This is a genomic window from Achromobacter deleyi, from assembly GCF_902859705.1.
GTDB classification, from domain to species: Bacteria; Pseudomonadota; Gammaproteobacteria; order Burkholderiales; family Burkholderiaceae_B; genus Achromobacter; species Achromobacter deleyi.
Genome location: NZ_CADIJO010000009.1, coordinates 172,324 through 229,096 on the forward strand (window position 1 = coordinate 172,324; position 56,773 = coordinate 229,096).

General features: G+C 67.7%; 51 protein-coding genes and 1 pseudogene (2 of these 52 running past the window's edge). 35 read left to right on the forward strand and 17 right to left on the reverse strand.

Features of this window, described 5'->3' with window-relative positions; translation table 11 throughout:
- The 9 genes in view from HV798_RS15215 to HV798_RS15255 are tightly spaced (at most 56 nt apart) and all read left to right on the forward strand, a layout consistent with a single transcriptional unit that may run on beyond the window.
- On the forward strand, positions 1-433 hold the 3' portion of the coding sequence (locus HV798_RS15215; RefSeq protein WP_175192942.1) for an ABC transporter substrate-binding protein. The gene continues 1,157 nt to the left of window position 1, outside the view; the window shows 433 of its 1,590 coding nt (coding positions 1,158-1,590); its start codon lies beyond the left edge, outside the window; it ends in the stop codon at positions 431-433.
- 17 nt (positions 434-450) lie between these two features.
- Positions 451-1,392: an ABC transporter permease gene (locus HV798_RS15220; RefSeq protein ID WP_175192941.1), complete on the forward strand. Its 942-nt coding sequence runs from the start codon at positions 451-453 to the stop codon at positions 1,390-1,392.
- Positions 1,393-1,399: 7 nt separating this feature from the next.
- Positions 1,400-2,263, forward strand: coding sequence for an ABC transporter permease (locus HV798_RS15225; RefSeq protein ID WP_175192940.1), 864 nt, complete (start codon positions 1,400-1,402; stop codon positions 2,261-2,263).
- A gap of 6 nt (positions 2,264-2,269) precedes the next feature.
- Entirely contained in the window at positions 2,270-3,922 is a 1,653-nt protein-coding gene (locus tag HV798_RS15230; RefSeq protein ID WP_175192939.1) for an ABC transporter ATP-binding protein, read from the forward strand.
- Positions 3,919-4,845: a 2-hydroxyacid dehydrogenase gene (locus tag HV798_RS15235; RefSeq protein WP_175192938.1), complete on the forward strand. Its 927-nt coding sequence runs from the start codon at positions 3,919-3,921 to the stop codon at positions 4,843-4,845. The genes HV798_RS15230 and HV798_RS15235 overlap by 4 nt, the downstream gene beginning before the upstream one ends.
- 25 nt (positions 4,846-4,870) lie before the next feature.
- Entirely contained in the window at positions 4,871-5,905 is a 1,035-nt protein-coding gene (locus HV798_RS15240; protein WP_217481177.1) for an alpha/beta hydrolase fold domain-containing protein, read from the forward strand.
- Positions 5,906-5,918: 13 nt separating this feature from the next.
- Positions 5,919-6,659 (forward strand): class II aldolase/adducin family protein, encoded by a 741-nt coding sequence (locus HV798_RS15245; protein ID WP_175192937.1) that lies wholly within the window; start codon positions 5,919-5,921, stop codon positions 6,657-6,659.
- Positions 6,656-7,861: a pyridoxal-phosphate-dependent aminotransferase family protein gene (locus HV798_RS15250; protein ID WP_175192936.1), complete on the forward strand. Its 1,206-nt coding sequence runs from the start codon at positions 6,656-6,658 to the stop codon at positions 7,859-7,861. Before HV798_RS15245 ends, HV798_RS15250 begins: the two co-directional genes overlap by 4 nt.
- Before the next feature lie 56 nt (positions 7,862-7,917).
- Positions 7,918-9,468, forward strand: a complete 1,551-nt coding sequence (locus HV798_RS15255; protein WP_175192935.1) for an ABC transporter substrate-binding protein — start codon at positions 7,918-7,920, stop codon at positions 9,466-9,468.
- A 78-nt stretch (positions 9,469-9,546) separates the two neighbouring features.
- On the opposite strand, the gene HV798_RS15260 is transcribed toward HV798_RS15255, so the two are convergent.
- Positions 9,547-10,338: an IclR family transcriptional regulator gene (locus HV798_RS15260; RefSeq protein ID WP_025138678.1), complete on the reverse strand. Its 792-nt coding sequence runs from the start codon at positions 10,336-10,338 to the stop codon at positions 9,547-9,549.
- A 174-nt stretch (positions 10,339-10,512) separates the two neighbouring features.
- On the opposite strand from HV798_RS15260, the gene HV798_RS15265 reads away from it, so the two are divergent.
- From HV798_RS15265 to HV798_RS15275, 3 genes are all read left to right on the forward strand, one after another.
- Positions 10,513-12,057 carry a carboxylesterase/lipase family protein gene (locus HV798_RS15265; RefSeq protein WP_175192934.1) on the forward strand — a complete coding sequence of 515 codons (1,545 nt, stop codon included), beginning with the start codon at positions 10,513-10,515 and terminating at the stop codon, positions 12,055-12,057.
- A gap of 501 nt (positions 12,058-12,558) precedes the next feature.
- Positions 12,559-14,613, forward strand: coding sequence for a TonB-dependent receptor domain-containing protein (locus tag HV798_RS15270; protein WP_175192933.1), 2,055 nt, complete (start codon positions 12,559-12,561; stop codon positions 14,611-14,613).
- A gap of 7 nt (positions 14,614-14,620) precedes the next feature.
- Positions 14,621-16,219 carry a PepSY-associated TM helix domain-containing protein gene (locus tag HV798_RS15275; RefSeq protein WP_175192932.1) on the forward strand — a complete coding sequence of 533 codons (1,599 nt, stop codon included), beginning with the start codon at positions 14,621-14,623 and terminating at the stop codon, positions 16,217-16,219.
- Here the strand turns inward: HV798_RS15275 and HV798_RS15280 are convergent.
- Together HV798_RS15280 and HV798_RS15285 are read right to left on the reverse strand one after the other, a co-directional pair.
- A complete protein-coding gene (locus HV798_RS15280; protein WP_175192931.1) occupies positions 16,212-16,844 on the reverse strand; it encodes a TetR/AcrR family transcriptional regulator in 633 nt (210 codons plus the stop codon). The genes HV798_RS15275 and HV798_RS15280 overlap by 8 nt on opposite strands.
- Positions 16,845-16,849: 5 nt before the next feature.
- On the reverse strand, positions 16,850-18,295 hold the full coding sequence (locus HV798_RS15285) for an MFS transporter (protein WP_175192930.1): 1,446 nt from the start codon (positions 18,293-18,295) through the stop codon (positions 16,850-16,852).
- A gap of 408 nt (positions 18,296-18,703) precedes the next feature.
- On the opposite strand from HV798_RS15285, the pseudogene HV798_RS15290 reads away from it, so the two are divergent.
- The 5 genes and pseudogenes from HV798_RS15290 to HV798_RS15310 form a co-directional block, all read left to right on the forward strand.
- Positions 18,704-19,126: pseudogene (locus HV798_RS15290) on the forward strand (MurR/RpiR family transcriptional regulator); the annotation flags it as partial.
- A gap of 78 nt (positions 19,127-19,204) precedes the next feature.
- On the forward strand, positions 19,205-19,648 hold the full coding sequence (locus HV798_RS15295; RefSeq protein WP_175192928.1) for a DUF2946 family protein: 444 nt from the start codon (positions 19,205-19,207) through the stop codon (positions 19,646-19,648).
- Positions 19,649-19,748: 100 nt separating this feature from the next.
- Entirely contained in the window at positions 19,749-20,012 is a 264-nt protein-coding gene (locus HV798_RS15300; RefSeq protein WP_175192927.1) for a FeoA family protein, read from the forward strand.
- Positions 20,005-21,828: a ferrous iron transporter B gene (gene feoB / locus HV798_RS15305; protein WP_175192926.1), complete on the forward strand. Its 1,824-nt coding sequence runs from the start codon at positions 20,005-20,007 to the stop codon at positions 21,826-21,828. Before HV798_RS15300 ends, feoB begins: the two co-directional genes overlap by 8 nt.
- Positions 21,825-22,100: a hypothetical protein gene (locus tag HV798_RS15310; protein ID WP_175192925.1), complete on the forward strand. Its 276-nt coding sequence runs from the start codon at positions 21,825-21,827 to the stop codon at positions 22,098-22,100. The genes feoB and HV798_RS15310 overlap by 4 nt, the downstream gene beginning before the upstream one ends.
- Positions 22,101-22,125: 25 nt before the next feature.
- Here the strand turns inward: HV798_RS15310 and HV798_RS15315 are convergent, their stop codons facing one another.
- From HV798_RS15315 to HV798_RS15325, 3 genes are all read right to left on the reverse strand, one after another.
- Complete coding sequence (locus HV798_RS15315; RefSeq protein WP_175192924.1) at positions 22,126-23,328, reverse strand: pyridoxal phosphate-dependent aminotransferase; 1,203 nt, start codon at positions 23,326-23,328, stop codon at positions 22,126-22,128.
- Between the two features lie 67 nt (positions 23,329-23,395).
- Positions 23,396-24,367: a D-2-hydroxyacid dehydrogenase gene (locus HV798_RS15320; protein ID WP_175192923.1), complete on the reverse strand. Its 972-nt coding sequence runs from the start codon at positions 24,365-24,367 to the stop codon at positions 23,396-23,398.
- Between the two features lie 4 nt (positions 24,368-24,371).
- Positions 24,372-25,160, reverse strand: coding sequence for a class II aldolase/adducin family protein (locus tag HV798_RS15325; protein WP_175192922.1), 789 nt, complete (start codon positions 25,158-25,160; stop codon positions 24,372-24,374).
- A 191-nt stretch (positions 25,161-25,351) separates the two neighbouring features.
- On the opposite strand from HV798_RS15325, the gene HV798_RS15330 reads away from it, so the two are divergent.
- On the forward strand, positions 25,352-26,314 hold the full coding sequence (locus HV798_RS15330; protein ID WP_175192921.1) for a LysR family transcriptional regulator: 963 nt from the start codon (positions 25,352-25,354) through the stop codon (positions 26,312-26,314).
- Between the two features lie 2 nt (positions 26,315-26,316).
- Here the strand turns inward: HV798_RS15330 and HV798_RS15335 are convergent, their stop codons facing one another.
- The 4 genes from HV798_RS15335 to HV798_RS15350 all read right to left on the reverse strand — a co-directional run bounded on the left by HV798_RS15335 (position 26,317) and on the right by HV798_RS15350 (position 32,524).
- A complete protein-coding gene (locus HV798_RS15335; RefSeq protein ID WP_175192920.1) occupies positions 26,317-27,300 on the reverse strand; it encodes a Bug family tripartite tricarboxylate transporter substrate binding protein in 984 nt (327 codons plus the stop codon).
- Positions 27,301-27,351: 51 nt separating this feature from the next.
- Entirely contained in the window at positions 27,352-28,983 is a 1,632-nt protein-coding gene (locus HV798_RS15340; protein ID WP_175192919.1) for a hydantoinase B/oxoprolinase family protein, read from the reverse strand.
- Positions 28,984-31,086 carry a hydantoinase/oxoprolinase family protein gene (locus HV798_RS15345; protein WP_175192918.1) on the reverse strand — a complete coding sequence of 701 codons (2,103 nt, stop codon included), beginning with the start codon at positions 31,084-31,086 and terminating at the stop codon, positions 28,984-28,986.
- Positions 31,087-31,189: 103 nt separating this feature from the next.
- Entirely contained in the window at positions 31,190-32,524 is a 1,335-nt protein-coding gene (locus HV798_RS15350; RefSeq protein WP_175192917.1) for a citrate/2-methylcitrate synthase, read from the reverse strand.
- Positions 32,525-32,690: 166 nt separating this feature from the next.
- On the opposite strand from HV798_RS15350, the gene HV798_RS15355 reads away from it, so the two are divergent.
- The 4 genes from HV798_RS15355 to HV798_RS15370 are packed head-to-tail and all read left to right on the forward strand — an operon-like array spanning position 32,691 to position 36,455.
- Positions 32,691-33,689, forward strand: a complete 999-nt coding sequence (locus HV798_RS15355) for a Bug family tripartite tricarboxylate transporter substrate binding protein (protein WP_175192916.1) — start codon at positions 32,691-32,693, stop codon at positions 33,687-33,689.
- Positions 33,690-33,695: 6 nt separating this feature from the next.
- Complete coding sequence (locus HV798_RS15360) at positions 33,696-34,277, forward strand: carboxymuconolactone decarboxylase family protein (RefSeq protein WP_175192915.1); 582 nt, start codon at positions 33,696-33,698, stop codon at positions 34,275-34,277.
- A 10-nt stretch (positions 34,278-34,287) separates the two neighbouring features.
- Positions 34,288-35,322, forward strand: coding sequence for an ornithine cyclodeaminase family protein (locus tag HV798_RS15365; RefSeq protein WP_175192914.1), 1,035 nt, complete (start codon positions 34,288-34,290; stop codon positions 35,320-35,322).
- On the forward strand, positions 35,319-36,455 hold the full coding sequence (locus HV798_RS15370; RefSeq protein ID WP_175192913.1) for a cupin domain-containing protein: 1,137 nt from the start codon (positions 35,319-35,321) through the stop codon (positions 36,453-36,455). Before HV798_RS15365 ends, HV798_RS15370 begins: the two co-directional genes overlap by 4 nt.
- Here HV798_RS15370 and HV798_RS15375 read toward each other — a convergent pair.
- Positions 36,430-37,353, reverse strand: coding sequence for a LysR substrate-binding domain-containing protein (locus HV798_RS15375; RefSeq protein WP_175192912.1), 924 nt, complete (start codon positions 37,351-37,353; stop codon positions 36,430-36,432). The two genes, HV798_RS15370 and HV798_RS15375, sit on opposite strands and share 26 nt — an antisense overlap.
- A 176-nt stretch (positions 37,354-37,529) precedes the next feature.
- Here HV798_RS15375 and HV798_RS15380 point away from each other — a divergent pair, with 176 nt between their 5' ends.
- The 7 genes from HV798_RS15380 to HV798_RS15410 are packed head-to-tail and all read left to right on the forward strand — an operon-like array spanning position 37,530 to position 44,304.
- The gene (locus HV798_RS15380; RefSeq protein ID WP_246288828.1) at positions 37,530-38,810 is read left to right on the forward strand and encodes an amidase; all 1,281 of its coding nucleotides are present in this window, start codon (positions 37,530-37,532) and stop codon (positions 38,808-38,810) included.
- A gap of 36 nt (positions 38,811-38,846) precedes the next feature.
- Positions 38,847-40,013: an ABC transporter substrate-binding protein gene (locus HV798_RS15385; protein ID WP_175192910.1), complete on the forward strand. Its 1,167-nt coding sequence runs from the start codon at positions 38,847-38,849 to the stop codon at positions 40,011-40,013.
- A gap of 27 nt (positions 40,014-40,040) precedes the next feature.
- Positions 40,041-40,910, forward strand: a complete 870-nt coding sequence (locus tag HV798_RS15390) for a branched-chain amino acid ABC transporter permease (RefSeq protein WP_175192909.1) — start codon at positions 40,041-40,043, stop codon at positions 40,908-40,910.
- Positions 40,911-40,924: 14 nt separating this feature from the next.
- On the forward strand, positions 40,925-41,911 hold the full coding sequence (locus tag HV798_RS15395) for a branched-chain amino acid ABC transporter permease (RefSeq protein WP_175192908.1): 987 nt from the start codon (positions 40,925-40,927) through the stop codon (positions 41,909-41,911).
- Positions 41,908-42,690 carry an ABC transporter ATP-binding protein gene (locus HV798_RS15400; protein ID WP_025138693.1) on the forward strand — a complete coding sequence of 261 codons (783 nt, stop codon included), beginning with the start codon at positions 41,908-41,910 and terminating at the stop codon, positions 42,688-42,690. Before HV798_RS15395 ends, HV798_RS15400 begins: the two co-directional genes overlap by 4 nt.
- Positions 42,674-43,378 (forward strand): ABC transporter ATP-binding protein, encoded by a 705-nt coding sequence (locus HV798_RS15405; protein WP_369797695.1) that lies wholly within the window; start codon positions 42,674-42,676, stop codon positions 43,376-43,378. Before HV798_RS15400 ends, HV798_RS15405 begins: the two co-directional genes overlap by 17 nt.
- A gap of 26 nt (positions 43,379-43,404) precedes the next feature.
- Complete coding sequence (locus tag HV798_RS15410; protein ID WP_175192907.1) at positions 43,405-44,304, forward strand: polysaccharide deacetylase family protein; 900 nt, start codon at positions 43,405-43,407, stop codon at positions 44,302-44,304.
- 13 nt (positions 44,305-44,317) lie between these two features.
- On the opposite strand, the gene HV798_RS15415 is transcribed toward HV798_RS15410, so the two are convergent.
- The 5 genes from HV798_RS15415 to HV798_RS15435 are packed head-to-tail and all read right to left on the reverse strand — an operon-like array spanning position 44,318 to position 49,732.
- Entirely contained in the window at positions 44,318-45,265 is a 948-nt protein-coding gene (locus HV798_RS15415) for a LysR family transcriptional regulator (protein ID WP_175192906.1), read from the reverse strand.
- 23 nt (positions 45,266-45,288) lie between these two features.
- The gene (locus tag HV798_RS15420) at positions 45,289-46,197 is read right to left on the reverse strand and encodes a polysaccharide deacetylase family protein (protein WP_175192905.1); all 909 of its coding nucleotides are present in this window, start codon (positions 46,195-46,197) and stop codon (positions 45,289-45,291) included.
- Position 46,198: 1 nt separating this feature from the next.
- Positions 46,199-47,821, reverse strand: a complete 1,623-nt coding sequence (locus HV798_RS15425) for an FAD-dependent monooxygenase (protein ID WP_175192904.1) — start codon at positions 47,819-47,821, stop codon at positions 46,199-46,201.
- Between the two features lie 37 nt (positions 47,822-47,858).
- Positions 47,859-48,863, reverse strand: a complete 1,005-nt coding sequence (locus HV798_RS15430; RefSeq protein ID WP_175192903.1) for a Bug family tripartite tricarboxylate transporter substrate binding protein — start codon at positions 48,861-48,863, stop codon at positions 47,859-47,861.
- Between the two features lie 56 nt (positions 48,864-48,919).
- Positions 48,920-49,732 carry a maleate cis-trans isomerase family protein gene (locus tag HV798_RS15435; RefSeq protein WP_175192902.1) on the reverse strand — a complete coding sequence of 271 codons (813 nt, stop codon included), beginning with the start codon at positions 49,730-49,732 and terminating at the stop codon, positions 48,920-48,922.
- Between the two features lie 244 nt (positions 49,733-49,976).
- Between HV798_RS15435 and HV798_RS15440 the strand changes: the two genes are divergently transcribed.
- From HV798_RS15440 to HV798_RS15450, 3 genes are read left to right on the forward strand one after another with little or no spacing between them, the layout of a single operon-like run.
- Entirely contained in the window at positions 49,977-50,978 is a 1,002-nt protein-coding gene (locus tag HV798_RS15440) for a Bug family tripartite tricarboxylate transporter substrate binding protein (RefSeq protein ID WP_175192901.1), read from the forward strand.
- A gap of 9 nt (positions 50,979-50,987) precedes the next feature.
- Positions 50,988-51,725, forward strand: a complete 738-nt coding sequence (locus tag HV798_RS15445) for a hypothetical protein (protein ID WP_175192900.1) — start codon at positions 50,988-50,990, stop codon at positions 51,723-51,725.
- A gap of 45 nt (positions 51,726-51,770) precedes the next feature.
- Positions 51,771-52,718, forward strand: a complete 948-nt coding sequence (locus tag HV798_RS15450) for a LysR substrate-binding domain-containing protein (protein WP_175192899.1) — start codon at positions 51,771-51,773, stop codon at positions 52,716-52,718.
- On the opposite strand, the gene HV798_RS15455 is transcribed toward HV798_RS15450, so the two are convergent.
- The gene (locus tag HV798_RS15455) at positions 52,707-53,621 is read right to left on the reverse strand and encodes a LysR substrate-binding domain-containing protein (protein ID WP_175192898.1); all 915 of its coding nucleotides are present in this window, start codon (positions 53,619-53,621) and stop codon (positions 52,707-52,709) included. The two genes, HV798_RS15450 and HV798_RS15455, sit on opposite strands and share 12 nt — an antisense overlap.
- A gap of 136 nt (positions 53,622-53,757) precedes the next feature.
- On the opposite strand from HV798_RS15455, the gene HV798_RS15460 reads away from it, so the two are divergent.
- The 3 genes in view from HV798_RS15460 to HV798_RS15470 are tightly spaced (at most 11 nt apart) and all read left to right on the forward strand, a layout consistent with a single transcriptional unit that may run on beyond the window.
- Positions 53,758-55,389, forward strand: coding sequence for an FAD-dependent monooxygenase (locus HV798_RS15460; RefSeq protein ID WP_246288831.1), 1,632 nt, complete (start codon positions 53,758-53,760; stop codon positions 55,387-55,389).
- Positions 55,386-56,321 (forward strand): VOC family protein, encoded by a 936-nt coding sequence (locus HV798_RS15465; RefSeq protein WP_175192897.1) that lies wholly within the window; start codon positions 55,386-55,388, stop codon positions 56,319-56,321. Before HV798_RS15460 ends, HV798_RS15465 begins: the two co-directional genes overlap by 4 nt.
- An 11-nt stretch (positions 56,322-56,332) precedes the next feature.
- Positions 56,333-56,773 carry the 5' portion of a fumarylacetoacetate hydrolase family protein gene (locus HV798_RS15470; RefSeq protein WP_175192896.1) on the forward strand. The gene runs 420 nt beyond the window's last position, so only the first 441 of its 861 coding nucleotides appear in the window; its start codon is at positions 56,333-56,335; its stop codon lies beyond the right edge, outside the window.

The window sequence follows — 56,773 nt, forward strand, 5'->3', positions numbered from 1 at the left end:
CGCGCCGGTCACCGCGCAGGCCCTGCGCAGCATCGGCATGAACGTCGAGGTGCAGTCCATGGACTGGGCCACGCTGCTCAGCCGCCGTACCAAGAAAGAGCCAGTGGAGCAGGGCGGCTGGAGCATCTTCCATTCCAATCTGTCAAGCCTGGACCTGACCTCGCCGGTGGGCAATCCCAACCTGGATGCGCGGCCTGGCGCCAGCTACCCCGGCTGGAGCGTCGATGCCGACATGGAAAAACTGCGCGACCAGTATGCCGGCGCGCAGACCGAGGACGACAAGCGCGCGATTGCCGCCGCCATCCAGCGCCGCAGCTATGACCAGGTGACCTTCGTGCCCCTGGGCGGCTATTCCAAGTTCAAGGGCTATGACGCCAAGTTCGCCGACTTGGTGGACGCGCCGATTCCCCTGTTCTGGACCTCGCCCAAGTAAGGGCAGGAGAGCGCATCATGCTGAATCTCGTTTTCAAGCGCCTCGTGGCCGCCATTCCGGTGATGCTGGTGGTGGCGACCGTGGTCTTCCTGCTGTTGCGCCTGGCGCCCGGTGACCCGGCGCGCATCATTGCCGGCGACATGGCCAGCGAAGACACCGTGGCGCAGATCCGCGCCGACATGGGGCTGGACAAGCCGCTGGCTACGCAATATGTGCTGGCCATGGGCGCGCTGCTGCAAGGCGACCTGGGCGTGTCCATCATTTCGAAAGACCCGGTGTCGTCCCTGATCGGGCAGCGGCTGGGGCCGACCCTGGCCCTGGCGCTGTGCGCCATCCTGGTGACGGTGCTGGCGGCCATTCCGCTGGGGGTGTTCTCGGCCTGGTGGCACAAGCGGCTGCTGGACCGCATCACGCTGGCGGTGACCGTGCTGGCCTTTTCGGTGCCGGCCTTCGTGGTGGGCTACCTGCTGATCCTGGTGTTCTCGGTCAAGCTCAACTGGCTGCCGGTGCAGGGGTATGCGGGGCTGGCGGCCGGCTTTGGCACCTTTCTGTATCACATGGTGCTGCCCACCGTCACGCTGGCGACGGTGTTCGTGGCGCTGATCACCCGCATCACACGCGGCAGCATGCTGGAAGTGCTGGGCGAAGACTTCGTGCGTACCGCCCGGGCCAAGGGCGTGCCCGAACGCTACGTGCTGTACCGCCACGCGCTGCGCAACGCCGCCGTGCCCATCGTCACCGTGATCGGCCTGGCGCTCACCACGCTCATCAGCGGCGTGGTCGTCACCGAGACCATCTTCAACATTCCCGGGGTGGGCCGCCTGATCGTCGATGCCGTGCTGGCGCGCGACTATCCCGTGGTGCAGGGGACGATCCTGTTCTTCTCGTTCGTCTATGTATTCATCAACCTGGTGATCGACATGCTGTATGTGGTGCTCGATCCGCGCATCCGCTACTGAGGACGCCATGACCACTCTCGTCCTGCCCCGCGCGCGCGGCCTCTGGCCCACCCTGGCGCGCGACCCCATGATGCTGTGCGGCCTGGCGCTGCTGCTGGCCCTGGTGGCCCTGGCCATGCTGGCGCCGTGGATCACCTGGCACGACCCGGCCGCCCTGGCGCCGCGCCTGCGCCTCAAGCCCATCAGCGAGGGCTATTGGCTGGGCACCGATTCCCTGGGCCGCGACCTGTTTTCGCGCGTGCTCTACGGCGGGCGCCTGTCCATCACGCTGGCCGCCCTGGTGGCCGTGATTTCCGTCTGTGCGGGCCTGGCGCTGGGCATCCTGGCGGGCTATTTCCGCCGCCTGGACGGCTTCATCATGCGCATCATCGACGGCATCATGGCCATTCCCGGCCTGCTGCTGGCCATTGCCATGGTGGCCTTGGGCGGGGCGTCGATCCCGACCATGGTGATCGCCATCTCCATTCCCGAGATCCCGCGCGTGGCCCGGCTGGTGCGCAGCGTGGTGCTGTCGGTGCGCGAAGAACCGTATGTCGAGGCCTCGCTGGGCATGGGCACGCGCACCGTGCGCGTGCTGTGGCGCCATGTGCTGCCCAGCACCATCAACCCGCTGGTGGTGCAGGCCACGTTCATCTGCGCCTCGGCCATCCTGATCGAAGCCGTGCTGGGCTTTCTGGGGCTGGGCTTTCCGCCCGAGATTCCCAGCCTGGGCAGCATCATTTCCGAAGGCCGCGCCTTTTTCCAGCGCGCGCCCTGGATCGTGCTGTTTCCCGGCGCTTATCTGGCGCTGTTGATCCTGTCCATCAATCTTTTCGGCGACGCGCTGCGCGACCGTCTGGATCCGCGCATGGCGCGCAAACGCAACGGTTGAACCTCCATGTCTCATCCTGTACTTGAAGTCCGCGATCTCAGCGTGCGCCTGCCGGGCGCCGGCGACCGCCGCCATGCCGCCCACGGCATCAGCCTGACCGTGCATCCGCGCGAGATCGTCTGCATCGTGGGCGAATCCGGCTCGGGCAAATCGGTGACTGCCAGCGCGGTCATGGGCCTGCTGCCGCGCAACGTGCTGACGCGCGAAAGCGGCCAGATCCTGTTGTCCGGCCAGGACATCACCCAGGCCTCGCCCGCCGAGCTGCGGGCGCTGCGCGGCAACCGCATGGCCATGATCTTCCAGGAACCCATGACCGCGCTCAATCCGCTGATGCGGGTGGGCCGGCAGATCGCCGAGATCTTCCAATTCCATGCGCCGCAGCTGGGCGCGCGCGAGGTGCAGGCGCGGGTGCTGCGCCTGCTGGCCGACATGCGGCTGCCGTCGCCCGACACCCTGCAGCACGCCTATCCGCACCAGTTGTCGGGCGGCCAGCGCCAGCGGGTGATGATCGCCATGGCGCTGGCGCTGGAGCCCGCGCTGATCATTGCCGACGAACCCACCACGGCCCTGGACGTGACCTCGCAGGCCCAGGTGCTGCGCCTGTTGCACGGGCTGCGCGAGCGGCATGACACCGGCATTCTCTTCATCACCCATGATTTCGACGTGGTGGCCGAGATAGCCGACCGCGTCATCGTCATGCAGCAGGGGCAGATCGTCGAGACCGGCACGGCGCAAGAGGTGCTGGAGCAGCCGCGCCACGCCTACACCCGCAAGCTGATCGACGCCGTGCCCAAGGGCGAATTCGGCGCCCGCCGGATACCGCCGGCCAATGACCCGGTGATTTCGGTCGAAAACCTGCAGATGCGCTTTGTGACCGGCGGCCTGTTCCGTTCGCACCACCGGGAGGTGCATGCCCTGAACGACGTGAGCCTGTCGCTGGCGCGCGGCGAGACGCTGGGCGTGGTGGGCGAATCCGGCTCGGGCAAGACCACGCTGGGCCGCTGCCTGGCGCATTTCGCCGCGCCCACGGGCGGGCGCATCGTGATGAACGGCCAGGACGTCTCGCGCCTGTCGCGCACCCAGTGGCGCCAGTGGTGCAAGCGCATCCAGATGGTGTTCCAGGACCCGTACCGCTCGTTCAACCCCCGCCGCACCATTGCCCAGACCCTGGCCGAGGGGCCGATGAATTATGGCGAATCGCCGGCCCGCGTGGCCGAGCGCATGCGCGAGATGCTGGACCTGGTCAGCATGGATGCCAGCGCCTTGCAGCGCTATCCGCACGAGTTCTCGGGCGGCCAGCGCCAGCGCATATCGATTGCCCGGGCGCTGATGATGGAGCCCGAGGTGCTGATTGCCGACGAGGCTGTATCGGCCCTGGACGTATCGGTGCAGGCGCAGATCCTGGACCTGCTCGAGGCCATCCGCGAACGCCTGAACCTGAGCATGATCTTCATCACCCACGACCTGCGCGTGGCCGCGCGGCTATGCCATCGCATCGCCGTCATGCAGCGCGGCAAGGTCATGGAGATCGGCCCGGCCGAACAGATTTTCCGCCACCCGTCCAGCGACTACACCCGCGAGCTGCTGGCCGCCATTCCCGGCAAGGACGGCCTGGGCAGCCGCCAGGCCAGCATTGTTCTGAAAGAGGCTTGCGCATGACCCGCGTTGCATTGTTGTCCCGTTCGGCCAACCTGGCCTATTTCCAGCCGCTGCTGCAGGCGCGCGATGACGGCCTTGACGTGGCCGTCTGGCCCGACCCGGCCTGCCTGCAGGCCGAGGTGGCCGTGTGCTGGAATCCGCCGGCCGGCGTCTACGCCGACATGCCCAGGCTGCGCCTGATCCACAGCATTGCGGCCGGGGTGGACAACCTGCTGGCCGGGCAGGATACCCGGGGCCTGCCGGTCTGCCGCGTGGTGGACCCGCAGTTGGCCCAGGGCATGCTGCAGTACGTGCTGTGGTCGGTGCTGCACTTTCACCGCAAGCTGGACCAGGCGCTGGCCAACCAGGCCCGGGCGCACTGGCAGCGCGGCGTGCAGGTGGCGGCGGGCGATTTCCGCGTGGGCGTCATGGGCCTGGGCGAGCTGGGCGGCGCCATCGCCGCCTTCCTGCCCAGCCTGGGCTATGACGTGCACGGCTGGTCGCGCAGCCCGCGCGAGATCGCCGGTATCACCGTGCATGCCGGCCAGGCGGCGTTCGATGGCTTCCTGGCCCACTGCGACGTGCTGATCTGCCTGTTGCCGCTGACCGATGCCACGCGCGGCATTCTCAATGCCCGCACGTTTGCCGCGCTGCCCCAGGGCGCCGCCGTGGTCAATTGCGGCCGGGGAGAGCACCTGGTGCCCGCGGACCTGATCGCTGCCCTGCAATCCGGCCACCTGCGCGGCGCAGTGCTGGACGTGTTCGCGCACGAGCCGCTGCCGCCCGACGACCCGCTCTGGCGCACGCCCGGAGTGGTGGTCACCCCGCACATGGCCACCATGCCCACCGCGGCCACCGTGGCCGAGCAGGTCGTGGCCAATATCCACCGGCTGCGCCACGGGGCGACGCTGGCCAATACCGTAGACACCTCGCGCGGCTACTGACAGCGCGCTTTTCAACGAGACCCTGATGATGAGCCTGCAACACGATTCCCTGCCTTACCTGGATGACCCCGCTTTCACGCTGCCGACCGGCGCGCCCGCGCCGGTCGATCCGCAGATCGCCGAGTTCATGCGCCTGATGGCCAAGGACGCGGCCCAGTATCCGCGCCGCGACACCCTGCCTATCGAAGAAGGGCGGGCCAATGCCGAGAAAGTGCGCCTGCCGTGGGCCCAGGGCGGCCCGCAAATGGCCCGCACGGTCAATACCGAAGTGGCCACGCGCCACGGCAAGGTGCGGGTGCGCATCCACTATCCGGCCGAACGCCGGCTGCCGGGCGCCTTCATGTACATCCATGGCGGCGGCTTCGTGCTGTTTTCGATCGACACGCACGACCGCGTGATGCGCGAATACGCCGAGCGCGCCGGCATCGTGGTGATCGGCATCGACTACACCCGCGCGCCCGAGGCCAAGTTCCCGCAGCCGCTGGAAGAATGCGTGGACGTGCTGCGCTGGATCGCCGCGCAGGCCCGGGAATTGTCCATCGATGCGGACCAGCTCTTCGTCGGCGGCGATTCGGCGGGCGCCAACCTGTCGATGGGCACGGCGCTGACGCTGCGCGACGAAGGGCAGGGCGGTCTGATCAAGGGCATCGTGCTCAATTACGGCGGCTTCAGCAGCAACCTGTTCCGCAATTCGGTGGTGCGCTATGGCGCGGGCGACTACGGCCTGTCGCTGCACATGATGATCTGGTTCCGCGGCCTGCACATCCGCCACGGCAAGGATTTCTTCGATCCGCGCGTGGACATCATGCGCGCCGACCTGCGCCAGCTGCCGCCGGTGTGGATGGTGGTCACCGAATGCGATCCGCTGCACGACGACAGCATCGAGCTCGAACGCCTGCTCAAGGCGGCCGGCGTGGACGTCAGCGCCAAGGTCTATCGCGGCACGGTGCACAGCTTTCTGGAAGCGGTGTCGATCTCGGACGCGGCCGTACAGGCGTTCGAGGACACGGCGTCCTGGCTGCATGGCGAACGCGTTGCACACGGCGCCCATTCGGCCTGAACCGGAGACTGGCATGGCCTATACCGAATCGACCGAACAGCAGATGCGCGAGGAACTGGCCGCGCTGTACCGCCTGGTCGCCCATTTCCGCATGACCGACCTGATCGACACACACATCAGCGCGCGGGTGCCGGGCACGGACAACCATTTCCTGATCAACCGCTACGGCGTGCTGTTTCACGAGATGCGGCCTGAAGACCTGGTGAAGATCGACCTGGACGGCAACCCCGTCGACCCGGGCGACGAAGAGCAGCAGCGCGTGAACAGCGCCGGCTTCACCATTCATTCGGCCGTGCACGCCGCGCGCCATGACCTGGCCTGCGTGGTGCACACCCATACCGCCGACGGCATTGCCGTAGCTTGCCAGGAAGACGGCCTGCTGCCGATCACCCAGCATGCGCTGCGCTTCTATCAGCGCCTGGGCTATCACGACTACCAGGGCATTGCGCTGGACCTGGACGAGCGCGCCAGCCTGGTGGACGACCTGGGGCCGCACAAGGCCATGATCCTGCGCAACCACGGCCTGCTGGCCGCCGGGGGCACCGTGGCCGAGGCCTTCGTCAATATCTATTTCCTGGAACGCGCCTGCCAGGCGCAGATCAAGGCCCAGTCGGCCGGCGCGCGCCTGACCTTTCCGTCGCCCGCCGTGTGCGAACGCACGGCCGGCCAGTTCGAACGGCCCACCGCGCCCCAGTATTGCCAGCGCGTCTGGACGGCCGCCAAGCGCCTGCTCGACGAGGAGGCCGCGCGATGAAAGACGCCCATCTTGCGCCCATGGACCTGGCCAGCCCGCAACTGCTGCACACGCCCGGGCCGACCTACGTGCCCGACGCCGTGCGCGACGCCATGGGCCGGCCCAGCCTGGACTTGTCCGACCCGCGGCTGGACAGCCTGGTGCGTGACTGCGAGACGGGCCTGGCAGCCTTGCTGGGCACGCGCGAGGCCGACGTGCTGATGTATGCCGCCAACGGCCACGGCGCCTGGGAAGCCGCCATCGCCAACCTGGTCGCGCCCGGCGCCGAGGTGCTGGTGGCCGGCAGCGGCTTTTTCGCCGAGGCCTGGGCCCTGCACGTCGAGGCGCTGGGCGGCGTGGCGCGCCGCACGCCCATCCGGCCCGGCCGCGCGCTGGACCCGCTGGCGATCGAGACCGCGCTGCGCGCCGACACCGCCCGTCGCATCGTCGCCGTCTTCGCCGTGCAGACCGACACGGCCAGCGGCGCCACCAGCGACCTGGCCGCGGTGCGGCGGGCGCTGGACCGCAGCGGCCATCCGGCCTTGCTGGTGGCCGACGTCATCGCCTCGCTGGGCGCCACGCCGTGCCGCATGGACGAATGGGGCGTCAATGTGGCCATCGGCGGTTCGCAGAAGGCGCTGATGCTGCCGCCGGGCCTGTCATTCACCGCGGTCGACGGCCGCGCCATGGCCGTGGCCCGCGAGAACCCGACGCCGCGCGCCTATTGGGACTGGGAAAAGCGCAAGAGCCCCTTGCTGTACCGCAAGTTCTGCGGCACGCCGCCCCAGGGCTTGCTGATGGGCCTGCGGGCGTCGCTGGCGCTCTTGCGCAACGAAGGCCATGACGCGGTGCATGCGCGTCATCGCCGTGTCGCCGCCATGGTGCATTCGGCCGTGGCGCGCTGGGGCGAAGCCGGCGCGCTGGCCCTGCATGTCACCGAGCCGGCCGAGCGCTCGACGTCGGTCACGACGATCTCGGTGGCCGACGGCGTCGACGTCGAAGCCCTGCGCCTGACGGCGCGTGACCGCTATCAGGTGGCGGTTGCGGGCGGGCTGGGTCCCCATGCAGGCCGGATGTTCCGCATCGGCCACCTGGGCGCCGTCCACCCCGGCATGATCCTCGGCGCCCTGGGCGGCGTCGAGGCGGCGTTGCGAGATTGCGGCATCGCCATCGGGGAGGGTGCGCTGCACTGCGCGGTAGAGGCCGCGCGCGAGAGTGATTGACCGATTCCGGTCACGGCATGTTGTTGCTTGACCCCTGACAAATAAAGGAACAAGGGATGAGACTGCATGGACTTATCGCGGCCGCGCTGGCCGCCATGGCATGGACGGCGGCCGCCCAGGCCGAGCCGGCAACGGCGAAAGTGGTGCTGCACGCGCCGCTGCGCATCCTGGACCCGGTGCTGACCAACGCCTACATCACGCGCAATCACGGCTACCTGATCTACGACACGCTCTTCGCGATCGATACCCAGGGCCGTCCGCAGCCGCAGATGGTGGACCGCTGGACGGTATCGGACGACAAGCTCAGCTACACCTTCACGCTGCGCCCCGGCCTGAAATTCCATGACGGCACGCCGGTCACCGGCGAAGACGTCGTGGCCTCGCTGGCGCGCTGGGAACAGCGCGACCCCATGGGCAAGCGGCTGGCGGCGGCCACCCAGACGATGGACAGCCCGTCGGCCGACCGTTTCCGCATCGTGCTCAAGCAGCCGTTCGGGCTGGTGCTGGAAACCCTGGGCAAGCCTGGTTCGCCCGTGCCCTTCATCATGCCCAGGCGCATCGCCCAGACGCCGGCCACCGAAGCCATCAAGGAATCCATCGGGTCCGGCCCGTACCGCTTTGACGCCAAGGCGTTCGAGGCGGGCGTCAAGGCCGTCTATATCAAGAACCCCGATTACGTGCCGCGCCAGGAACCGGCCGCCTATTTCTCGGGCGGCAAGGTGCCCATGTTCGACCGCATCGAGGTCATCAACGTGCCCGACGCCCAGACCGCCGTCAATGCGCTGCGCCAGGGCGAGATCGACTTCGTCGAGAACGTCGCGCCCGACCTGCTGCCGCAACTGGAGCAGGCGAAGGGTGTGACGGTGGAACGCTACGGCGAGAACACCGACACCTATATGCTGCGCATGAACTGGAAGCAGCCCCCGCTGGACAATCCCAAGATCCGCCAGGCGGTGCTGGCCGCCTTGAACCAGACCGACTACCTGGATGCGTCGCTGGGCGACCCCAAGTTCTATCGCCTGTGCGGCGCCATGCTCAGCTGTATCTCGGCCTATCGCAGCGACGTCGGCGCCACCCAGACCCGACCGGCCGACCTGGCGCGTGCCCGCGCGCTCTTGAAAGAGGGCGGCTACAAGGGCGAAAAGATCGTCGTGCTGCATCCGACCGACGTGCGCAGCCTGTCGGCGCTGGCCCCGGTCACGGCCCAGGCCCTGCGCAGCATCGGCATGACGGTCGACGTGCAATCCATGGACTGGGCCACGCTCTTGAGCCGGCGCAGCAAGGACGCGCCGGTGGAGCAGGGGGGCTGGAGCATTTTCCATTCCAGCCTGACCAGCATGGACCTGATCAATCCCATCGTGAATCCGCTCATGGACCCCGGCTATCCCGGCTGGGCCAAGGACGACGAGGTCGAAAAGCTGCGCGCCGAGTTCGAAACCGCCTCGGGCCTGGATGAACAGAAGCGCATTGCCCAGGCCCTGCAGAAGCGTGCCTACGAGGTCGTGACGTTCGTGCCGCTGGGCGGCTATTCAGAGTTCAAGGCGTACGACGGCAAGTTCAAGGGCATGGTGCATGCGCCCATGCCCTTGTTCTGGCGCGGGCAGTGATTGATGGCAGGTTGCCCGTGGTCCGCGCGTGACCGGCGGGCGGCGGGCCTGGCAGAATGGCCTGAAGAAAAGGGCCCGTCAGGCCAGCCCGACCTTGCCGCTTAGCGCGCGCGCTGCCGTCTGCAACAACGGCGCGTAGCGGCGCGCGAAGTCTTCGGGCGTATCCCATTCTGAAGTCAGGCCGGCAATCTGGATGGTCGCCACCGGCCGGTGGCGGTTGTCCAGAATGGCGGTGGCCACGTTCAGCTCGCCCAGCAGGCTTTCTTCCACGGCGGTGGCGTAGCCGTCTTCGCGGGCGCGGTGCACCAGCGCCCGGATGCGGTCCGGATCGTTATTGGTCTTGGGCGTGGATGGAATGTTGTCCATCGGCATCAGGGCCGAACGCGCCAGGATGTCTTCGACTTCGTCGTCGGGCAGATTGGCCATGATCGAGCGCCCGCCGGCCGTCTGCACCAGCGGCAATTCGCGGCCGGCCAGCGTGCTGCTGAAGGTTTGCCGCTTGGTCTGGCGGCGCAGCGCAAAGATGATGTACAGGTCGGAAATCAGGCTGAGCTCGACCCGTTCATTGGTTTCGCGCTGCATTTCGGCAATGAGCGGCGTGGCGCGTTCCAGCAGCGGCACGCTGCGCATGTAGTCGAAACTGCGCTGCAGGATCTTCTTGCCGGGCGTGTAGCCTTTGCCGCCGGGGCCGCGTTCCAGGTAGCCCAGCTGCACCAGGGTGTGCGTCATGCGCTGGGTGGTGCTGCGGTCAAAGCCCGTGATTTCCATGAGCTCGTTCATGCTCAGGGTCGACGGGTGATGCGCAAAGGCTTCGAGCAATTCGAAGCCCTTGGCCAGGGACTGGACGAAGAGGGGATCAGGGCGGGTCATGGGATCGATATCAGCTGTGTCGAAGTATTGTATGGCGATGCTTCAATAGCTGAAAGCGATACTTTTTTCGATGTCCGTCAACCCCCTGGCCACGGCGGCGCTCAGCTATCATGAGCGGCGCCGCGGGCGTGGCCGCGCGCCCGCACTGAACGATGGCGAGACCGGGAGGATGGCATGGTTGACGGCTTTGCAGGCAGGGCAATGAGACGGCTGTGGGCCGCAGTCTGTGTCCTGGGTTTCAGCATTTCCGCCGCGTTGGCGGGCCCCATCGTTTCAATCCAGCAGGGCAAGCTGGAAGGAACCGGGCAGGGGGCTGTCGAACAGTTCCTGGGCATTCCCTTTGCCGCGCCGCCGGTGGGACCGTTGCGTTGGGCCGCACCCGCGCCGGTCACGCCATGGACAGGCATCCGGCCCGCGACGCAGTACGCCAGCAAGTGCGTACAGAACGGCTGGGTCGCGCCCATTCGCCAATACCGAAACGAAGACTGCCTCTATCTGAATGTCTATCGCCCGGCCGCGCAGGCCGCACAGCCGCGTCCGGTGCTGGTCTGGTTCCATGGCGGTGCCGCCGTCGCGGGCTCTTCGCAGGATGTTGACGGCTCGGCCTTCGCCGCGAAGACAGGCCAGGTGGTGATCAGCGTCAACTACCGCCTGGGCGCGTTCGGCATGGCGTCGTTTGCAGAATCGGGCAGCAATTTCTGGCTGCGCGATCAGCAGGCGGCGCTGCGTTGGGTCCAAGCGAACGCCAAGGCGTTTGGCGGCGATCCCGGCCAAGTGACGATCATGGGCCAGTCCGCCGGCGCCTATTCGGTCACTGCGCACCTGGTGTCGCCGGCCAGCGCTGGGCTGTTCGTGCGCGCCATCGCGATGAGTCTGCCCGTCGGCCCCATCCATGATTCCGTCACGGCCGAACAAGAACGCAGCAGCGGACCCACGGCAACGATGGTCTACAAAGCGGGCTGCGCCCAGGCGCCGGACGTGCTGGCCTGCATGCGTGCCAAATCCACCGAGGCGGTTTTCGAAGCCGGCGGCGGCGCGGCGACGCGCGCAGCGGGCTGGCGTATGGTCATTGACGGCGAAATCATTCCGGACAACCAGATGGCGCGGTTTGCGCGCGGCGAATTCCACAGGGTGCCCATCCTGGTGGGCTTCACGAGCCAGGAGAACGGATTTTTCCTGCAAGCACGCCGTGCCGCGGGCCAGCCGCCGCTGAATGCGGCCGCCTTGGCCAAGCAGGTCGCCGCGTTGCCGGACAGCGCGCGGGTCCAGGCGCGCTACACCGTCCAGGCCTACGGCTCGCCGACCCAGGCGGCCATCATGATGGCCAGCGACCGCTGGGGCTGCCAGGTGCAGCAGTGGGCCAGGGTGGTGGCCAAGTCGACGCCGGTCTTCATGTACGAGTTCGCCGATCCGAACGCGCCGGCGACGATCTTCCATGTCGACGAGCCCAAGGACGGGCCGTTCCATAATTCGGACATCCCATACGTTTTCCAGAGCGGCTATCCGCACGAGCAGCAGGCGGCGCCGCCCGCATGGACGGCGCCCCAGAAGGCCTTGTCCGATCGCATGCTCGGGTATTACGCGCGGTTCTCGGCGTCTGGCGTGCCGGCAACCGATTGGCCGGCCTCGGGCATCCGAATCCTGGATCCCAATGGCGACAGGAACGAAGCCGATGGCGCATTCGACGAGCGGCATGCCTGTGGGCTTTGGGCTCGTTGAACCGGGCGCAAGGGAGAAAGCGGGGATGGCGTAGTTGGGCTAAAGGAGGCAATGACTCGGTTTGAGTGATTGCCGCCTATCTAGTATTTTACATAATATACATTATGCGAATTACGGGTAACCAGCGGTGGGCCTTGCCCCGGCGTGTCCGCCATTCAGCGATCCGACCGCCGTTCTTGACCCAATACACAACTAAATCAGCCCCTCGATCCAGCCGCTCGTGGTGAAAAAACCCTGCAAGGCCTGATATCCCTGCGTCTGCGCGATACGCCTGGCGCAGCCAGAACGCGACGTCCAACGCGAATTGTCGCCCCATTCGAACTTCCGTAAATTTTGCCCCCACGGACCGAGGCTGTTCTCGGATGCGCGAATCTTCCTGACCTTGCTGAATCATGCTGATTGACGAAATCCCCTGTGCGGTGGGTAGTCCCACAGCCGCGAACAGGCTTGCACGCCCCGGTGCGCAAGCCGATTTTGCCGCTATCGGCCAGGAGATTTCAGATGGCGTTTCGCCAGGTTTCAACGCAGTTTCTCGCCATGCTTGTGTGCGCGACGCCGGCGCTCGCCGGTCAGGCCCAGGCCTCGGATACGCCCGCCGTGCTGTGGCCCGTCGTCGTCACGGCAAGCGGGATCGAGCAAGACATCGCCGACGCGCCTGCGTCGATCAGCGTCGTCACCCGCGAGGAGTTGGAAAAGCGTGCGTTCCGCGACCTGACTGACGCGCTCGGCAGCATCGAGGGCGTGGTCGTCACCGGGATCAGCAACGAGAAAGACATCTACATCCGGGGCATGCCTGGCGCCTACACGCTGCTGCTCGTGGACGGCAAGCGCCAAAGTACCCGGGATGCGCGGGTCAACGGCAATTCGGGCTTCGAACAGGGATTCATTCCGCCGCTGGAGGCGATCGAGCGGATCGAGGTCGTCCGTGGGCCGATGTCGTCGCTCTATGGGTCGGATGCCATGGGTGGCGTGATCAACATCATCACCCGACGTGTCCCCTCCTCCCGCTGGCTCGGTTCGATCGGCGTGGACTACACGGCCCAGCAGCATGGGGATTCCGGGAACTCGCATCAGGAACAGTTCTACCTGGCCGGGCCCATCAAAAGCGACCTGCTGGGGCTGCAGATCTGGGGCCGCCTCTACGACCGGGACGAAGACAGGATCCTCAACGGATTTTCGAGCGCGCGCGACCGCGACGTGACGGCTCGGCTCACGCTGACGCCCAACGCCTTCAATGACATCCTGCTTGAGGCCGGTACGACGAAGCTCCGGCGCAAAAGCACGCCGGGCGACACGTTGGGGCCCAAAAGCACCGCGGCCTACAACGACAACAGCCGCGACCATGCCTCGGTTTCCTATACGGGCCGTTGGGGCTGGGGGACGTCCGAACTGTCGCTTGCGCGCGAATCCGCCCGCCAAACCAAGTATGGACAGAATGGCGCGACCGGCGACTGGGAAAGGAATCCGCGGGCGCCGAAGATCGACAACACGGTGCTGGACGCCAAGCTGAACCTGCCGCTGGGCAACCACCAGCTGGTCGCCGGAGGCCAATGGAACCAGAGCGAGCTGACGGACCGCAACCCCGGGCTGCGCGACAACGTCGACCATCGCTTCCGTATTTCCCAGAAAGGCGTGTTCGTCGAAGACGAATGGCGGTTGACCAATGCGTGGGCGCTGACCGGCGGCTTGCGCCTTGATGACCACGAAATCTATGGCAATCACTGGAGCCCCAGGTTGTACTCGGTGTGGCATGCCGCGGAGCAGTGGACGATCAAGGGCGGCGTTTCCCGCGGTTTTCGCGCGCCGGACATCCGCACGATCGCCCCGGGCTATGCGTACACCACCGGCGGGCCGTCGTGCACGTACGGCCCCAACGGGACTTGCGGCGTGAAGATCGGCGATCCTGGCCTGCGGCCGGAAACCAGCACCAGCTACGAGTTCGCCGCCCTGTGGGACAACGACCAGGATCTGTCCGCCAGCGCCACCTTTTTCTACACCCAGTTCAACGACAAGATTTCCGATGCGCTTGTCCTTGACGCCGATGGCAAGCCGGCACGCTGGGCGCAAGACCGCAACTACCGGCTCTTCTATAGCTACAACATCGACAATGCGACGATCCGCGGCATTGAGTTGGCCACGCGCTGGAAACCTTCACAGACGCTCAGCCTGAAGGCCGGATACACCTACACGGACTCCCGGCAAAAAGGCGGCGACTACGACGGCTACGCCCTCTCGCGTACACCCAAGAACATGTTCAACATGCGGGCGGACTGGGATGCGACGCCGGCGCTCACGCTGTGGTCCGCCTATGTCTATCACGGCAGCGAGATCGACGCCGGCCTGCGCGTCGGGACCAATGGCGCGAAAGTGGCCGATGGCGTGCGCAAATACGGGGGCTATGGCACGGTCGACCTGGGCGCATCCTACGTACTGAACAAGCACACCACGTTCAATCTTGCGCTCTATAACGTCGGCGACAGGCGCCTGGACTCGCTGGACTACAACACCGTGGGCGATGGCCGCCGCCTGTGGGCCGGCGTGAACCTCTCGTTCTGATCCGCCGATGAGACCCGATGGCAAGACCGAGGGCCTGCGCCAATCGATGGCCTGGCTGCACACCTGGAGCGGCCTCGTGCTGGGATGGCTGCTGTACGCCATCTTCTTTACCGGCACGCTGAGCTTCTTTCGTGACGAGATCAACGACTGGATGCAGCCCGAACTGCATCGCTCCGTCCCGTCGCCGGATGCCTGGCAACGCGTGCTGGAAAGCATGTCGCAGATCGCGCCCGACGCGGCCCAGTGGACGCTGGACCTGGCGGACAGCCGCCATCTTGCCGTGCGGGCCAGTTGGAACCTGCTGGGCGCGGGCGCCGACCGCAAGGCGGTCCAGCGGGCCGACCTCGATGCCGGCACGGGTGCGATCCTGCATCCCCGTGCCACGTCCGGCGGCGATTTCTTCTACAACTTCCATTTCCGGCTCTATGGCATTCCGCGCAGCCTGGGCCGTTGGATCGTCGGCGTGGCGGCGATGGTCATGCTGGTTGCACTGGTGAGCGGCGTGATCACCCACAGGCGGATATTCGCCGACTTCTTCACCTTCCGCCCGCGCAAAGGCCCGCGGTCCTGGCTGGACGCCCACAACGCCCTGGCGGTGCTGGCGCTGCCCTTTCATATCGTCATCACCTTCAGCGGCCTGTTGCTGCTGATGTTCACGCTGATTCCCTGGGCCCCCCAGGCGGCCTATCAGGGGGATGAACGGCGCTTTCGCGCAGCGTTGAACCGCAGCAATGTCATCGAACAGGACATCGCCAGCACGCGGGGCGACGCCGCCGTGGGACAAACGTCGGCGTATGCCGCGCTCGCGCCCTTGCTGTCGCAGGCAAACCAGGCCTGGCCTCGCGGCGTCGGCAGCATCCGCATCGACCACCCCGGCACTGCCGATGCCCGGATCGTGCTGCGGGAACGCTGGGCCAGCCGCCTGACGGCGCCCGAGACAGCCAGCCGTGGCCTGGTCTTCGACGCCAGGACGGGTGAACCCATTGGCCGGCTCGATGTGGCGCCGCGCGGGCCTGCCGAGACGGTGTATCAAGTTCTGCTAGCGATTCACCTGGGCCGCTTTGCCGACCCGGTCTTGCGTTGGCTGCTGTTCTTTTGCGGCGTGTCGGGAACCCTGATGGCCGGGACCGGCCTGGCGCTGTTCGTGGTCAAGCGCCACCCTGCCCGGCTGAAGCTGGGCTACACGCCCGGCGGCCACCGCCTGGTGGAAGTGCTGAACGTGGCGGCGATCGCGGGCCTGTCTGTCGCGACGGCGGCCTATTTCTGGGCCAATCGACTCATCGGCGCCAACGCCCCTGAGCGCGCCGAATCTGAAATCGCCGCCTTCTTCGCCGTGTGGGCCTTTTGCTTGCTGCATGCAGTCTTGCGCCAGCATTGGCGGGCCTGGCTGGAGCAACTGGCGGTGGCGGCCGCTGCCCTCCTCCTGCTTCCCTTGTTGAATGGGGTCACAGGAGGCGCGCCGCTACCGCAAGCGCTGGCGCGAGGCCAATGGAGCCTCGTGGGCTTTGACCTGGCTGCCATGATGATGGGCGCCCTGCACGCCTATGCCGCCTGGGCGGTGTATCGCCACCATCATTCGGCGCCAGGCGCCCGCGCCCTCACCTGACATTCATGGCGTGCAGATAGGCGCTGAACATCTCGGACAGGGAATCGGCATGCTCTCGAATCTGGGCTGGCGTACGCGGACGCATCGAGAACTGCTTGCCGGCCGCATTCAGGGTTGATCGCAGCAGGTCGCCGATACGCCTGCGCGTATCGGCAGCCGCATGCGGCAACGCGCCAGCCATGAACGTTTCCAGGGCGTGGCCGATGGACTCGCGCGATTGCCCGGAACCGGGCGTCTCCCGATAGCGGGGCGCCGCTTCGCTCAGTGCGGCCCGAACCGCCGCTTCCTCGCATTCCGATGCGATGAAGGCATGGACCCACGCCCGCAGGCGCGCGTCGGACGATTGCGCCGAATCGGTCAGGATGGCGCACAGCGTTTCCGCCGTCCGCGTCCATTCATCGCTTTGCAGCCGGAACAGGATCGCGGCCTTGTTCGGGAAGTACTGATACACGGACCCGACGCTGACGCCGGCCCGCTCGGCCACGCGCGCGGTCGTGAACCGTTGCGCCCCGGCGCTGGCCAGCACCTGGCTGGCGGCCTGCAGGATGACCGCCACCAGATCCGCCGAGCGGACCTGTTGTGGCTGCCGGCGACTGGTCAGTTGGGGCAGGCGTCGGGTTGCCATGGCGTCTACCTGCCGCTGACCGAGCTGCCGGCGTCACGCTTCAAGCCGAGCAGATCCAGCATGCCGACCAGGGAAACCAGCGCCACCACCAGGAATGCCAGGCGATAGGCCGCGCCAGGCGCCTGATCCACCCCCAGTACGGGCGCCGTCCACTCGCCAATGCGAATGGCGATCGCGCCCAGCGCAATGCCCATCCCCAAGGCCAGCTGCGACATCGTGGAAAACAGCGAACTGGCCGCACTGAGTTCCTCTTGCGGCATGTCGGCGAATGCCAAGGTGTTCAAGGCGGTGAACTGCATGGACCGCGACAACCCGCCGATGAACAGGATCGCCGCGGTCGTCGGGAAGCTCATGGCCGGGCCGATCAGCGCGCACGCTGCCAGGGCCAGCGTGTTGATCACGCCGTTGCACAAGAGGATGCGCTGAAAGCCGAACCGCTTCATCACGGGCGTCGTGAACATCTTCATCGCAAGGTTGCCGGCGAAGACGACCAGCACCAGCTGGCCGGCATGAAAGGCATCCATGCCGTAGCCGACCTGGAACATCAGCGGCAGCAGGAACGGCACGGCGCCCACCGACATGCGAAACAGCGACCCGCCCCGGATGTTCACCGCATAGGTCGGGTGCTTGATCGGTGTCAGCAAGAGCATGGGGTGAGGATGGCGGTTCAGGTGGCGGATGCCGATGGCGAGCATGGCCGCGCCCACGCCCAGGAAAAGCGTCATCTCCTGCCAGGGCAGCACGGCACGTCCGCACAGTTCCACCCCCCACAGCACGCTGGCCAGTCCGCCGCCGATCCAGAAAAAGCCCTGCCAATCGAACGGACGCCGGGTGTCGTCGATCTCGTTGGGAATCAACAGCCAGGCCGCGGCCAGCGCGGCGAAACCGACCGGGATGTTGAGATAGAAGATCCAGCGCCAAGACGTGTACTCGGTAATGAAACCGCCCAACGGTGGCCCCAGGACCGGTGCGAACAGCCCCGGCCAGATCAGGATGGACATGACCCGCATCAGGTCGTGCTTGGGCGTGCTGCGCAGCAGGACCAGTCGTCCGACGGGCACCATCATGGCGCCGCCGATGCCTTGCAACACGCGCAACGCGATGAACGCCCAGAGGTTGTCGGCCAGCCCGCAAGCCAGGGACGCCAAGGTGAAGAGGATCAGGGCCGAGCAGAACACCCGCCGGCTGCCGAAGCGTTCGGCCATCCAGCCGCTGATGGGAATGAACACCCCCAACGTCAAGAGATAGGCGCTGACGCCCAGGCCGAGGTCGGTGGGGATGACGCCGAAGTCGCGGGCCATCGCAGGGACGGCCGTCGTGATCACGGTGCCGTCCAGGTTCTCCATGAAGAACGCGGTGGCCACCAGCAAGGCGGTCAGGGTATTGCGGCGTCTGCCCGCATAGCCGCTGGCTGCGGGCGGAGAAATGGTTTGGGTGGAATCTTGAGCCATGAATAGCGTTTCCGATGAGAAACGCCTGCGCCGATCCGACCTGGCCCCTGCGTACACGCGGCCACGCCCGACCGCGGCGAAGGCGGTTTCAGGCGCGTTGGATGACGTGAACGCTTACGGCGCAAAGGGCTGAATGCCCGAGCGCTGGGCGTTACGTTAGCACGCGGCAGCGGCGTTTTCTACCGTTTCAACGCCCTCTCGTACGGCGGCAAGACAGCCGCTTTTTGACGGAAAACCTGAATAGTTCAAGGCATCGGGCAAGCCCCGTCCGGCGACCCGCCGGCGGCAGGCCGGGTAGCCAGGGGTCGGCGTGATTCGCCGTGCTGCCCGGAAACGCGAATGGCGACGCGAATTGCCCCCCGATTCGAAGTTCCGTAGATTGGATCGTCCCCCGTTTTGCTTCTTGCCATGACCCAAGCCGCCATGACCATCGTCGATCGGATCGCCCGGGCCCAGCCCGCGCTGAGCCGCAAGCAGCACAAGATGGCTGAGTATGTGCTGGCGCACCCATTCCGCGTCGTCACCATGACCATCGAGGAATTCGCGGCGGCCGCCCAGGTGTCCGTGGCGACTGCCAGCCGGTTTGCGCGCGCGCTGGACCTGTCGGGCTATCCGCAGTTTCGAGCCGAACTGGCGCGCGGCTTCCAGGCGACGCTGGAACCGGCGGACGCGCGACCGGCCGGGCCGCCGCATCCTGCCGGCGCGGCGCAGGTCGTCACCGCCACGCTCGAAGAAGACATCCGCAACGCCCAGCACAGCTTGCAGCGCCTGGACGCCCGCGCCTGCGAGCAGGCGGCCGAGACGATCCTGGCCGCCGACCGTGTCTTCATCACTGCCGCGCTGGGCCTGATCGAAGCGCTGTCGGCCGCGGTGGCTTGTCGCACCAGAAATCCGGCTTAGAATCCGGCCATGGCCGTTTCCGCCCGTCCGGGCCCATCCCTCGCGCTCACGTCCTGGCATGCCTCTGGCGTGCTGTGGGCGCTGCTGTTGGCGCTGGTGCTGCGCGGCTTCGTGCCGCCGGGATACATGCCGGACCCCCGCAGCCGGGATGACGGGCGCATCGCCCTGACGCTTTGCACGTCGGTGGGCACCGTGTCCACGGTATTGCTGTCCCTGACAGACAAGCGCGACGATACGTCTGGCCATGGCGGCCCGTCGGCTTCCAGCCTGGATTGCCCATACGGGCTGCTTGCCCACGACGGTTCCGCGCCGCCGCCGTCCGATCTGGCGCCGTCCCCGCTACGCGTGGCGGTTGCGGTCGTGCCGGTGGTTGCCACGTCGCAAGCGCTGCCTCCCCTGCCGGGTCAGGGGCCGCCGCTGGGCTCTCGCGCCCCGCCCTCCTCTCTCGGCTGATCCGCACTCATGCGGCGCGCCAGGCATGGCGCGTCCGTCCTGCCTTGCCCGCGACCGCCTGGCCCCTTCCGGCCGCGCGATCGCCATTCCGATTCCTATCATGATTGATTCTGTCCTACGTCTTTGCGACCTGGCGTTGCAAGAGCGCGCCGTGGTCGACCATATCGCCCACGAGCGCCCCTCGGATCCCATTGCCGCGCGGCTGCGTGACCTGGGGTTCGTCCACGGGGAGCCGATACGGCTGACCGCCCGCGGTCCGTTCGGCGCGTCCCCCTTGCTGGTGGCCATCGGGGCCACCCGTTTCGCGCTGCGTCGCCAGGAAGCGGCCCGCGTGATGGTCAAGCGCGAGGTGCCCCATGGCTGACCATGCATTGCGGCTGGCGCTGGTGGGCAACCCCAACTGCGGCAAGACTGCCCTCTTCAATCAACTGACCGGCGGCCGCCAGAAAGTCGCCAACTACGCTGGCGTCACGGTCGACCGCAAGGAAGGATTCTTCGCCACGCCCGCCGGGCGGCGCGCGCGGATTCTTGACCTGCCCGGCACCTACAGCCTGACGGCGGCCAGCGCCGACGAGAAGATCACCCAGGACGTCCTGCAAGGCCGCTATCCCCGTGAAGTGCGGCCGGACCTGGTGGTGATGGTCGTTGATGCCACCAACCTGCGCCTGCACCTGCGATTGCTGCTGGAAATGCGACGCCTGGACCTGCCGATGGTGGTGGCGCTGAACCTGTCGGACCAGGCGCGGCGGCGCGGTATCGACATCGACGTGCCCCGGCTGGCCCGCCACCTGGGCGTGCCCGTGGTCGAGACCGTCGCGGTGCGGCGGCAAGGCGCCCGGGCGCTGCGCGAGCTGTTGGACCAACCGTTGGCGCCGCAATCTCCCTTGCCCCGCGCGGCCGATCCCCAGGCCGAATTGAGGCAGATCCTGGCCGACACGGTGCGCACGCCGGCATCCGCCACCGCCGTGGATGACCGCATTGACCGCTGGACGCTGCATCCGGTGTTCGGTCCGCTGATCCTGGCGCTGATCATGTTCCTGACGTTCCAGGCGGTCTATGCGATCGGCAAGCCGCTGACCGACGCCATCGTCGACGGAATCGGCAGCCTGGGCGCCTGGAGCACGGCTGCCCTGGGCGACGGTCCGTTCAAGGCGATGCTGCGCGAAGGCCTGTTCGGCGGGCTGGGGACGGTATTGGGTTTTCTACCGCAGATCCTGGTGCTGTTCCTGTTCATCCTGGTGCTGGAGGAATCCGGCTATCTGCCGCGCGCCGCCTTCCTGCTCGATCAGGCCATGGTGGCCGTGGGGCTGACGGGCCGCGCCTTCATTCCCTTGCTGTCGAGCTTTGCGTGCGCCATTCCCAGCATCGTCGGCACGCGCAGCATTCCCGACCGGCGCGACCGTCTCGTGACCATCCTGGTGGCGCCTTTGATGACCTGCTCAGCCCGCCTGCCGGTCTATGCCCTGCTGATCGGCGCCTTCGTGCCCGATGTGCCGGTGCTGGGCATCTTCAATCTGCAGGGCGCGGTGCTGTTCGCGTTGTACGCGGGCGGCATCCTGGCGGCGCTGGGCGTCGCCTACATCGGCAAACGCCTGCGGCCGGCCGGCCAGACCGCGGCATTGCTGATGGAGCTGCCCGCGTACCGCCTGCCCAGATGGCGCGACCTCGGCATCGGCCTGTGGGAGCGCGGGTGGCTGTTTCTGAAGAAGTTGACCGGTGTCATGCTGGCGCTGACCGTGCTGATGTGGTTTATCGCCACGTTTCCGGGCGCGCCTGCGGGCGCTGCGGGGCCGGCCATCGAGTACAGCTTCGCCAATATGCTGGGCCAGTGGATGCAGCCGCTGTTCGCGCCGCTTGGCTTCAACTGGCAGATCACGTTGGCCCTGATTCCCGCCTTTGCCGCGCGCGAATCCGCGGTGGCGACCCTGGCCACGATCTACAGCGTGGCCGAGGGCCAGGAGGATGCCCTGGGCAAGGTGCTGGCCGGCAATTTTCCGCTGGCCAGCGCCCTGTCGCTGATGGTGTGGTTTGCTTTTGCGCCGCAGTGCATGTCGACACTGGCGATCATCAAGCGCGAAACGGGTGACTGGCGCAACGTGGCGCTGTCTTTCGGCTACATGTTCGCGCTGGCCTATGCCGCGTCTTTCGTGACCTACCGGCTTGCGGGGTGGCTGCTATGACGCCGGCCACCGATACGCAAGTCTGGCAATACGCCGTGGTGGCGATGGCGGTGGCAGCCAGCGCCATCGCATTCGCTTGCCATCTGTCGCCTGCCCTGCGCGCCTGGCTGCGCAAGAAAGTGACGGGTGGCCGCCTGCCGGCTGCATCGGCGGATGCGGCTTGCGATCAGGGCTGCGGCCCGTGCGGCGGCTGCGGTGCGCGCCCATCGCCGCGCGGGTCGGAATCCTCGGTTGCGCTGCCCCGCAGCCGGCGGCCTGCGCAACGGCCTTGACGCGCAGCGATGCCAGAAATGCGAACTACGCCAGCTTCTCGCAAGCGCGCTTCAACCGGCGGCAGCCTTCGTCGATCACGTCCATCGATGTCGCATACGACAGCCGGAAAAATGGCGATACGCCATAGGCCGCGCCTTGCAGTACCGCCAGGTTTTCCTCGTCCAGCAGGTACATCACGAAGTCCTCGTCCGTCTGCAGGATCTTGCCCGCCGGCGTCTTGCGGCCCAGCACGCCTGCGCAGGACGGGAATGCGTAGAACGCGCCCTCCGGCACATGGCACGACAAGCCGGGCATCTGGTTGATCTGCGCCACGATGGCATCGCGCCGCGTCTGGAAGATGGCCGTCCGCTCGGCGATGAAACCCTGCGGGCCGGACAGGGCTTCCTGCGCGGCCGCCTGGCTGATGGACGACGGATTGGAGGTGCTTTGCGATTGCAGCTTGGTCATGGCGCGCACCAGCTCTGCCGGCGCCCCGCCGTAGCCGATGCGCCAGCCGGTCATGGCATAGGCCTTGGAGACGCCGTTGATGGTCAGCGTGCGCGCCTGCAAGGCGGGTTCGACCTGCGCCAGGGTGTGAAACGAGCGGCCGTCGTAAAGGATGTGTTCGTAGATGTCGTCCGTCATGACCCAGACCTGCGGATGGCGCAGCAGCACGTCGGCCAGCGCCTGCAATTCCTCCCGGCTGTAGGCGGCGCCGCTGGGGTTGTTGGGCCCGTTCAGGATCAGCCAGCGGGTGCGCGGCGTAATGGCGCGTTCCAGGTCTTCGGGTTGCAGCTTGAAGCCTTTTTCGGGTGGGCCGGGCACGAATACGGGCGTGCCGCCGGCCAGCAGCACGATATCCGGGTACGACACCCAGTACGGGGTGGGAATGAGCACTTCATCGCCCTCTTCCACCGTGCTCAGCAAAGCGTTGAAAATGATCTGCTTGCCGCCATTGCCGACGATGATTTCGTTGGCGCTGTAGGCCAGGTCATTGTCACGCTTGAATTTTTCGGCAATGGCGGCCTTCAGTTCGGGCGTGCCGCCGATGTCGGTGTATTTGGTCTTGGACTGCGACATGGCGCGGATGACGGCCTGGGCCACGTTGTCCGGCGTGTCGAAGTCCGGTTCGCCCGCGGTCAGGCCGACGATGTCGCGGCCGGCGGCGCGCAATTCACGGGCGCGCTGGCCCGCCATCGAGCTGGGCGACGGTTTGATGCGGTCCATTCTTGAAGCGATGAAAGCCATGAGGGTTCCTGTGCAAGGGATGCGGGGATGGGTGTAGGAGCGTTATCGATGAATCGTCGTGCCGGCGTCAAGGCCAGCGGCGCAGGTGATCAAGGAATATCTGGTCGACCCGCCCTTCGTTGCCGTCGGAATGGCCAGCGGAATGGGGCGTGACGATGACGTTGTCCAGGTCCCAGAGCGGCGAATCGCGTTGCAGCGGCTCGAATTCGAAGACATCCAGGTAGGCGCCGGCCAGCCGGCCGTCGCGCAACGCGTCGACCAGGTCGGATTGCACGACGATCTCGCCTCGAGCCACGTTGACAAGGCGCGCGCCCGGCTTGAGCGCCGAGAATGTCCGCGCGTCGACCAAGTGGCGGGTGCGATCGCTCAAGGGGCAAGCCAGGATCAGCCAGTCGGCCCGGGCCGCGGCCTGGTTCAGGTCTTCGAATGCCAGGGTTTCCAGCCCGGGCCCGGCGCTGGCGGCGGTACTGCGCGCGACGATCACATTGACCCGTAGCGCCCGCAGCAAGGCGGTGAGCGTCTGCCCGATGGGGCCCCAGCCGGCCACGATGGCGGTTTGCCCCGCGAGGTCAGCCGGTAGCGCTTGGGCGATCAACGATGCCCAGGTGCGTTCGCGCTGGGCCCGCCACAGGCGCGGAAAATGGCGCGCCAGCGCCAGGACGCCCGCCAGGGCCGTCTGGGCGACCACTTCCGCATTGGCGCCCGACGAGGTCGTGACGGTGACACCGCGGGTCTTGAGCTCGGCAAAGATCGGCCGGTCGGCGCCGGCCGAGTGCGTGTGTACCCAGTGCAGCGACGGCGATTGGCGCAGCGATTCGTAGAAGGCTTCCAGGGTTTCCTGGATGACGTGCTTGGTGGAAAGGCCAGTCACGTCGCGGGAAATGAAGGCCAGGTCGACATTGCCGGGCGCCTGGCCGCGTACCGGGCTGGCGACGACGGCTTCGAACGGGCGCGGGCCCAGCGTGGCGGCGATGGCCGGGCCCAGGCGGTCCCAGGCCTGGGCCGACAGCAGAATGCGTAAAGGGTCAGCGGCGGGCATGGGATCAATTCCGGAACGAAGGGTCCATGCGGTCCAGCTTGCGCAGCAGCGCCGGCCACTCCATCTTGCCGTATGGCCGGCGAGTGCCGGGCTGGTAATTGCTCCAGGTTTCCTGCAATACGGCCTGCGGCACGGCCTGCAGCGGGCTGTGGGTGGCCATGGCGGCCAGTTGCGAACGGCAGGCCAGTTCCAGTCTATGCATCCAGTTGAACGCCTCGCCCACCGTATTGCCCACGGTCAGGGCGCCATGGTTGCGCAGAATCAGTGCTTCGCCGCGGCCCAGGTCCTGCAGCAGCGAGGCCTGCTCGGCGGTGTCCAGCACCACGCCCTGGTAGTCGTGGTAGCCGATGTGCAGAAAGCGCATCGCGGTCTGGGTGATGGGCAGCAGGCCGCACGCCAGCGACGAGACGGCCATCGAGGCCCAGCTGTGGGTGTGGATGACACAGGCGACTTCGGGGCGGGCCTCGTGCACGGCGCTGTGGATCACGTAGCCCGCCTTGTTGATGCCGTAATTCAGGTCGCCGAAATCCGGCCGGGCCAGGATCTTGCCTGCCAGGTCCACCTTGATGAGGCTGGACGCGGTGATTTCCTCGTACATCATGCCGTAGGCATTGATGAGAAAGGCGCCCTCCTCGCCCGGCACCCGCGCCGAAATGTGGTTGGCCATCATGTCGGACATGCCGTACAGGTGCACCAGCCGGTAGCAGGCCGCCAGGTCGACGCGCGCCTCCCATTCCTCGGGCGTGCACCTGGCCTGCATGGATTCGATCTGCAGGGTTCCTTTGGCGTTCATCAAGCGACTCTCCTGAAAAGGCGCGGCCGGGCCGCGGTGGGCGATGGCGGACAGCGCCGCCTGCTGGAAATTCTAGGCAAGTGTTTTCATCGCTACAAATAATTGGTTTTTGTTGATTATTCGTTTTTGCAAATATATGATCCGGCCAGACATCCCGGGCGGCGTTGGGCTGCCCGCTACTGGTGACCCGCATGCTGAGAAACGTCTCCCTGCGCCATCTGCGCTGCTTCGTGGCGGTGGCCAACGCCGGCTCGTTCACGGTGGCGGCTTCGCGCCTGTTCCTGACGCAGTCTTCCCTGACCGCGACCATCCAGCAGTTCGAGGAATCGGTGGGGGTGAAGCTGTTCGACCGCAATACCCGCCGGGTCGCCATGACGCAGGAAGCGGTGCGTTTCAAGGTCGAAGCCGAAAAGATCCTCAGCCAGTTCGATGGCGCCCTGAGCGACCTGCAGGCGTTCTCCAAAGGGCACCAGGGCCACGTGCGCATCGCAGCGGCGGCGTCGGTTATCAACCATTTCCTGGCCGACGCCATCCACGGTTTTCGCCAGACCTACCCCAACATCACGATTTCGTTGCGCGACGCAGGCGCTGAACTGGTCGAGCGCATGGTCTCGGCCGGCGAGATCGACTTTGCGGTGACCAGCCGGCACAAGGGCTATGACGACCTGATCTACACGCCCTTGTTCGAAGACCGCTACGGCGTGGTCTGCACGAAGGATCATGCCTTGGCGGCGGGCCGCGGCCCGCTGCGCTGGGATGCGCTGGACCCGGCCGATTACGTGGGTTTCACGGCAGACACCGGCATTGGCGCCTACCTGCGCGCCAATACGCCCAATTCGGCCCTGTTCGACGGCACCCGCGACGAAATCTCCAGCACGACGTCGCTGTACGCGGTATTGCGCTGCGGCGGCCGCTATTCGATCTTGCCGGCGCTGCCGGCCAGCGTGGGGGAATTTGCCCAGTTCCGGTTCCGCGAACTGACCGGTCCCAAGCTGGCGCGCGAGGTCTGCCTCATCACCCGGCGGTTGCGGTCCTTGTCGCCCAGTTCCGAACAGTTGCTGCGCTTCATCCGCGAGGAAATGCGCAAAAAGCCGGTGCCTCCCGGCGTGCGCATCCTGGAAGCGCGCAAGCGCGGTGGCACCGGCCAGGGCTAGGCTCAGTCCAGCTTGATGCCGGCCTCGTCGATCACGGTTTTCCATTTGCGGCTTTCGCTGCGCATCATGTCGGCCAGCCTGTCGGGTGGCCCGCCGGCGATTTCAAAGCCCATCTCGGACAGCTTCTTCCTGGTGGCCTCGTCCTGCAAGGCCTGGTTGAACGCCCGGTTGAGCGTTTGCACGATGGCCGCGGGCGTGCCGGCGGGCGCCAGAAAACCGTACCAGCCGATCAGTTCGTACCCCGGCACGCCGGATTCCGCCACGGTGGGCAGGTCTGGATAGGCCGCCAGGCGTTGCGCCGTGGTGACCGCCAGCGCGCGCAGCTGGCCGCCTTTCACCAGCGGCATGGCTTCCGGCAGGATCGCGAACATATAGGTGGTCTGGCCGCCGATCAGGTCCTGCAGCGCGGGCGCCCCGCCCTTGTACGGAATGTGCGTGGCGCGGGCGCCCGTCATGCGCTTGTAGAGCTCGCCGCCAAGATGCGACGGCGTGCCGGCCCCGGCAGACGCATAGTTGACGGTCCCCCCTGCCCCGCCCGGCTTGAGCAGGGCCGTGAGTTCCTGCAGGGTCTTGGGCGCGGCGGCCTTGTTCACCACTACCAGGCTGGGCAACAGGGTCGCCAGCACGATCGGGCTGAAGTCCTTCTGGGCGTTGTACGGCAGGTTGGCGTACAGGCTCTGGTTGACCGACAACGCCGTCGAGGTGCCCAGGAACAAGGTGTAGCCGTCCGGTTCCGACTTGGCGACGTAGGCGGCGCCGATATTGCCGCTGGCGCCAGCCCGGTTTTCCACGATGACAGGCTGGCCCAGGGCGTCGCCCACTTTCTGGCCCAGGGCGCGGGCCAGCACGTCGGTCGAGCCGCCGGCCGGGTATGGCACGATCAGCCGGATGGGCTTGTCGGGATAGCCCGCCGCCAGCGCCGTCGCCGACGCCATCGTGGCCGCCAGCATGGCCCCCCGGGCAAACTGCAATGCAATGCGCTTCATTTTTTGTTTTCCCCTTGCTACGTTGAAAGAAGCTGCCGCCCTCAAGAGCGGTCAGCGTGCTGCAACATATCCCTGCAGGCGGTCCTGGCGCAGGCCGGCGGCATCGCGTTGGGCCGCCGGGCCATAGCCGCCGCCGCCCGGCGTGCACAGGGTGACCTCGTCGCCCGGCTGCAAGACGTGCGTACGCCGGCTGTCGATGGCCTGGCCATTGATCAGCACGCGGCCCAGCGCGCCGGGTTCGCCGCCGCCCAGCCCGGGCGCAGCCACCTTCAGCCGTTCGGTCAGGAAGACGATCGACAGCGGCGTGTCGTGGGTGCTGACGAAACTGATCTCTTCACCCAGGCCGCCGCGGTGGGCGCCCTCGCCGCCCGAGTCCTGGCGCAGCGTCTTGCACCGGAACATCAGCGGCGCTTCGCGCTCGGCCACCTCGATGGGCGTGGCCGAGATATTGCTGGGCCAGGACATGACGGACGCCCCGTTCTTGCCCGCCGTGGCCCCCATGCCGCCGTTGTAGAACAGCACGGTGGCAAAGGGCTTGCCATTGGCGCGGGTGCCGCTGAGATTGGCGATCCACAGGGGCGAGCCGACCCCGGCCATGACCCGCTGCGGCAGCACCGGGTACAGCGCCCCGAAGATGACGGTGGGCACGTAGTGTCCGGTGCAGGCGCGCCCGCCGACGGGCGCCGGCATGCGCGGGTTCAGGATGGTGCCTTCGGGCGCCACGGCGCGGATCGGGCGGAACAGGCCGTCGTTGTTCGGCAGGTTCGGCAGCAGCAGGCACTTGATGGCGTAGACGGTCATGGCACGGGTGTAGGCCAGCACGCAATTGATGCCGCGCGGCTGCTGCGCCGAGGTCCCGGCGAAATCGCATTCGATCTCGCCATCGCCGATGCGTACGTTCACCGCGTAGCGAAAACGCTCGTCAAAGCCGTCGGTCTGCATCTCATAACGGTATTGCCCGGCGGGCAAGGCACGGATCGCGTGGCGCATCGCGGCCTCGCTGCGCTCGAACAGCGCGCCGGCCAGGTCGTCGATGCCCGGCAGGCTGTATTCGCGCAGAATGTCCTGCAGCCGCGTGCCGATCAGTTCCACCGCGCCCACTTGCGACCAGATGTCGCCCACTGTCTGCTCGGGGGTGCGCACATTGGTGCGGATCAGTTGCAGCAGCGTCTCGTCCGGCTCGCCGGCCGTCAGGAAACGCATCAGGGGAATGTGCAAGCCTTCTTCATACAGCTCGCGTGCATCCACCGAGCGGATCTTGCCGCCGATGTCTGGCACGTGGGCCGCCGTGGCCGAAAAGGCCACCAGCGTCTCCTGGTGGAAGATCGGCTTGACCAGGCTGACATCGTTCAGATGCCCGGTGCCGATCCAGGGATTGTTGGTGATGAACACATCGCCCGGCTGCATGGCGCGCGGGTCGAAACGTTCGATCACGGCCTGCACCGTGCGCGGCAAGGTGCCGATGAACGAGGGAATGCTGCCGTTGTTCTCGGCCAGCGCGCGTCCGGCCGAATCCGTCAGGACCACGGCGAAGTCGTTGGCTTCGGTCGACAGCGTCGAAAAGGACGTGCGCACGATCAGCTTGGCGGCTTCGTTGACAACCGAGCGTACGCGGGTCCAGAACACTTCCAGGAAGATGGGGTCGGCGGCCGCCGCCAGGGGGGTGGGTTGCAGGTCAGGCATTTACGGTTCCTCAATCGTGATCACGAGATTGCCGGTGGGCAGTTGTTCCACCTGGCCCTTGGGGCCGACGACCAGCGTCGAGCCGGCGTCTTCGATTAACATCGGGCCGCGGGCCTGGAAGCCGCTGCGCAGCGCGTCGCGGTCGTAGACGGGGGTATCCACATAGGCATCTGCCTCGTGGAAGTACACCGGGCGGCGGCTCTTGGGCTCGGGCGCCCCGCCCTGCGCCAGCGCTTGCCATTGCAAGGCCTGGCGCGGCGGCGCTTCGGCCGTGACGCGCAGGTTCATCAGTTCCACCGGCACATCGGGCGGAATGCGGCCGAACTTCTCGCGATAGCCGGATTCGAACGCCGCCACCAGCGCGGCGCGCAAGGCCTGCGGCGTGCGGGCGCCGGGGCCTGCATAGGGGCCGTCCGGCATGCGCACCGTCAGGTTGAAGCCCTGGCCGGCATAGCGGCCGTCGGCCTGGCGGGTAAGCGCGACGGGGCCAAACGTGGCATCCAGCGGCGCCAGCGCCTCGCGGGCCTGCGCTTGCAGGTCGGCGTAGGCGGCTTCCAGCTCGTCCAGGCTATCTTCGCCCGGACGCATGCTGACCGTGCGCGATCGGTCGGCGCGCGCGGGCGCCACCAGCAGGCCGTAGGCCGACGCCACGCCGGCAGCCGGTGGGCAGAGAATGGTCTTGACGCCGATCTTCTGCGCCACGTAGTAGGCATGCAGCGGTCCGCCGCCGCCCGTGCACAGCAGCACGAAATCGCGCGGATCGCGGCCGCGCTCGGCCACGTGCACGCGCGCGGCGCCCGCCATGTTCTCGGCCACGATGTCGTGCATGCCCCAGGCGACTTCCAGCGCCTTGCGCTGCAGGCTGGCGCCGATGGCGCCCACGGCTTCGCGGGCCAGCGCCGGGTCGATCGCGACGGTACCGCCGGCAAAGTAGGCGGGGTTCAGGTAACCCAGCAGCAGGTTGGCGTCAGTGACGGTGGCTGCCTGGCCGCCGCGCCCATAGCAAGCCGGCCCCGGTTCGGATCCGGCGCTCTGCGGTCCCACTTTGAGCAGACCCAGCGCATCCTGGTGGGCGATGCTGCCCCCGCCCGCGCCGATCTCGATCAGGTCGACCGTGGTGATGCGCACGGGCAGGCCGCTGCCTTCGGCAAAGCGCTTTTGCCGCGCGGCCTCGAAGCCGAACGAGATCGACGGACGGCCGTGTTCCACCAGGCACAGCTTGGCGGTCGTGCCGCCCATGTCGAAGGCCAGCAGGTTTTCCTGGCCGTCGCGCAAGCTGTAGTGCGCAGCAGAGATCGCACCGGCCGCCGGCCCCGATTCCAGCAGTTCGATGGGTGTGCGCTTGGCCTCGTCGATATGCGACAGCCCGCCGTTGGACAGCATCATCAGCACCCCGGCGCGCAAGCCCAGGTCGGCCAGCCGGGCCTGCAGCGTGTCCAGGTAGCGGTTGGCCAGGGGCTTGATATAGGCGTTGGCCGTGGCCGTCGACATGCGCTCGAATTCCCGCACCACCGGTGCCACATCACACGACAGGGTGACGGCCAGGCCCGGAAACGCATGCCGGACGATCTCCAGCACCTGGCGTTCGTGCGCATCCGAGGCATAGGAATGCAGCAGGCATACCGCCAGGGATTCCACCCCCTGCCCCACCAGGCCGGCGACCGCGTCCCGGACTTCGGCGGCATCGACCGGGGCGATCTCCGTGCCGGCGGCATTCATGCGCGCCGAGATCTCGCCGCGCAGGCGGCGTTCGACCAGCGGCGGCGCGGCTTCGAGGGTCAGGTCGTACAGATCGTATTTGCGTTCATGGCCGATCTCGATCACGTCCTTGAAGCCGCGCGTGACCAGCAGGCCCGTGGGGCTGCCCCGGCGTTCGATCAGCGCGTTGGTGAAGAGCGTGGTGGCGTGCACCACGCGGGCGACGTGCGCCGGGTCGATGCCGTTGTCGCGGATCAGGCGGGCCACGCCGTCCGCCACCCCTTGTGCCGGGTCGCCGTGCGTGGTCAGCACTTTCAGGCTGTGCAGCCGCCCCGCCCCGTAGTCCACCGCGACCACGTCCGTGAACGTGCCGCCGATATCGATTCCCACCGCCCATGAATTCACTGCTGTTCTCCCGAAACGTCTGAGTGACGGGAGTCATGATAGGAATCGGCCTACTTCAAATCCAATGAAAAATTGAGAACGATTATTCGTTCAAAACGATAAATCAAGGCCCCACATACCGCGCCCGCGGCCGCACCAGAAAGCCTGCCAGGCGCTGTTCCAGCGCGTGTGCGATCCAGCCTGCGGTGCGGCCCAGCGCCATCACGGCGCCGGCCGCGCCCGCGGGCGCTTCCAGCGCCAGGCATACGGCCAGCAGGCCCAGCGGCAGGTTTGGCTTGAGCGACAGCCGCGCCTGCGCCTGGTCGATGCAATGCAAGGCGGCGGCGCCCTGCCCGCCTGGTGCCACCACCTGGCGGGCGATGTCCATCAAGAGACGCGCGCGCGGGTCGCCGGCCGGGTACAGCGGATGGTTGTAGCCGGCCAGCGGGCTTTTGCGGTCGATGCGCGCGGCCAGCAGCGCGAGGTATCTGTCGGGGTCGTTGGCGGTCTGGCGCAGCATGGCCTCGGCTTCGTCGCAGCCCACGCCGGTGAGCATGCCTTCGAACGCGCCCAGCGCCGTGGTGACGCAGGAAAAGATGTCGGACCCGGCCGATGCGGCGATGCGCGCGGCAAAGGTGGCGGGCGCCAGTTCGTTGTCGGCCGACAGGATCAGCGCGGCATTGATGGCCCACAGCGCGTCGGCGTCTGTGCGCACGCGCAGGCGGTCGGCCACGAGCGCGGCAATGGCCTGCGGCCGCTGGCTCAAGACGTATTCGGGCTGCTCGCCCAGCAAGCCCAGGGCCGCCGCCATGACCTGTACCAGCTGGCGGCCGGCCAGTGCCGGGGCGCCCAGCGTCAATTCGGGATGCTTGCCCAGGCTGGCGGCATAGGCTTCGACCACCACGGCCAGCAGGCGCCGCGACGGGTTGCGGCCCGCGATGCCGGCGATGCCCGCGCTGAGCGCCTGGAACTCCGGTCCGGGCGCAACCGGCTGCCACAGCACCGACGCGTCCGGCAGGATGCCGTTCCAGAGCAATTCGGCGCAGTCTTCGAACGGGCGTTGCGAGGCGGCCAGGTCGGCGGCCAGGTTGCCGCGATAGCGCGGGCCATCGGGGCCGATGGACGTGATGGCGGTCTGCATGATGGCGCCGCCGCCCCAGCGGATGACGCGTTCGGCGCTGACGCTGTCGCCGCGGCTGCGGCCGCGCGCGCCCAGGGCTTCAAGGTCTTCGACGAAATAGAGATTGCCCTTGCCGCTGGCGGCCGGCACGGCGCGCACCCAGCCGCGGCTGACATAGGCATAGAGCGATTGCAGCTTGACGCCCAGCATGGCGACCGCGGTGGCGGCATCGACCAGCTTGTCGGTGGACTTGACGTTGATTGGCTCGGTGCGCGGCTTCTTGATGCTGCCGGGCTTTTTGGCGCGGGGCTGCTTGCCGGTGGATGCGGGTGCCGCCATGGTTTCCCCAGGGATGAACGGGCGTCTGGCCGAATGAGCATTGATTGTAAATCAATCTATACGAGCATTGATTGCATATCTAAGATCCACTCATCCGCAAAGCGTCCGTCGGCAAGCGCCCCGGGCCCTGCACAAGCGGCACCCATAAGAATCCAAGGAGACAAGCATGTGGATCATCGAACCCGTGGCCCCGGTACGGGCGTCGGCGGCATGGCGGCGCATCGTGGCACTGATGGTGCTGACCGCCGCAGGCACGGCCCAGGCGGCCTACCCGGACCATCCGGTGACGCTGGTATCGGCCTTTCCGGCCGGAGGCAGCACCGACGTGGTCGCGCGGCTGCTGTCGCCGCGGCTGGGCGAGCAGCTCGGCACGTCGTTCGTGGTGGAAAACCGGGCAGGCGCGTCGGGCAATATCGCCAGCGAATACGTGGCGCGATCCAAGCCGGACGGCTACACCGTGCTGGTCGGCAACAACACCATGACGATCAACGCGGCGCTGGGCGTGCGGCAGAATTTCGACCTGCAAAAGGACTTGCAGCCGATCGCCGCCATCGCCGTGACGCCGGTGGCCCTGGCCGTCAATGCCGACCTGCCCGTACGCACGGTGCAGGAACTGATCGCCTATGGCCGGGCGCATCCGGGCAAGCTCAGTTTTTCTTCCTGCGGCAACGGCACGGCGCAGCATTTCGCCGGGGTGGAATTCTCGCATCGCGCAGGCATCGATATGGTGCATGTGCCCTACAAAGGCTGCGCGCCGGCCTTGAACGACGGGCTGGGCGGCACGGTGCCGGTGATGTTCAACGCCATCACCAACATCAGTCCGCAGGTCAAGGGCGGGCGCATCCGGCTGCTGGCCGTGGCCACCAAGGACCGCGTGCCGTTCTATCCCGACGTGCCCTCGATTGCTGAGCTGCCGGGGTTTGAAGGGTATGACTTCTCGGTCTGGCTGGGCGTGTTCACAGCGGCCAATACGCCGCCCGCGGTGGCCGATGTGCTGCGCAAGAAAACGCTGGACCTGGCGGCGTCCGCAGAGATGAAATCGGCATTGACCGATCGCCTGTTCGTGCCGGTGTCGCTGGACGGCGACCAGCTGCGCCAACAGATCGCCGCCGAACTGGTCAAGTGGAAGAAGCTGGCCGACCAATACCATATCACCGTGGACTGAACTGCGATGCGCCCGACGATTCCTCGCTTGCAGATGGCGGACTTCACGCCCGAGCTGACGCAGTACCTGACGCCGCGCGTCGCACGGCTGGGTTACCTGGGCGAGCTGTTCCAGGTGGCCGGCCACGCGCCGGACGTATTGCTGACGTTCATGCGGTTCACGGACGCGCTGAAGGCGGCACTGCCCGACAACCTGGCCGAGACGGCGGTACTGACCACCGCCACGCTGATGCAGAACGCCTACGAACGCAACCAGCACGAACGGCTGTGCGTGCGCACCGGCTTGACGCGCGACTGGATTCGCGACGTCGAGCGCCTGGAGCCGGATGCGCCGTCGCTGCTTTCCGACGATGAGCGCGCGGTGCAGCGCTATGCCATGGCCGCCGTGCAGACGCGCGGCTTGCAGGCACAGGCGGTATTCGACGAGGTGGCGAGCCGCCTGCCCGCGCCCCAGGCGGTGGCGCTGGCCATGCTGATCGGCCGCTACGTGACCCATGCGCTCGTGGTCAACACCCTGCAGCTGGCGCCGCCCGTGCCGTCCATCTGGGATGACGGCTTTGGCGCGCAGCCCGCTTCCCCGACCTTTTAGGAACAATATGATGTCCCCTCCCCTCTGGATCAGCGAGTCCCAGGTGACGCAGCTGCTGTCGCTGGAACAGGCCATCCCCGCGCTCGAACGCGGCTTGCGGTTGCAGGCCGAGGCCGCTGCGGCCAACATGGCCAAGACCATGCTGCAGTTCGACCGCAATAACCTGCACGCCCTGGGCGCGCGGGTGGGCGATTACGTGGGCACCAAGACCTGGGCACACACCCAGGGCGGCACCTGCCCCCTGCTGCTCTTGTGGCACGCCGCCGACGGGCAGCTGGCTGCGGTGATCGAGGCCTTTGCCCTGGGCAATCTGCGTACCGGCGGCACGTCGGGCGTGGCGACCGACTGGCTGGCGCGGCCCGATGCCCGCGTGATGGCGCTGGCGGGCACCGGCAAGCAGTCGCTGTCGCAGGTGGCGGCGGTGCTGGCGGTGCGCGAGATCAACGAAGTCCGCGTCTACAGCCCCACGCCCGCGTCCCGCGATGCCTTTGCCGAGCGCATCTCGCAGGAATTCGCCAGCCGCGGCGTGCGCGCCCGCAGCTGCGCGACCATGGCGCGGGCGGCCGAAGGCGCCGACGTGATCACCCTGGTCACGCGGGCCGACGAGCCCTTCCTGGATGCTGCCATGCTGGCGCCCGGCGCGCACCTGAACGCCGTGGGCGCCATTGCGCCCGACCGGGAAGAATTCACGCAGGATGTGTTCGACCGGGCCGCCGTGGTGGCCGTGGACGACCTGACCAGCGTCAAGAACCTGTCGCGGGAATTTCGCAGCCGCTACGGCGATGCGCAGCAAGCCGGCTGGAACGGCGTGACGCGCCTGGCCGATCTGGTGCTGGCCGGCCGGCGCCGGAATGCGGGCTGCGACCTGACGCTGTTCAAGGCCATGGGCATGGGCATTTCGGATGTCGCGCTGGGCATCGACGTGCTGGTGCGCGCCCGCCAGGCCGGCCTGGGCCAGCCGCTGGCCGTGCCCGTCAAAAGCAAACCCCGTTTCTTTGGCGCAGCCGATGCGCCGTCATCAGCCTCTTCTGGAGTACGAGCATGAATCCCTTGCGCCGCGAATTCGATCGCGTGAACGGCCGCTTTCTCGACCTGGGCGGCGCCGCGCCGCAATCGCGCAACACCCAGTGGGCCCCGATCGTGATCACCAAGGAAGAGATCGACGCCGAGGTGCAGCGCCTGGCCAGCATCGCCCTGCCGCCGTCGGGCCGCCGCGAATCGCTGATCGTGCATCCCGACGCCCGCGATTTCGCCCCAGGCATGGCGCCGGGTATCCAGGTGCGCCTGTCGGTGCTCAAGCCCGGCGAACGTACCGAGCCCTTCCGCCACAACGCCACCGAGGTGAATTTCTGCATCGCCGGTTCCGGCCGCTGCGAGGTCGGCGGGCGCAGCATCGCCTTCAAGCAGTACGACGTCTGGAACCATCCCAGCTACAGCGCCTATGCGCACATCAACGACGGCACTGACCTGCAGGTGCGCCTGACGTATTCCAACGTGCCGCTGTTGCAGTTCATGGACATCTACGTGGCCGAAAGCGAGTGGCCCGAGCCGGCCGCCCGGGCCGAGTCCGCGAGCGACCCGGCCGACCCGCGCCGGCGCAATCCGTTCGGCACCTTTCCGGTGTCGGAAGACGGCGGCCTGCTGATGCCCTACGAGACCTTGATCAATCCGACGGCGGTGGCGTCACGGCCGCTGCATTTCGCCTGGGACAAGGTCAAGCCGCAGCTGGACAAGCTGGAAGCGCTGGGCAAGGACTACATCGGCCGCCGGCTGTACATGTACTACAACCCGGCGACCGGACGGTTCAATGGCATCACGCCCAATTTCTTTGCCACCATGACCATACGGCCGCCGAAGATCGTGGACCGGCCGCATCGCCACGTATCGGCCGCCATCAACTACTACTTCTCGGGCAGCGGCTACAGCATGGTGGCCGGCAACCGGTACGAATGGAAGGCGGGCGACCTGATGCTGTCGGCGCCAGGCTGGGCCGTGCACAACCATGCATCCTATGACGACTACGTGTACGAGCTGACGGTGCAGGACCAGCCGCTGAACATCTATATGGAATCGCTGCTGTGGCAGGAAGACCTGCACCACCCTGCCCTGGTGCTGGGCAAGGAAGACGGCTTTGGCACCAACCGCGGCGACGTCAGCGCGCCGGCGGCTCGCGGGTAGCGTCGCGTGTCGATTCCCGCAGCACGCGCGCAAAGGCCTGGGCCGTGGGATTGAGGTTGTCGGCCCGGCGGGCGCAGTACAGGTCCACGTCGAAGGCGTTGGCCCGCCCCGACAGCGGCCGGTACTGCACGCCCGTGCCGCGCAGCGTGGCGGCCGATTCGGGCACCAGCGCCACGCCCATGCCGCATTCCACCATCGACAGCAAGGTGGGCAGCACGCTTTCGTAGACGATGTGCGGCCGCACATTGTGGTCGCGGAACAGGCGTGTCTGCACGCTGTGGAAATAGAACGAGGCCTCGCGCTGGAAGCCGACGACGTCCTGGCCGTCCAGCCGGGCCATCGGCACGCGCTCGTAGCGGTTCAGGGGGTGGTCCGCCGGCAGCGCCAGGATCATCTTTTCGCGGTGCACCCGTTCATATACGAAGTCTGGCTCTTCGGCGCGCGGCAGGCGGCGAAAGATGGCCAGGTCGATGGTGCCGGCCGCCAGCTTGTCGGCCAATTCGCCCGTCAGGGCGTGTTCCAGCGCCAGTTCGACGTCGGGATATTCAGCGCGATAGCGCGACAGCGCGGGCGGCAGCACCTGGTAGGCCGCCGTACTGACGAAGCCCACCGTCAGGCGGCCGGCATCGCCGCTGCCGGCGCGCCGCGCGGCATGCACCGCGGCATCTCCTTCCGCCTGCAGCCGCCGGGCGTGCTGCAGCAGCACTTCGCCGGCCCGGGTCAGCTTGACCGAACGGGTCGAGCGCACGAAGAGTTCAGCGCCCACCTGGGCCTCGAACTGGCGGATCAATTGGCTGAGCGGCGGTTGGCTGATGTTGAGCCGGGCCGCCGCATTGCCAAAATGCAGCTCTTCGGCCACCACCACAAAGGCGCGTAGCGCACGCGAGATCAGGGGCATGGCGTTTCCGGGGGCAGTTTGGCAGGGATCGGGTTGGCGGGGTCGGCTCTAGGGCGGTCGGCCCATGGCAATTAGGTCAGTATTCAACTTAATCAGCCGTTTTTATTGTATTAGACAACCCAATCGCCCATCAATAGAGTTCTCGGTGACCTCCTTTCCTTTTCATGGATCTCACTGTGAAGCCTCTCAATCAATGGACCGCCTGCGAAACGGCGGCCGCCGTCGCCCGCGGCGAGATCACGCCCGAAGCCGTGGTGCGCGCCTGCCTGGACCGCATCGCCGAACGCAACGACGTGATCCAGGCCTTCGTGGCGTTCGACCCCGAACGCGCGCTGGCCGATGCCCGCCAGGCCGCGCAGTTGCCGCAGGCGCCGCTGCGCGGCGTGCCATTCGCCGCCAAGGACATCCTGGATTCGGTCGATTACCCCACCGAATACGGCTCGCCCATCTACCGCGGCCACCGGCCTGCGGCCGATGCGGGCTGCATCGCCCTGGCCCGTCACCGCGGCGCCGTGCTGCTGGGCAAGGTCGCCACCGGCGAGTTCGCCACGCAGACGCCCAGCCGGGCCACCAATCCCTTGCGCACCAGCCATACGCCGGGAGGCTCGTCCAGCGGGTCGGCCGCTGCGGTGGCGGACGGCATGGTGCCGGTGGCGTTCGGCACCCAGACCACCGCGTCGATCGTTCGCCCGGCGGTGTATTGCGGCGTGGTGGGCTACAAGCCCAGCTTCGGCCTGATCGCGCCGGGCGGCATGAAGGCGTTGAGCCCGTCGCAGGACACCGTGGGCGTCATTACGCGCGACGTGGCCGACGCGGCCTTCTTCACCCTGGGCCTGCACGCCGCCCGCGACGTGTCGGCGGCGGCCGGCCTGCGGCCCCGCATCGGCCTGTGCCTGTCGCGGCAGTGGGATTACGCCCAGCCGGCCACGGTTGCCGCCATCGACCGCGCCGCCGCCCGCCTGGAACAGGCAGGCGCACAGGTGGAACGCTTCTGGCTGCCGCCGCAATTCGAGGCGCTGGAGGCCCTGCAACTGCGGATATTTGCCTTCGAAGCCCGCCAATCGCTGGCGCAGGAACGGCTGCACCACGCGGACCAGCTCAGCCCGCGGCTGGCGGCCAGGCTGCGCACCGAGATCGGCCTGGATGAACACGCGCTGATGCTGCAAGAGGCCGCGCGGATGCGGGCGCAGGTGAACCTGCTGTTCGACCGCTACGACGTGCTGCTCTACCCGGCGGCCGAAGGCGAGGCCGAGGCCGGATATGACTCGGCCGGCTCGCCCCGCTACGGCGCGATCTGGACGCTGCTGCACGTGCCCTGCATTTCGTTTCCGCTGGACATCGGGCCGGGCGGCCTGCCGATCGGCGCGCAACTGATCGGCCCGTATGGGCAGGACACGCGCCTGCTGGCGGCCGCCAGGTTCGCCACCCAGGCGCTGGATCTGCCGTCCGCGTCCTGAACAGATTCAACCGCAGCATCGACAAGGGGAAATACCATGCAAACGAAAAAATGGCTGGCTGCACTGGCGCTGGCGTTGCCCGCGCTGGGCGTGCAGGCCCAGGAAACGCTCAAGATCGGTGGCATCGGTCCGCTGTCCGGCGGCGGCACCGCCTGGGGCCTGGCCGTGCAGCGCGGCGTGCAGATGGCCATCGACGAGGTCAACGCCCAGGGCGGCCTGAAGATCGGCGGCCAGACCTACAAGCCGGAACTGGTCATGTACGACGACAAGTACAGCGCCACCGGCGGCCGCAGCGCGGCCGAACGGCTGGTCAACCTGGACAAGGTGAAGTTCATCATCGGGCCGATCGGCACGCCCTCGGTGATGGCGGTGGTGCCGATCGTGAACGAGGCCCGCGTCATCATGCTGTCCAACGGCTACGCGCCGGACATCCTCAAGCAAGGCGGCCAGAACGGCTACAACTTCCGCACCATGAACAGCAACGTCGAGTTCGGCCCGGCGATGGTGAAGTGGTTGAAGGAAAACCGGCCCCAGGCCCGCAAGGTGGCGCTGATCGTGCCCAACGACGCCACCGGCCAGGTCGTCATGCCCACGCTGGGCAAGGCCTACCAGGACGCCGGCTACACCGTCTGGTCGGAAAGCTACGAGCGCGGGTCCAAGGAATTCGCACCGCTTTTGACCCGGATGCTGGCCCAGGGCGTCGACGTGCTGGACCTGAACCTGAACGCGCCGGGTGAAGCCGGCCTGTTGACCAAGCAGGCCCGCCAGGTGGGCTTCAAGGGCATCATCTGGCAGGTGGGCGGCCCCGGCATCGACGAGGTCGCGGACATTGCCGGCCCCTATGCCGAAGGCTTCATGTCGTATGACGTGTTCGACTTCAACGAGCCGGCCGCGCGCCGTTTCGTCGACGCCTACAAACAGCGCTGGAGCGGCGTCATCAATGCACAGACGCCCGGCTGGTACAACTCGGCGCGCATCCTGTTCAAGGCCATGGAAACCGCCGGCACCACCACCGATACCGACAAGGTGCGGGCCGCGCTGGAAAACCTGGGCGGCTTTGACGCCGGCATCTACGGCCCGGTGGTCTGGGGCGGCGCCAAGGCCTATGGCGTGAACCACCAGCTGCTGAACCGGTTCTGGGTCACCGAGATCCGCGACGGCAAGCCGCATGCCCTGGCGACGCTGTCGCCGGCCCGCGAATAACGCGGCCCCGCCGCCCGAGGCATCGCCATGTTCTCCCTACCTGTCCTGACGCAGGTGCTGGTCAACGGCCTGAGCCTGAGCGCGATCTATGTGCTGATCGCGCTGGGGTTCACGCTGCTGTTCGGCATCATGAAGGTCGTCAATTTCGCGCATGGCAGCTTTGCCATGCTGGGCGGCTACGCCCTCTTCTATTACTTCGGGAAATGGTCGCTGCCCTATGTGGCGGCCATCGTGCTGGCCGCCCTGACCGTGGCCGCCCTGGGCCTGGTGCTGGAATGGCTGGTGTTCCGGCGTTTCTACCAGAAGATGTTCCAGAGCATGATCGGCCTGCTTGGCCTGGACATCGCCATCGTCTACACCGCGGTGCTGGTCTGGGACGTGCAGGAACGCTCGGTGCCGTCGGCGCTGAGCGCCATGGTGCAGCTGGGGCCGGCGGTCATTCCCGCCGACCGGCTGATGGTGATCGGCGTGGCCATCGCGGTACTGCTGGCGTTCTGGGGCTTCATGGCCCTTACCCGCCATGGCCTGGCCATGCGGGCGGCGGCCGAAGACATCGAGATCGCCCAGGCCCAGGGCGTGAACACGCGCCGCATCTACCAGCTGGCGTTCTTTCTGGCGGTGTTCATGACGGCGGTGGCCGGCGCCATCTATGCGCAGACGTATGCGCTGTCGCCGTTCATGGGCGAACGGCCGCTGATGGTGGCGTTCATCGTCGTCATCCTGGGCGGCATGGGCAGCATTCCCGGCGCCGCGCTGGGCGGCACCCTGTTCGGCTTTGGCGAAAGCCTGCTGTCGACATTCTATGGGTCGGCGGTATCGACCTTCGTGTCCTTCGGGGTGGTGATCGCGCTGCTGGTGGTGCGCCCGTGGGGCTTGCTGGGCAAACCTGAACGCTGAAGGACGACCATTCCATGATGCCTCATCCCCTGTCTTTGCCCGGCATGGCCGCCCGGCCGCGGCGCGCCAGCCTGGCGCTCTCCGCCGGGTCGGCCGCGCTGGCCATCCTGGGCCTGGCGCCCCTGGCGCTGGACAATCCTTTCCTGCTGGCGACCGGCGCGCTGATTCTGCTGAATGTGATCGGCGCGGTGAGCCTGCACCTGATCATCCGCACCGGCCACATCTCGCTGGCCCATGCCGGCTTCATGGGCGTGGGCGCCTATGCCTGCGCGCTGTCGGTGCTGCGGTTCGACCTGCCGCCTGCAATCGGCCTGGCCATCGGCGCGGCTGCGGCCGGTGCGCTGGCGCTGCTGGTCGGGCCGGTGCTGCTGCGCCTGACCGGCAAATACTTCGTGCTGGTGACCTTCCTTTTGGGCGAGATCATCCGGCTGGTGCTGGTCGAATGGCAAAGCGTCACCGGCGGGGCCAGCGGCCTGTCGAACCTGCCGCCCCTGAATGCCGCCTGGACGTCGCCGCTGGCGCAGTACTACGTGGCGCTGGCCGCGGCCGCGTTGACGGTGCTGCTGTGCGTGCGCCTGTTGCTGTCGGAGACGGGCCGCGCCATCGATGCGGTGCGCGAAGCGCCGCAGCTGACCGAGTGCACTGGCGTGCGCGGCCTGCCCTTGAAGGTCGGCGTATTCGTGCTGGGCTGCGCGCTGGCCGGCGTGCAAGGCGGTCTGCTGGCCTTTTTCATGCGCTACATCGATCCGTCCACCTTCGGCATGGCCGAGTCGCTGAACCTGGTGGTGATGAATGTGGTGGGCGGCATGTACAACGTGGTCGGCCCCATCCTCGGCGCGGTGTTCCTGGTGGCGCTGCCTGAACTCTTGCGCGGCTATGTCGAGATCCAGCGGATCCTGTTCGGAGTGGCGCTGATCGTCGTGATGGCGGCGTTTCCCGCGGGCATCGCCGGCCTGGCGGGCTGGTTCGGCAGCCGCCGCGCCCAGGGGAAAACGGCATGAGCGCCCTGCTGGAAGTCCAGGACATCGGCCGCAGCTTCGGCGGCCTGAAGGCGGTGGACGGCGTCAGCTTCGACGTGCGCGAAGGCGAGATCCTCGGCATCATCGGCCCGAACGGCGCCGGCAAGACCACCCTGGTCAACCTGGTCAGCGGCGTGTTGCGCCCGACCGGCGGCGCGGTGGCCTTTGCCGGGGAACGCGTCACGGGGCTGGCGACGTCGGCCCTGAGTGCGCGCGGGCTGGTGCGCACGTTTCAGTCCACCGCCGTGTACGGCGCCTGCACCGTGCGCGAGAACCTGGTGCGCGGCAGCTACCTGACGCGCTACCCCGGCGTGATGGCTGCGCTGTTCGGCTCGGCCCGGGCCCGCTTGCGGCGCGCCGAGGCGGACGCCTTGGTCGAACGCCTGCTCGACGACATGGCGCTGCGCGACGTTGCCGACACCCCGGCGGGCAGCCTGCCTTATGGCGTGCAGAAGATCCTGGGCATCGCCATCGCCCTGGCCGCGCGGCCGCGCCTGCTGCTGCTGGATGAACCGGTGGCCGGCCTGAGCGCCGCGGAAACCGACCAGGTGCGCGACGTGATCCTGCAAGTGCGGGCGTCGGGCGTCACGCTGGTGGTCATCGACCACAACATGCGTTTCATCGCCGGCCTGTGCGACCGGCTGCTGGTCGTGGCCGCCGGCCGCGAGCTGGTGCGCGGCCTGCCCGGCGATGTGCTGCGCGATGCGCGGGTGGTGCAAGCTTATCTGGGGACGAAGAATGTCACTGCTGGAATTGCGTGATCTGGAGGTGCGCTACGGCCCGGTCGCCGGCACGCGCAAGCTGAACCTGACGGTCGAGCCGGGCGAAACGCTGGCCTTGATTGGGTCCAACGGCGCCGGCAAGAGCAGCACGCTGCGCGCCGTGGTCGGCCTGGCGCGCCACTATGGCGGCGATGTACTGTGGCAAGGCCGCAGCATCAAGGGGCTGCCGGCATCGGACGTGGTCAGGCTGGGCATCGGTTTTTCGCCCGAGGGACGGCGGGTGTTTCCGTCGCTGACGGTGGCCGAGAACCTGAAGATGGGCGCGTTCGGCCGCGGCGGCGAAAGCGCCACGGCCCGGCTGGAAGAGATCCACCGCTATTTTCCCCGGCTCAAGGAACGCAGCCGTCAGGCCGCGGGCAGCCTGTCCGGCGGCGAACAGCAGATGCTGGCGATCGGCCGTGCGCTGATGAGCCGGCCCCAGCTGTTTTTGCTGGACGAGCCGTCGCTGGGTCTCGCGCCCATCGTGGTCGAACGCATCGGCGACATCCTGCTGGAGATCCAGGCGCGCGAGGGGCTGGCGTTCGTGCTGGCCGAACAGAATGCCAACTGGGCGATGCGCGTGGCCCGCCGCACCGCCATCCTGCAATTGGGCGAGAAAGTCTACGACGATCCCTCCGAGGCGCTGCTGTCCGACCCGCGGGTCCAGACGGCGTTCCTTGGCGTCTGACAGGAAACCACCCTGAGGAAACCACCATGCAGCTTCCGTATCACGACCGCTACCCGTACAGCGCCATCGTCGAACGCGGCAATTACGACTGGCCGGGCGGCAAGCGCCTGGCCGTGTACATCGGCCTGAACATCGAACACTTTGCCTTTGGCGCCGGCCGCGGCCATCACCTGGGCACCGAACTGCCGCAGCCCGATGCGCGCGGCTTTGCCTGGCGCGACTATGGCAATCGGGTGGGCGTCTGGCGGTTGTTCGATCTGTTCGACGAACTGGAACTGCCGGCCGCGCACCTGCTGAACACCGCCATTTTCGACTACGCGCCGCAGATTGCCGAGCGGGTGATGGCGCGCGGCGACGAGATCATCGGCCATGGCCGCACCAATGCCGAAGCGCAGGGCCACCTGTGGCCGGACGACGAAAAGCGCCTGTTGACCGAAGTGCGCGAGGCCATCAAGCGCCACACCGGCCAGGACGTGCGCGGCTGGATGGGGCCGTGGATGTCGCAAAGCCACCAGACGCCGGAACTGCTGGTCGAGACCGGCTACAAGTTCGTCATGGACTGGCCGGCGGACGACCAGCCGCTGTGGATGCGCACCGGCCAGGGCCCGTTGATGTCGGTGCCCTACCCGCTGGAAATCAATGATTCGCCGCAGATGCTGGTGCGCCGGCATACGCCGCAGGACTTCGAGCACATGATCATCGAGCAGTTCGAGGAAATGCTGGAACAGTCGACGCGCCAGCCGCTGGTGTTCGGCATTGCGCTGCACACCATGATCGTCGGCCAGCCCTATCGGCTGCGGTCGTTGCGCCGGGCGCTGAAGTACATCGCCCGGCATCCCCAGCGCGACCGACTCTGGTTCACGCGGCCCGGCGAGATCTACGACCACTGCGCCGCCTTGCCGCCGGCCATCCTGCCGCAGCCCTGAACGCGGCGCCTGGCTAGCCGCCCGCCCGAGCGCCGTCCAGCGGCTGGGCCGGGCGGCCCGCCAGGGTGACGCCCTGCACGCCCGCCAGGCCGAGGCGCAGCAATTCCAGGAAAGGCGCCATATAGACGGCCGGTGGGCGTTGCGGCGACCAGGCGGCCATCACGTCGCGGTGCAGCGATGGCTTGCGCAGCGGCAGCCACGCCAGCCCGTCTTGCGCGGCATCGGGCGCCACCGCCGTGCGCGGCACGATCGACAGCCAGCCCGGCTGCCGCACCAGCGCCAGCACGCTGGGCAAGGCATCGATCTCCAGGTCGGGCCGAACGTCCAGGCCATGCAGGCCGAACTGGTTGTCGATCAGCGTGCGCAGGGATTTGCTGCGCGAATGCAGCACCAGCTTGAAGCCGGCCAGCGCTTCGCCCGGCATCGCGTCGCGCCCGGCCAGGGTATCGGGATGCCCCACCGCCACCAGGCTTTCCTGGCACAGCGTCAGGCTGGCCAGATGCAGCTTTTCCTGCGTGGCGCTGAGCAAGGCGAAGTCGATTTCGCCCCGGTTGAGCCAGTCGACCAAGTCGGCCCGATAGCCGTCGCGGGCGGATATGGCGATCGCCGGATAGCGCGCATGGAACTGGCTCAGGGCGGTCGGCACGATATGCTGGTTCATCGAGGCCTGCGCGCCCAGCGTCAATCGGCCAGCCGGCTGGCGCGAGGCCTCGCGCAGCACGGCTTCGGCCTGGCGCAGCTGGTTCAGGATGGACAGGCAGACCGCGTAGAAGTCACGGGCGGCGGTGGTCGGCGCCGTGCCATGGGCCGCGCGCTCGAACAGCTGCACGCCGAAATCGGCTTCCAGCCGCTTGATCTGCTGGCTGATCGCCGGCTGCACCACATGCATGCGGCGCGCGGCGCGGGTGACGCTGCCCTCTTCGTACAAGGCCACGAAATACTGCAGTTGGCGGATATCCATGGCGTCGTGTCCGCCCTGCCCGGCTAGGCGGGGCCGCCCGGCACGATGCCCTGGGGCAGGCCGGCGACATGCGCGGCGATCTGGCCCGGGGTGGCCAGCCAGACGTCGTCGCGCCGCGCGCTGATGTGCCGCAGCACGTCGCGCAGGCGCTTGATGCGCTGGGGTTGCCCGCTGAGAAAGGTGTGCAGGGCCACGCAATATACCTGCGGAAACTTCACGGACTCGGCCAGCTGTTCGTCGAAAGCGTCGATGGCCATCTGCGCGAAATCGCCATCGCTGGCGCCGCGGTTGATGTAGGCCGGCAGGTCGTTCAGTTCCATGGACGGATATGGCATCGCAAGAATCGGGCCGTGGTCGGTGCGAAACCAGCTCGGCTGGTCGTCGAACCACCAATCCAGCATATAAGAGAAGCCCGCGTCCTTCAACAGTTCGGGCGTGCGCGGGCTTTGCGAGATGAACGGCCCCAGCCAGCCCTGCGGCGGCGCGCCCTCTTCGCGCGTGATGCGTTCGCGCACCTCCTGCAGCATCTGGCGTTCTTCGTCGGGCGCCATGTCGATCTGGCGTTCGGAATTGGTGCGGCCATGGCCCACGAATTCGTCGCCGCGCGCCCGAAACGGCGCCAGCACGTCGGGGCACACGTCATACACCGACCCGTTGACCAGCACCGCCAGCGGAATGCGGAAGGCCTCGAACAACGCCAGCAGGCGCCAGACGCCCACCCGGTTGCCATAGTCGCGATAGGCATAGCCGCGGTGGTAAGGCGCGGCCGGCGACGAGGTGAAGTCCTTGCCCGGGTTCAGCCCGAACTCGAAGGCTTCGATGTTGATTGCAAAATACACGGCCAGGCGCTTGCCGCCCGGCCAGTGGTAAGTGGGGCGATTGACGATGGCGCTGAACGGATAGCGGTCGTTGCCGGTATGGAAGGGCTTCATGTCAGAGGGCTCCTCGGGCGATATCGATGATCATGGGTGCGTTGTCGACGTGGGCGCCACGCCAGGCGACGTGGCCGTCGGGCCGCACCAGCACCAACGGGGCTTCGTACAGTTCGTGGATGGATTCGTCCGCAATCGGCGTGACCGCCAGGGGCACGCCGCGGCAGGCGGCGGCGCTGTGCAGGCTGGCCACGCAGCCGGTATGGGCGCCGGCAAAGGCCAGGAGCGCATAGCCGCGGCCGTACAGGTCCAGCGTCGAGCGCCCGGCGTCCAGCCAGGCATGCGGGGCCCGGGCGCCCGGACGCGAGGTGGGTTGGTAGCGCGAATAGTCGTCGGGCGTGGGCGGCGTGCCGTCGGGGATGCAGATCGGCGAATTCTCGTAGCGGTAGCCGACCTGCAAGCCCCACGACTGCCATTCGGTGGTGGTGGCGCGTTTCAGGTCCGCGCCGATCAGGCGGCGCTGGGCGTGGGCCTGCGGGTCGTCTTCCAGCACGCGGTCATAACGGGGCGCGGACGTCCAGGTCTGGAAATTGCGGGTCGAATAGGCGGCGTTGCGCACCGCGATGGGACGGCGTTCCAGCCCGTACGAAGCCAGCAGTGACGCCCCGCCCCACCCTCGCAGCATCGCGTCCAGTTTCCAGCCCAGGTCGACCGCGTCGCCCATGCCCGTGTTCATGCCCATGCCGCCGGTGGGCGACATGGTGTGCACCGCGTCGCCGGCCAGCAGCGCCCGCCCCATCTGGTAGCGCTGCGCCACCAGTTCGGTGCGCTTCCAGGGCAATACGGACTGGATCGTGAACGGGATGGCCGCGCCCGGCGTCTCGCCCAGGGCGCGGCGCACGTAGGCCGCCGCGTCGAAGTGTTCCAGGTCGAATTTGTCGGCCGTGCCGTAGACGGTCAGGCGCCACAGCGCATCGCCGTCGATGACCGTCAGGTTGCCCCAGGTGCCTTCCGGCCCGATCAGCAGGAACCGTTCGGCCGCGTCGCGGCGGCAGAGGCCCAAGAGGCCCGGACAGGCAAACAGGATGCTCATCGAATAGTTGATGTGCGCATTGCCGACCATGGGGATGTCCAGCTGGCGCCGCACCACGCTGCCGGCGCCATCGCAACCGACCAGGTAGCGGCCCCGGAACGTCACGGGTTCGCCGCGGGCGTGGTCCCGCGCGGTGACGATCACGTCGTCGCCGGTGTCTTCGAACCCGGTGACCTCGGTATGCAAGCGCAGCTCGGCCTGGCCCTGGCGGCGCAGTTCCTGCTTCAGGATGGGGTCCATCCATTGCTGCGGACAGCGCTGCTTCTTTTCGGGCGTCCAGGCCGGCGTGGGCATCTGCGCCATGCTGGGATAGTCGTCGCGTTCCAGCGTATGGCCTTGCAGGCTGGTGCAGAACTCGATGGACAGCGCGTAATCCTTGGGAAAGCCGCAGTCGCGCAGGCGGTCGGCCATGCCCCAGCGGCGAAAGAATTCCATGGTGCGCACCGCGATCAGGCCGGTGCGCGGATGCGCCACGGCGCCGTCGCCCTTTTCCAGGACCAGGCTGGGAATGCCGCGCCAGCCCAGGTCCAGCGCCAGGGCCAGGCCCACCGGGCCGGCCCCGACGATGATGACGGGGTAAGTCGAAGTCATGTCGAAAACCTCTCTTGAACGGAATGATCGGCGCCCGTCACTGCGGCGTGACGTGGGCGGTGGCCACCGTCTGGCGCCACTTGTCGGCGTCTTGCGCGATGGTTCGGGAAAACTGTTCCGGCGTGTCCCGGATGGCCACGTAGCCCAGCGCCGTGATGGCGTCGGCGACCGCGCGCTGGCTGGCCACGGCGGCGTACAGCCGCTGCAGGCGTTGCAGGACGTCCACCGGGGTCTTGGCCGGGGCCAGCAGGCCGAACCATTCGACCGATTCGAATCCCGGATAGCCGCTTTCGGCCACGGTGGGCACGCCGGGCAGGCTGGCCACGCGGTCCAGGCTGGTCACGGCCAGCACCCGGATGTCGCCCTTGCCCAGCTGCGGCATGACCTGGCCCAGCGCCATGAAGGCCATCTGCAAGCGGCCGGCGCTGAGATCGGTCAGCACCTCGGCATTGCCCTTGTAGGGAATGTGCGTGATGTCGATGGCCGCGCGCTGGCGGAACATCTCGCCGGTCAGGTGGATGATCGACCCGATGCCGGCCGAACCAAAATTGATCGTGCCGGGCTTGGCGCGGGCCAGTGCCACCAGGTCAGCCACCGATCGCGCGGGCAGCTTGCCGTGCACCACCAGCGCCAGCGGGCCGGTCATGGCCCGGCCCACGGGCTGGAACGAGGTATGTGCGTCATACGGCAGCGAGGCATACAGTGCCGGCGCCACCGTGAGCGTGCTGGTGCCGGCCCACAACAGGGTGTAGCCGTCGGGCCTGGCGCGGGCCGCAATGCCGCCGCCGGTGGCGCCGCCCGCGCCGGGGCGGTTCTCGACAATGACCGGCTTGCCGGCTTCGCGGGCCATGGCTTGCGCGAACAACCGGGCGGTCACATCCGTCGGCCCGCCCGCCGAGAACGGCACGATCAGCGTGATGGGCCGGTCGGGAAATTCCTGCGGCCACGCCGCGCACGGCGCCAGCCCGATCAGGACAGCCAGGGCGCAAGCCGGCAACGGCCCGCGGCGCAAGGGCCGGGCCGGGAATGAAAAGATGGGCATGATGCCGCTCCTGTGACGACCGGCAGGCGCGCCGGCGCAAATCAAGGGGACTGCGGTCAGGGGTGTGCCGAGAGACCGCCCTGGCCCGGCACGCGTTCGGCCCAACCGCCGAACAGCGGCTGGGTCGCGTCCGGCGGCGGCAGGTGCTGGCCATTGCCGGTCACGCGCAGCAGTTCCCAGGCCAGGCACAGGTTGGACGACAGCACCGGCTTGCCGGTCAGCGCCGCCACGCGCTGTATGGCCGGCAGCGTCGGCATGCCCGTGCCCGAGAACAGCACTGCGTCGGCGTCCTGCCAGCGCAAGGCGTCGACTGCCGCCATGACGGTGGGCGTGGTGATGGCATAGATGGCGCGGGTATCGGCGGTATCGAGATCGATGGCGGCCGTGTCGGCCACGACGATGCCGGCCGCCGCCCAATAGGCCTGGCACAGTGCGGTCATCCAGGCCGGATACGGTGACACCAGCGCGATGCGCCGGATGCCCAGATGCGCAAACGCAGACTTGATGGCTTGCGACGCCGTCACCACGGGATAGCCATGGCGAACCTCAAGCGCGTCCAGGCGGCGCCGTTCGAGCTCGGGGTCGATCAGGTACGAGCTGCCCGTGCAGGCGTAGCCCGCGGCATCCAGCGGCGCGGTGTCAAAGCTGTCCAGCGTGTGGCCCAGGTTGCCGAAGTAATCCGTCAGGCGGGTGCGAGAATCGGTGCGACTGCCGGTGAGGCGCGACGACAGCATCGTGAATCCGCCGGGCAGCAGCGCGGCAAGCTCGGGTTCCACCACGGTGTTGGCTTGCGGAATCAGAATGCCGATGAGGCCATTCCTGCCGTATTCGCGCTGCGGCTGCGGGCTTGAAATCGTTTGCGTGGTCATCTGCCTGCCCCTTTGATCTTGTTGGGATGCAGGGCATTCTAGGCACCGAAAAGCACGCGGCCTACTAAGGAATTTTGATACCCCCCATCATCAAAAGCCACCTACCGGCCAGATGGCCTACAGCCCCTGCATCAGCCTTCACGAAAACTTAACCCCCCCTGCCCGGCGCGGCGTTGAGCGCCGTGCGCCGCCGCCCTATAGTGCGGCCGAGATCAGCCCGACACGGGGCGGCAAGGAGCGTCACATGAGCAGCATCGAACACGGAAAGCGCAGGTTGATGGGGCTGACGGTGGCCGGCGGCGCGTTGGCATCGCTGCGCCTGCGTCCCGCGATGGCGCAGGCCGAATGGCGCCCCGCCACGGTCGTCAGGCTGATCAACGGTTTCAGCCCGGGCGGGTCCGCCGACCAGCTGTGCCGGGTGCTGGCGCAGCCCCTGGCGGCGCGGCTGGGCCAGCCGGTGATCGTCGAAACCCGCACGGGCTCGGGCGGTTTCGTGGCGGCATCGGCCGTGGCCCGGTCGGCGGCCGACGGCCACACGCTGGGCCTGGCCACCATGGGCATGCTGACGATCTCGTCGCAATTGCGCGGGCTGACGCTGCCGTTGGACGTGCAGAAAGACCTGACGCCGATCTGCGGCGTGGCGGGCATCTATTCGCTGCTGGTGGCCTCGCCGCAGGCGCCGTTTCGCGACGTGCCCGAATTGATCGCCTATGCCAAGGCCAACCCGGGCAAGCTGTCGTACGCGTCCACCGGCATCGGGTCCGCGCCCAATCTGGCGGCCGAACTGTTCCGCAGCCAGGCCGGCGTCAACATCGTCCACATTCCGTACAAAGGCGGTTCGCAGGCGGTGGTGGACCTGATCGCCGGCCGCGTCGACATGCTGATCGGCAACCTGCCCGATTTCCTGCCGCAGGTGCGCGGCGGGCAGATCCGGCCCATCGCCTTTGCCGGCGAACGCGCCGCGCCGGAATTGCCCGACGTTCCATTGATCAAGCAATGGCTTCCCGGCTACAGTGTCACGAACTGGTTCGGCATCGTTGCGCCCGCCGGGCTCAAGCCCGACGTGCTGCAAGCCTGGAGCCAGGCGTTGCAGCAGGTTCTGGCAGAGCCGGACACGCGCAGCCGCATGACCGAGCTGGGCATGGAGATCATGGGCGGATCGCCGCAGGCGTTCCGCGAACGTATCGACCAGGATCGCGAGCGCTGGAGCGCGGTGATCAAAAGCGCGAATATCACACTGGAATGAGCATCTGCCATGTCATTGCCCGCGCAGCCCGGCCCCACTCCCCCCGATGATGTCCGGCGCAGGCTCGAGGCCTTTCGCCAGCAACGCGGCTACCTGCTGCCCCACCAGGGTGCGCTGGCCGCGGCGCTGCCGGCCTTGCAGGATGCCTACGGCCCGTTCTATCGCACCCTGGTGCAAGAGCCGCAGCACCTGACCGCCTTCGAAAGCGAATTTGTCTGGCTGGTGCTGCTGACCGCCGCAGGCGAAGCGCTGGGCACCCACCACGTCGACCTGTTCTACCGCCATGGCGGCACCGGCCGGCAGGCGCAGGCGGCGTTTCGCGTGGCGGCCTGGTCGGCGGGCACCGGCGCCTATGCCTTTCTGGACCGCCACTGGCAAAGCCACTTTCCCGACGTGCCCGCTGCCGCGGCCTACCAGGATGCGATGCGCACGCTGCTGGCTGGCCTGGACGTGCCTGAAGAACTGGCGCGGCTGGCGCTGCTGTCAGCGCATTCGGCGCGCTCGGACCACTGGGGCGTCGAGCAGGCGATCCGCGCCTGCTACGCTGCCGGCGTGGCCGAGCCGCGCATGGTGCAGGCGCTGAGCCTGGCGCTGTGGCCCTGCGGCATCAATCGCTTCATCGAAGCCTGCGATATCTGGCTGGCGCTGATGCAGGCCGGCGCGGTGACGCCATCGCCCAGTTTCCAGGCCTGGGCCGACACGCCGGACCAGCACGGCAGTGCCGTGGCCACGCACGATCAACGCTAGCTTCGGGCGGACCGCCGGTCCGCCACGCCGGCAGACGGGGGCATCATGGAACTACGCCAGCTACGCTACTTCGTCGCCATCGTCGAACACGGTTCCATGGGCCGCGCGGCGCTGGCCCTGGGCGTGGCCACGGCGGCGCTCAGCCAGCAGGTGTCGCGCCTGGAGGGCGAGCTGGGCGTGCGGCTGCTGCTGCGCCAGGTGCAAGGCACCACCCCCACCGCGGCCGGCGAGGCTTTCCTGCGCCGTGCGCGGCAGATATTGCGCCAGACCGAATTGGCCGCCGAAGAAGCGCGCGGCGCCCGCCTGACCGGCTCGGCCACGCTGGGCTTCACCCCGGCCACGGCGGCCGTGCTGGGCGGGCCGCTGCTGCAAGGCATGCGCGAGCGCTATCCCGAAGTCCGGCTGCATCTGGTCGAGGCGTTTTCCGGCTTTCTGTCGCAGATGCTCAATGCCCGCAAGCTGGACCTGGCGGTGGTGTTCCAGACCGACATCGCGCAGCGCTGGCACTGCACCCCGATCCTGCGCGAAAGCCTGTTTGCCATCTGCTCGCCGGCCTCGCCCCACGGCTTTGCGGGGTCCAGCGTGCGGCTGGAAGACCTGGCCGACAAGCCCTTGCTGCTGCCCAGCCGCGCCCACGGCCTGCGCCTGCTGCTGGACGTGGCGTTTTCGCAGATCGGCTGCGCGCCGCGCATCGAAGCCGAAATCGACTCCCTGGGCCTGCTGCTGGAAGCCGTGCGGCTGGGCTACGGCGTGACCATTCAGCAAAGCGCCGTGGCGTCCTGCTCGCCGCGCCCCGGGCTCAGTTTCGCGCGCATCGCCAACACCGGCGTCGGCGTGCAGAACGTGCTGGTGAACCTGGCAGAGGAAGAAGCCTCGCCTGCCGTCGCCGTGACGGGCAAGATGGTGTTCGAAGTGGCGCGCAAGCTGGTCACCGACCGGCACTGGGTCGGGGCCACGCTGGGCGACGGCCCGGGCGCGGGCCTAACGGCCTGAACCGGCCTTGGCCGCCAGCCGCGCGCTGACCCGCCGCACCAGGGTGCAATAGTGCTCGGCAGCCGGGGTCAGCGGCAGGCCCGTGCGCCGCACGATGCAGATGGGCGGCGCCGGCAAGGCTTCGCGCACCTTGATTTCCTGCAGCACGCCATGCAGCAGCGGATGCTGCAACCACTGGATCGGCAGCATCATCAGCAGGTCCGAGTTGACCAGCGCTGTCAGGAACGTCAGGGCGGACTGCGCCTTCATGGCCAGCCGCGGCGCGGGCAACCCGTGCTTTTCGAACAAGGGGCCGAGTTCTTCCTCGGCCTTGTGGGTGATGGACGTGGTGATCCATTCGGCGCCGACCAGGTCGCGCAGCGAGCGGGCCTGCGCCAGCGGGTGGTCTTTGCGGCCCAGGATGACGCGGGTGTTGTCGAACAACTTTTCGGATTGCAGCTCGCCCGGCACGCGCGCGGGCACGGGGCCGATGTAGAAGTCCAGCGCGCCGTCCAGGAGCGATGCCTCGGCCAGGGGATAGACCCCGTCGATGATTTCCAGGTGGGTGTCGGGATAGCGGGCGCGAAACGGCTTGAGCACGTCGGCGAACAGGCCCAGGTGCGGCGCGGTGGACATGCACAGCGCCACCCGGCCATGCGTGGCGCCGCGCATCTGCTCGATTTCGTCACGCGCGCGTTCGATCTCGTGGCGGATGGCGCTGGCGCGCCGCAGGAACACTTCGCCGGTGGGCGTCAGGCGCAGGCCCTTGGTGTGGCGTTCGAACAGCGCCACGCCCAGTTCCTTTTCCAGCTCGTGGATGCTGCGGGTGATGGCCGGCTGGGCCAGTCCCAGGTGGCGCGCCGCCGCCCGCACGCCGCCCCGTTCTGCCACTGCCAGGAAGTCACGCAAGGTGTTCAGTTTCATCGCTGGGGCCACTCCGCCAAAGTGATGCGAATCCGGTATCGGTAAGACAATTTTGCCATCTTTCGGTATCTATCGGGGGGTTCTAGGATTCCGTCCAGGCGTCGCCATCCGAGCGGCCGGCACAGGAGACAACACCGTGCAACAGCAGGCATCGTTTCGAGTGGTGATCGTGGGTGCGGGGCCGGCCGGACTGGGCCTGGCCATCGAGCTGGGCGTGCGCGGCATTCCGTGCCTGCTGATCGAACGCAACGACCGCGTGGGCTACGCGCCGCGCGCCAAGACCACCAACGTGCGCACCCGCGAACACCTGCGCCGCTGGGGCATCGCCGACCGCCTGCGCGCGGCCTCGCCGCTGGGCGTGGACTACCCGTCGAACGTGGTGTTCTGCACCCGGCTGGCGGGCATGGAACTGGCGCGCCACGAAAACGCCATGTACTGCGCGCCGGGCCGCAACCCGCTCTACGCCGAGCATGCGCAATGGATTCCGCAGTACACGCTGGAAGAAACGCTGCGCGCCTACGCCCAGTCGTTGCCGTGCGTGCAGATCCGCTTCAACTGTGAACTGCTGGATGTGTCGCAGCATCCGGCCGGGGTGCAGGTACGCATGCGCGAGGGCGTCGATGGCAGCGAACGGCAGGTCCAGGCCGACTACCTGGTGGGTGCGGACGGTGCGCGCAGCAAGGTCCGCGAGCTGATCGGCGCGCGCATGGCAGGCCGCTATGGCCTGTCGCGCAACTTCAACATCGTATTTCGGGCGCCAGGCCTGGATCGGGCGCACGGCCTGGGGCCGGCGATCATGTACTGGCAGGTCAACCGCGACGTGCCCAGCCTGATCGGCCCGATGGATCGGGGCGACACCTGGTTCTTCATGCCGACCCACGCCGACGGCCACGGCCGCATCGACGACGTGGACGTGGCCGCCTTGATCGGCCGCGCCACCGGCATCGACCTGCCCTACGAAGTCTTGAGCCGCGACGAATGGGTGGCGAGCAAGCTGCTGGCCGACCGCTACCGCCGCGGCCGCATCTTCCTGGTGGGCGATGCCTGCCACCAGCACCCTCCGTTCGGCGGCTACGGCATGAACATGGGCATCGCCGACAGCGTGGACCTGGGCTGGAAACTGGCCGCCACGCTGCAAGGCTGGGGCGGGCCGGCGCTGCTCGACAGCTACGAGGCCGAACGCCGGCCGCTGCACCAGTGGGTGCTGGACGAGGCCGAGGTCAATCACGCCACGCTGGGCAACCAGCTGCTGGCCGACGGCATCGAAGACACCGGGCCAACCGGCCAGCGTATCCGCCAGGAAATCCGCGCACGCATCGAAGTGGAAAAGATGCGCGAGTTCGCGACGCTGGGGGTGGTGCTGGGCTATCGCTACGACGATTCGCCAGTGATCGCCGGCGACGCCGGCCCGGCGCCCGAGCGCGACTTCATCAACTACGTACCCAGTTCCCGCCCCGGCGCGCGCGCGCCGCACCTGTGGCTGCACGACGGCAGTTCGCTGTACGACCACTTCGGCTTCGGCTTCACGTTGCTGGCCGCGCAGTCCGTGCCACCGGGCGAACTGGAAGAGATCCGCGGCGAGGCCCGCGCCCACAGGCTGCCGTTCACCATCATCCAGCCGCGCGAAGGCGCCGTGGCCGGCCACTACCCTGCCCGGCTGACCTTGATCCGGCCGGACCAGCAGGTGGCCTGGCGCGGCGACGGCTGGCCGGGCGCAAGCCTGTTCGCCCACGTCACGGGCGCCACGACCTTCAGGAGCGCGCCATGATGCCTTCCACCGCTGCCGTGCATTCCGTCAACCGTTACGTCATGTCCGTGCCGGACTTGAATGCGGCCGAACGCTTCTACCGCCACTTCGGCCTGGACGTGCGCGCCACCCCGGGCCGGCTGGACCTGTACGCGGCAGGCCATCGCCATTGCTGGGCCTCCGTGTACGCCAATGGCGGCGGCGACAAGCAGCTGGAATACGTGAGCTTCGGGCTCTACGAGCACGACGTGGCCGAGATGCAGGCGCGCGTGGCGGCGCTGGGAGTGGCGACGGATCCGCATCCGCTATCGGACGGCGACGGTCTCTGGCTGCGCAATCCCGACGGCCTGCCGATCCAGCTGATCAAGGCGCCCAAGGTGTCGCCCGATGCCAAATCGCTGCCCTTGCCGCACGCAGCCGTGCCCACTGGCGAACGCGCGGCCGGCCTGCGCAGCCAGGCCGCCCAGGTGCGTCCGCGGCGTCTGTCGCACGTGCTGTTCTTCACGCCCGATGTGTCGCGCATGGTGGAGTTTGCGATACGGGTGCTGGGCCTGCGGCTGTCGGACCGGTCGGGCGACCTGGTGGCTTTCCTGCATGGCCCGCACGGGTCCGACCACCACCTGGTGGCCTTTGCCAAGTCCACCCACGCCGGGCTGCACCATTCCAGCTGGGACGTGGGCAGCATCGACGAGGTCGGCGCGGGCGCCGAGCAGATGCGCGCGGCGGGTTACGCCGAAGGCTGGGGCCTGGGCCGGCACGTGCTGGGATCGAACTACTTCCATTACGTGCAGGACCCCTGGGGCAGCTACGCCGAATACTCGTTCGATATCGATCACATCCCGGCGGGCCTGGCCTGGACCGCGGCGGACCACCCGCCGGAAGATGCGCTGTACCTGTGGGGCCCGGCGGTGCCGGACGCCTTTTTCATCAATCATGAACGGGCGCGAACCTGAAGGAGCCCCTGATGCGATTCATCACCTTTTCCGTTGGCGACAGCGGCGCCCATTTGGGCCTGCGGCGGGACGCCGACCACCTTGTCGACCTGACCGCGGCCGGCCTGCCCCGCCACCTGGAGGCGCTGCTGGCGCAAGGCGACGAGGGCTTGCGCGCCGCGGCGCAGCACCTGGCGGCGGCGCGCCACGTGCTGCCGCTGTCGCAGGTGCGCATACTGCCGCCGCTGACGCGGCCGGGCAAGGCGCTGGCGATCGGCCTGAACTACCGCGACCATGCGGCCGAAAGCCAGTTCGATGCGCCCGCGTACCCGGTGGTGTTCGCGCGTTACCCGTCGTCGTGGGTGGCGCACGGCGAGGCGCTGGTGTGCCCGCGGGTGTCGACGCAGTTCGACTACGAGGCCGAGCTGGTCGCGGTGATCGGCAAGGCCGGCCGCCACATCCCGGCCGAACGG

Coding starts and splice junctions, on each gene's coding strand:
- HV798_RS15220 (WP_175192941.1), top strand. CDS start 451: ATGCTGAATCTCGTTTTCAAGCGCCTCGTGGCCGCCATTCCGGTGATG.
- HV798_RS15225 (WP_175192940.1), top strand. CDS start 1,400: ATGACCACTCTCGTCCTGCCCCGCGCGCGCGGCCTCTGGCCCACCCTG.
- HV798_RS15230 (WP_175192939.1), top strand. CDS start 2,270: ATGTCTCATCCTGTACTTGAAGTCCGCGATCTCAGCGTGCGCCTGCCG.
- HV798_RS15235 (WP_175192938.1), top strand. CDS start 3,919: ATGACCCGCGTTGCATTGTTGTCCCGTTCGGCCAACCTGGCCTATTTC.
- HV798_RS15240 (WP_217481177.1), top strand. CDS start 4,871: ATGATGAGCCTGCAACACGATTCCCTGCCTTACCTGGATGACCCCGCT.
- HV798_RS15245 (WP_175192937.1), top strand. CDS start 5,919: ATGGCCTATACCGAATCGACCGAACAGCAGATGCGCGAGGAACTGGCC.
- HV798_RS15250 (WP_175192936.1), top strand. CDS start 6,656: ATGAAAGACGCCCATCTTGCGCCCATGGACCTGGCCAGCCCGCAACTG.
- HV798_RS15255 (WP_175192935.1), top strand. CDS start 7,918: ATGAGACTGCATGGACTTATCGCGGCCGCGCTGGCCGCCATGGCATGG.
- HV798_RS15260 (WP_025138678.1), bottom strand. CDS start 10,338: ATGACCCGCCCTGATCCCCTCTTCGTCCAGTCCCTGGCCAAGGGCTTC.
- HV798_RS15265 (WP_175192934.1), top strand. CDS start 10,513: ATGGTTGACGGCTTTGCAGGCAGGGCAATGAGACGGCTGTGGGCCGCA.
- HV798_RS15270 (WP_175192933.1), top strand. CDS start 12,559: ATGGCGTTTCGCCAGGTTTCAACGCAGTTTCTCGCCATGCTTGTGTGC.
- HV798_RS15275 (WP_175192932.1), top strand. CDS start 14,621: ATGAGACCCGATGGCAAGACCGAGGGCCTGCGCCAATCGATGGCCTGG.
- HV798_RS15280 (WP_175192931.1), bottom strand. CDS start 16,844: ATGGCAACCCGACGCCTGCCCCAACTGACCAGTCGCCGGCAGCCACAA.
- HV798_RS15285 (WP_175192930.1), bottom strand. CDS start 18,295: ATGGCTCAAGATTCCACCCAAACCATTTCTCCGCCCGCAGCCAGCGGC.
- HV798_RS15295 (WP_175192928.1), top strand. CDS start 19,205: ATGGCCGTTTCCGCCCGTCCGGGCCCATCCCTCGCGCTCACGTCCTGG.
- HV798_RS15300 (WP_175192927.1), top strand. CDS start 19,749: ATGATTGATTCTGTCCTACGTCTTTGCGACCTGGCGTTGCAAGAGCGC.
- feoB (WP_175192926.1), top strand. CDS start 20,005: ATGGCTGACCATGCATTGCGGCTGGCGCTGGTGGGCAACCCCAACTGC.
- HV798_RS15310 (WP_175192925.1), top strand. CDS start 21,825: ATGACGCCGGCCACCGATACGCAAGTCTGGCAATACGCCGTGGTGGCG.
- HV798_RS15315 (WP_175192924.1), bottom strand. CDS start 23,328: ATGGCTTTCATCGCTTCAAGAATGGACCGCATCAAACCGTCGCCCAGC.
- HV798_RS15320 (WP_175192923.1), bottom strand. CDS start 24,367: ATGCCCGCCGCTGACCCTTTACGCATTCTGCTGTCGGCCCAGGCCTGG.
- HV798_RS15325 (WP_175192922.1), bottom strand. CDS start 25,160: ATGAACGCCAAAGGAACCCTGCAGATCGAATCCATGCAGGCCAGGTGC.
- HV798_RS15330 (WP_175192921.1), top strand. CDS start 25,352: ATGCTGAGAAACGTCTCCCTGCGCCATCTGCGCTGCTTCGTGGCGGTG.
- HV798_RS15335 (WP_175192920.1), bottom strand. CDS start 27,300: ATGAAGCGCATTGCATTGCAGTTTGCCCGGGGGGCCATGCTGGCGGCC.
- HV798_RS15340 (WP_175192919.1), bottom strand. CDS start 28,983: ATGCCTGACCTGCAACCCACCCCCCTGGCGGCGGCCGCCGACCCCATC.
- HV798_RS15350 (WP_175192917.1), bottom strand. CDS start 32,524: ATGGCGGCACCCGCATCCACCGGCAAGCAGCCCCGCGCCAAAAAGCCC.
- HV798_RS15355 (WP_175192916.1), top strand. CDS start 32,691: ATGTGGATCATCGAACCCGTGGCCCCGGTACGGGCGTCGGCGGCATGG.
- HV798_RS15360 (WP_175192915.1), top strand. CDS start 33,696: ATGCGCCCGACGATTCCTCGCTTGCAGATGGCGGACTTCACGCCCGAG.
- HV798_RS15365 (WP_175192914.1), top strand. CDS start 34,288: ATGTCCCCTCCCCTCTGGATCAGCGAGTCCCAGGTGACGCAGCTGCTG.
- HV798_RS15370 (WP_175192913.1), top strand. CDS start 35,319: ATGAATCCCTTGCGCCGCGAATTCGATCGCGTGAACGGCCGCTTTCTC.
- HV798_RS15375 (WP_175192912.1), bottom strand. CDS start 37,353: ATGCCCCTGATCTCGCGTGCGCTACGCGCCTTTGTGGTGGTGGCCGAA.
- HV798_RS15385 (WP_175192910.1), top strand. CDS start 38,847: ATGCAAACGAAAAAATGGCTGGCTGCACTGGCGCTGGCGTTGCCCGCG.
- HV798_RS15390 (WP_175192909.1), top strand. CDS start 40,041: ATGTTCTCCCTACCTGTCCTGACGCAGGTGCTGGTCAACGGCCTGAGC.
- HV798_RS15395 (WP_175192908.1), top strand. CDS start 40,925: ATGATGCCTCATCCCCTGTCTTTGCCCGGCATGGCCGCCCGGCCGCGG.
- HV798_RS15400 (WP_025138693.1), top strand. CDS start 41,908: ATGAGCGCCCTGCTGGAAGTCCAGGACATCGGCCGCAGCTTCGGCGGC.
- HV798_RS15410 (WP_175192907.1), top strand. CDS start 43,405: ATGCAGCTTCCGTATCACGACCGCTACCCGTACAGCGCCATCGTCGAA.
- HV798_RS15415 (WP_175192906.1), bottom strand. CDS start 45,265: ATGGATATCCGCCAACTGCAGTATTTCGTGGCCTTGTACGAAGAGGGC.
- HV798_RS15420 (WP_175192905.1), bottom strand. CDS start 46,197: ATGAAGCCCTTCCATACCGGCAACGACCGCTATCCGTTCAGCGCCATC.
- HV798_RS15425 (WP_175192904.1), bottom strand. CDS start 47,821: ATGACTTCGACTTACCCCGTCATCATCGTCGGGGCCGGCCCGGTGGGC.
- HV798_RS15430 (WP_175192903.1), bottom strand. CDS start 48,863: ATGCCCATCTTTTCATTCCCGGCCCGGCCCTTGCGCCGCGGGCCGTTG.
- HV798_RS15435 (WP_175192902.1), bottom strand. CDS start 49,732: ATGACCACGCAAACGATTTCAAGCCCGCAGCCGCAGCGCGAATACGGC.
- HV798_RS15440 (WP_175192901.1), top strand. CDS start 49,977: ATGAGCAGCATCGAACACGGAAAGCGCAGGTTGATGGGGCTGACGGTG.
- HV798_RS15445 (WP_175192900.1), top strand. CDS start 50,988: ATGTCATTGCCCGCGCAGCCCGGCCCCACTCCCCCCGATGATGTCCGG.
- HV798_RS15450 (WP_175192899.1), top strand. CDS start 51,771: ATGGAACTACGCCAGCTACGCTACTTCGTCGCCATCGTCGAACACGGT.
- HV798_RS15455 (WP_175192898.1), bottom strand. CDS start 53,621: ATGAAACTGAACACCTTGCGTGACTTCCTGGCAGTGGCAGAACGGGGC.
- HV798_RS15465 (WP_175192897.1), top strand. CDS start 55,386: ATGATGCCTTCCACCGCTGCCGTGCATTCCGTCAACCGTTACGTCATG.